This is a genomic window from Kitasatospora sp. NPDC002551, from assembly GCF_040296005.1.
GTDB lineage: Bacteria > Actinomycetota > Actinomycetes > Streptomycetales > Streptomycetaceae > Kitasatospora.
The window spans coordinates 114,293-170,644 of record NZ_JBEOWI010000001.1; the positions used below are offsets into that span (position 1 = coordinate 114,293).

Here is a 56,352-nt window from a genome sequence, read left to right on the forward strand (position 1 = left end):
GTCACGAAGGTGGTGCCCTGGACCCAGCTGCGGAACTCCATGTTCTTCTCGATGCCGGTGTGGAGGTAGCCGATGCCGCAGCGGGCCTCCGTCACGGTCTCGCCGTCGATCTCCAGGATCAGCCGCAACACCCCGTGGGTGGAGGGGTGTTGCGGGCCCATGTTGACGATGATGCGCTCGTCGTCGGCCCGGCCGACGGCCTCGACCACCTCGCCCCAGTCGCCGCCGGTGACCGTGAAGACCCGGCCCTCGGTGGTCTCCCGGGCGCCCGCCTCGGCGGCGTCGCCCTGGTGCGTCTCCTCGTAGTGCTGGGTGCTCATCAGCTGTACGACCTCCGCTGGTCGGGCGCCGGGATCTGGGCGCCCTTGTACTCGACGGGGATGCCGCCGAGCGGGTAGTCCTTGCGCTGCGGGTGGCCCAGCCAGTCGTCCGGCATCATGATCCGGGTGAGGGCCGGGTGGCCTTCGAAGACCAGGCCGAAGAAGTCGTAGGCCTCGCGCTCGTGCCAGTCGTTGGTCGGGTAGACGCTGACCACGGACGGGATGCGCGGGTCGGCGTCCGGCGCGGTGACCTCCAGCCGGATCAGCCGGCCGTGGGTGATCGAGCGCAGGTGGTAGACCGCGTGCAGTTCGCGGCCCCGGTCGCCGGGGTGGTGCACGCCGCTCACCCCGAGGCAGAGCTCGAAGCGCAGCGCCGGGTCGTCGCGCAGGGTGCGGACGGTGCGCAGCAGGTGCTCGCGGGCGATGTGGAAGGTGAGCTCGGCGCGGTCGACGACGGTCTTCTCGATCACCTCGGCCGGGTCGAGGCCCTGTTCCTCCAGGGCGCCCTCCAGCTCGTCGGCGACCTCGTCGAACCAGCCGCCGTAGGGGCGCTCGCTGGCCGGCGGCAGGGCGATCGGGGCGACCAGCCCGCCGAAGCCGGAGGTGTCGCCGCTGCCCTGGGCGCCGAACATGCCCTGCCGGCGGCCGACCACCTCGACCGGGATCTCGCGGCGCGGCTGCTCGCGGCGGGTCTCGGGTACCTGCTCGTTCATCGCAGCAGCCCCCGCATCTCGCTCACCGGGGTGGCCTGCAGCGCGAGCGCCTCGCCCAGTTCCTCGGCGCGGCGCTTGTTCACGCCGAGCGGCTCGTGCTGGATCTTGTCGTGCAGCTTCAGGATCGCGTCCATCAGCATCTCCGGGCGCGGCGGACAGCCGGGCAGGTAGATGTCCACCGGGACGATGTGGTCGACGCCCTGCACGATCGCGTAGTTGTTGAACATCCCGCCGGAGGAGGCGCAGACGCCCATCGAGATGACCCACTTCGGATTGGCCATCTGGTCGTAGACCTGGCGCAGCACCGGGGCCATCTTCTGGCTCACCCGGCCCGCCACGATCATCAGGTCGGCCTGCCGGGGCGAGCCCCGGAACACCTCCATGCCGAACCGGGCCAGGTCGTAGCGGCCCGCGCCGGTGGTCATCATCTCGATCGCGCAGCAGGCCAGCCCGAAGGTGGCCGGGAAGAGCGACGCCTTGCGCACCCAGCCGGCGGCCGTCTCCACGGTCGTGAGCAGAAAGCCGCTCGGCAGCTTCTCCTCGATTCCCATCAGATCCCTCTCAATGCCCTCAAGTCCGTTGGCTTGTCCGCATGTTCACAAAGTCAGCGGTCAGTCCCACTCCAGACCGCCGCGGCGCCAGACGTAGGCGTAGGCGACGAAGACGGTGGCGATGAACAGGAGCATCTCGACCAGCCCGAAGATCCCCAGGGCGTCGAAGCTCACGGCCCACGGGTAGAGGAAGACGATCTCGATGTCGAAGACGATGAAGAGCATCGCCGTCAGGTAGTACTTGATCGGGAACCGACCGCCGCCCACAGGCTGCGGGGTCGGCTCGATGCCGCACTCGTACGCCTCCAGCTTGGCCCGGTTGTAGCGCTTGGGGCCGGTCAGTGAGGCCATCACGACGGAGCCGACCGCGAACGCCGCGGCGATGGCACCGAGTACGAGGATCGGCGCGTAGGCATTCATAGCCCCCGCTCCCTCCGTCCAGTCGTCCTTGACTGCAGATCGGAACCGACGGGTCACACTCTGGTGAACCCGGCGTTCCAGTTCCCGAGATCCACCCCATGTGAGGCAGTTCACAAAGCCCGGAACGAGCGCATCCTATGCCCGTCGGCTTGTGATCTGCGACACGCAGTTCAAGACGATCTTTGTGATCTCCGCCACCTCGCGAATCGTGGCGAAGGTGAGCATGACGAGATTTGTCGACGCAAAGAAGTCAAATGGTCACAAGCAGTCGCAATTATCTGCGAAGCGGCTGGTCAGGGCCATGCGCCTATATCAACTATGCCTCGCCGAGAGCAAATTTCCGGGCGTCATGTTGACGTGTTATAGCGGCTCACCCGCAGGGGTGGCGGCCCCGCGAACGCCCGCTTGACCCTTCGTTCACAAGCGCGCGTCCGGACTCAGGCCCCGCTCTCCCAGGCCCACGCGGCGATGCCGACCCGGTTCCGGGTGCCGAGCTTCCGCTGGATCGCGGCCAGGTGGTTCTTCACCGTCCCGGCACTGATGAACAGCTCCGCCGCGATCTCCGCATTGGTTGCGCCGTCCGCGACCAGCCCCGCGACCTCCTTCTCCCGCGCGGTGAGTTCCTCGACCGGGCCGACCCGCGGACGCTGCGCTGCCCGGCCGCCCGCCGGCCGCCGCGGTGTGCCGCCCGACAGCCGGCGGAGCAGCCGGACGGTGATCTGCGGGCTGATCAAGGCGTCCCCCGCGACGGCGGACCGGACCGCCTCCGCCAGCAGTGACGGCCCCGAGCGCTTCAGCAGGAAGCCGGCCGCCCCTGCGCGGATCGCCTCGTGCACGTACTCGTCCAGGTCGAAGGTGGTCACCACGACCACCCGGAACTCCCCGGCCAGCCGCCGGGTCAGCTCCAGCCCGTCCAGCCGGGGCATCCGGATGTCGGCGAGGATCACGTCCGGCCGCAGGCGCTCGGCCAGGGCGATCGCCTCCTCACCGTCCGCGGCCTCGTTCACCACCTCGATGTCCGGCTGGGCGTCGAGGATGATCCGGTACGCGCTGCGGATCACCTCGTCGTCGTCGGCGAGGAGCACCTTGATCGTCATCGGCCCGCGCCTCCTTCCGGTCGCCGGTAGGGTCCCCGTGCCGTGCCTGCCACGTCTTCTCCTCCTGTCGTCCGCGCCGCTGCCGGCCGCCGCACTCGCCCCGCCGGCCCCGCCGGCCCCGCCCGCCCTGCCACTCCGACTGCTCCGAGAGCTGCGGCCGTCGTGACCGCTCCTGCCGCCCCGGCTGTTCCCGCCGAACGTGCCGCGGCCTCCGCCCGGCCGGTCACCACGCCTTGAGCGGCAGGGTGACCGCCACCTGCCAGCCGCCGCCCTCCCGGCCGGCGGCGAGCGTGCCGCCCAGGGCCTCCACCCGGGCGGCCAGCCCCGCCAGCCCGCTGCCGCCCCGGCGCGGCCCGGACGGCTGCGGAGCCGCGCCGCCGTCGTCCCGCACCCGTACGGTCAGCCGCCGTCCATCGCGGCGCACCCGGACCTCGACCGTGCGGGCGGCGGGCGCGTGCCGCCGCACATTGGTCAGCGCCTCGACCACGACCCGGTAGGCGGTGGCCGCCACCTCCCGGGGGATCCCCGGATCCTCGGCCGGGGCGTCCAACCGCACCTCCACGCCGTCCGAGCCGGCGAACCGCTCGGTGAGCTCGGCCAGTTCGGCCAGGCCGGGCTGCGGGCCGCGCACCGGACCGTCGGCGTCCTCCCGGCGCAGCAGGTGGACGGTCCGGTCGAGTGAGGCCAGGGCCTGCAGCCCGGCCCGCTCTATCCGCTCGAACAGGGCCGCCGCGCGTGCCGGGTCCGAGGCCGCCAGCACCATGCCGGCCTGCGCCTGGGCAACCATTCCGCTGACGTCGTGCGCGACGAAGTCATGCAGGTCGTGGGCGAGTTCGAGCCGCTGGGAGCGGCGGGCCGCCGCCACCGAGCGGCGCCGCGCGTCGTCCAGCCCGCGCAGGTAGAGCCCGACCAGGACGGCCGGCAGCGCCAAGGCCGAGCCGAACCCGAAGAGGGCCAGCCCGTCTTCCGGGCCGACGACCTTCTCGAACCTGGACGGCCAGAGCGCGACCGCACCACCGACCGTCCAGACCGCCACCGCTGCGCGCCGGCCTCCCTCGGCGCGCAGCGCGACGACCACCAGGACGAGCAGGGAGGCGAGTTCGAGCAGCCCGACCACACCCGCCCACTGGTCGGCCTCGGTCCACCGGCCGGCAGCCCAGGCGCCGGCCGTGGACCCGACCGACACCGCGCCGGCGACACCCGTCACCACCGCCGGCCCGAACCGGGACCTCAGCAGCCACCCGCCGACGATCGCCACCGGGGCCGCCAGCGCCACGATCTGATGCATGCTCGCCTCCTTCCTGCGGGAAGCCTACGGATCTCCGGAGCGCTCCGCCTGTGCCGATCGGCAGGTTTCCGCCCCCGTTCCGAGCAGCGAAGACAGCCCGATCGGCACTGATGGCGGCCCCGGCCCGAGGGCCACTCTTGATCCCGTCGGACCGGCCACCCTGGCCGGCCGGAGGGGAGTCCGTCACCATGTCCACCACCACCGTCGCCACGATCGCGGCCGGCGCGACCGCGACCGCCACCACGACAGCCGCCGCGGGCGGTCCCTCGGGGGCCGCGTCCGCGGTGACACGGAGGCGCGAGGTCCGGCCGGCCGGCACTCCGCGCTGGGCCGAGCTGGCCGCCCGCGCCACGGTCTGGACCACCGTGCCCTCCGGGCTCTGGCGGCTCGCCCTCGGCCTCGGCGTCCCGGTCGGCTTCAGCGGGGAGCTCGCCGAGGCGTTCGACCACAACACCCCGGGCTGGGGCACCGCGTACCTCGTCGCACTGAGCGGGCTGGCCGAGCTGCTGGCCTTCCTCACCCTGGGGCTGGTCCGCCCCTGGGGCGAGGTGGTCCCGCGCTGGATCCCGTTCCTCGGCGGCCGGGCCGTCCGGCCGCTCGCCGCGATCGTCCCGGCCGCGCTCGGCTCGGCCGTCCTGACCCTGCTCGGTCTGACCTCCCTGTTCGAAGGCTGGACCGAAGAGCTGAGCAATCCGGATGCCCCGCAGGGCAGCGCCGGAGTGATCATGACCCTCTGCTACCTGCCGATGATCGCCTGGGGTCCGCTGGTCGCCGCGGTCACCGTCGCCTACGCCCGCCGCACCCTGGGACGCCGGCGACGAGCACCACCGCGACCACCACCTCCACCACCCCGACCGCCGTCACCATCTCGTCCGGGCGGCTACGCCGGGACCGGCTCCCCCTCCGCCGGGGCCGTCCGCGGCCGCGGTGCCGAGGCGGTCCGCCGGCCCCACTCGGTGCCGGCCAGAACGAGGGCGCCGCCCAGCAGGGCGAGCGGTCCGAGGTGGTTCCCGGCCAGGGTGATGCCGAACACCGCCGCCCAGAGCGGCTCGGTGCCCAGCAGCAGACTGACCCGGGAGGGCGAGGTGGCGCGGACCGCCCACATCTGCACGAAGAACGCGAACAGCGTGCAGAGCAGCGCGAGGTGCAGCAGCCAGCCCCACTGGGCCGGCCCGTAGCCGGCCGCCACCGTCCAGGGCAGCGGGCCGGCGAACGGCGCGGCGGTGGCGAACACCAGCGTCGCGGCCGCGAGCTGGACCCAGGTGACGGCCAGCGTGTCGCTCCGCCGGATCGACCGGGCCCGGGCGGTGGCGAGCACGTTGACCGTCCGCACGACGGCGGCGCCGAGCACCAGCAGGTCGCCGGAGGCCGGGGCCCGCAGTCCGCCGTCCCCGGTGAGCAGCGCGATGCCCACCACCGCCAGGCCAGCCGCCGCGAGGAAGGAGCGCGGCAGCCTGGTCCGGGTCAGCGCGCTCTCCGCGAGCGGGGTGAACACGATCGTCAGGCTGATGATCAGGCCCGCGTTGGTCGCCGAGGTGTGCACCGCGCCGAAAGTCTCCAGGAGGAAGATCGCACCGAGCACCAGCCCCAGCCCGGCCCCGCCCAGCCACTCGGCCGGCCGCAGCCGCCGCAGCGACCGCCAGGCGGCCAGCCCCAGGACGGGCAGCACCAGGCCGAAGCGCAGCACCAGCATCGCCACCACCGTGCCGGGCTCGGCCACCCGCTGCACCGCCAGGAAGCTCGATCCCCAGACCACCGCCACCAGCAGCACCGGGAGGTCACGCAGCAGGGGGGAGGACGGAGCGCGCACGGGCGGAGCCTCTCGGAGCGTTCGAGACGCGCGGGCGCTCGAAACGGACGTACCGGCACACGAGAGTCGCGCACGTCGTCGGACGGATCCCGGAGCAGAGCGGGCCCGCCATCCTCGCGCACCGCACCGCCCGCGATCAACGGCTTTCCGGCCCCCTACCGGATGCCCGCCCCGCCGTGGATGATGACGCCATGCCAAACCAGCCGTCCCCCACCCACCGGAAGGCCCGTCACGTGAGGCGCATGCACTGGGCGTTGACCGCCGCCGCCACCGTCCTGCCGCTCGTCGTCAGCACCGGCACCGCGGTCGCGGACACCCCGTCGGCCGGCACCGGCGCGGCCGGCACCACCTGCACCTACACGCCGGCCGTCCCGGCGGACAACTTCAAGGGGATCCCGGTCTTCGACGCCCGGAAGGCGGCCAAGCCGTACCGGGCCACCCTGAAGACCTCCCAGGGCGCGATCACCTTCCAGGCGCTCACCGACAAGGCCCCCTGCACGACCTTCTCGTTCCGGTTCCTCGCCGAGCGCGACTACTTCGACCGCAGCCACTGCCACCGGCTCACCACCCAGCGGATCTACGTCCTGCAGTGCGGCGACCCGACCGGGACCGGCAGCGGCGGCCCGGGTTACTCCTTCCCGGACGAGAACCTGGAGGGCGCCACCTACCCGGCCGGCACCGTCGCCATGGCCAACGCGGGGCCGAACACCAACGGCAGCCAGTTCTTCTTCGTCTGGAAGGACACCAAGCTCTCCCCCGCCTACACCCCCTTCGGCCGGGTCACCGAGGGCCTGGACGTGCTGCAGAAGATCGCCGCCGGCGGTGAGGACGACCAGAACAACCCGGGAGACGGCTTCCCCACCCTGCCGGTGAACATCCGCAACGTGAAGATCTCCGCCCGCTGAGCCACCGGCCGGACTCCCGTACGGTGGAGCGGGCCGTCGACCGGCCACCGACCGGCCACCGACGGGCCGTCGACCGGCCGTCGTCAGGCCACCGACACCGCACGGGAGCGGCACCACATGGACAGCAGGATCTGGGAGAGCGTCGACCACATGGTGGCCTGGCTCGACGAGGAGAGTCCGCTCCCCCCGCGGGAGGAGCGGCTCGCCCGGATCCTCAAGCTCTCCGAGGAGGTCGGCGAGGTCAGCGCCGCCGTGATCGGCGTCACCGGCCAGAACCCGCGCAAGGGCGTCACCCACAGCTGGGAGGACGTCCAGCACGAGCTGTGCGACGTCGTCTTCACCGCCCTGGTCGCCCTGCGCACGCTCACCCCGGACGCCGCCCGGGTGTTCGCCGAACGCCTCGCCTACGTCGAGCGGCGCTCCGCGGCTGGCCGCGACCAGGCCGACCGCGACCAGGCCGACTGACCGAGGGCGGCCGGTCAGGCGTTGGGCGCGGCCTTGGCCAGGCCGTTGATGACGCGGTCCATCGCGTCGCCGCCCTGCGGGTCGGTGAGGTTGGCGAGGAGCTTGAGCACGAACTTCATCAGCAGCGGGTGCGTCAGCCCGCGCTGGGTGGCGAGCTGCATCACCTTCGGGTTGCCGATGAGCTTCACGAAGGCCCGGCCGAGCGTGTAGTAGCCGCCGTAGACGTCCTTGAGGATCCGCGGATAGGCCTGGAGCGCGCGCTCCCGGCCACCGTCGGTCACCCGGGCGAGGGCCTGGACGATCACCCCGGCGGCGATCTGGCCGGATTCCATCGCGTAGGCGATGCCCTCGCCGTTGAACGGGTTGACCATGCCGCCAGCGTCGCCGACCAGCAACAGGCCGCGGGTGTAGTGCGGCTGGCGGTTGAAGGCCATCGGCAGCGCGGCGCCCCGGATCGGGTCGGTCATGTTCTCGGGCGTGTAGCCCCACTCCTCGGGCATGCTCGCGCACCAGGCCTTGAGCACCTCGCGCCAGTCCAGCTCGCCGAAGGCCGGCGAGGAGTTCAGGATGCCGAGGCCGACGTTGGAGGTGCCGTCGCCCATGCCGAACACCCAGCCGTAGCCGGGCAGCAGCTTACGCTCCCCGCCGCGGGTGTCCCACAGCTCCAGCCAGGACTCCAGGTAGTCGTCGTCGTGGCGCGGGGAGGTGAAGTAGGTGCGGTAGGCGACGCCCATCGGGCGGTCCTCCCGGCGGTGCAGGCCCATGGCGAGCGAGAGCCGGGTGGAGTTGCCGTCGGCGGCCACCACCAGCGGGGCGCGGAAGGTCACCGGCCGCTTCTCGTCACCGAGCTTCGCGGTGACCCCGGTGATCCGGCCGGTCCGCTCGTCCAGCACCGGGCCGCTGACGTTGCAGCGCTCGTAGAGCCGGGCCCCGGCCTTCTCGGCCTGACGGGCGAGCAGCTCGTCGAAGTCGGCGCGCTTGCGGACCAGTCCGTAGTCCGGGAAGGCCGACAGCTCGGGCCAGTCCAGCTCCAGCCGGACCCCGCCGCCGATGATCCGCAGGCCCTTGTTGTGCAGCCAGCCGTTCTCGGTGGACACGTCGATGCCCATGTCCACCAGCTGCTTGGTGGCCCGCGGGGTGAGGCCGTCGCCGCAGACCTTCTCCCGGGGGAAGCTGGTCTTCTCCAGCAGCAGCACGTCCAGGCCCGCCTGCGCGAGGTAGTAGGCGGTGGTGGACCCGGCCGGGCCCGCGCCGACCACGATGACGTCCGCGGTGCTCTCCACAACGCCTGCGCTCAGGTCAACGGCGGTCTCGGACACGGTGGGCACACTCCTGCTGGGGGTCGGCCGGCCGGCGGGGGCCGGCGCGGCTGGGCTGGGACGAGTCTATGAGCTGCGGACGGCGCCGCGGCCGGGCGCGACCGGGCGGGGGGAACCCGGTCGCGGCGGCCGGTCAGACCTTGTAGGCCCGGTGCAGGGCGACGATCCCGCCGGTCAGGTTGCGCCAGGCCACCTTGGACCAGCCGGCCTCCTGCAGCCGACCGGCCAGCGCGGGCTGGTCGGGCCACTCGCGGATCGACTCCGCGAGGTAGACGTACGCGTCCGGGTTGCTGCTGACCGCGGTGGCCACCGGCGGCAGCGCGCGCATCAGGTACTCGGTGTAGACCGTCCGGAACGGCGTCCAGGTCGGCGTGGAGAACTCGCAGATCACCAGCTTGCCGCCGGGCTTGGTGACCCGCAGCATCTCGCCGAGCGCCGCCCCGGTGTCGTGGACGTTGCGCAGCGCGAAGGAGATCGTCACCGAGTCGAAGGTGTCGTCGGCGAACGGCAGCCGGGTGGCGTCCCCGGCGGTCAGCGCCAGCTCGGGGTGGCGGCGCTTGCCCTCGACGAGCATGCCGACCGAGAAGTCGCACGGCACGACCCGTGCCCCGGCCTCCGCGAAGGGCAGCGAGGAGGTGCCGGTCCCGGCCCCGAGGTCGAGCACGACGTCACCCGGCCCGGCGGCCACCGCCTCGGCCACCGCCCGGCGCCAGGCGCGGGCCTGGCCGAGCGAGAGTACGTCGTTGGTGCGGTCGTACTTGGCCGCGACGTCGTCGAACATGGCGGCGACTTCGTGCGGCTGCTTGTCCAGAGAGGCTCGGGTCACGCCCCCCATTGTTCACCCTGGCTCCGCCGAACCGGGCAAGGGGGCGTCTTCCGGGCACCGCCGGAACACCTCCGGGGCGCCGCCGGGACGTCCGGGGCCGTGCGGGGAGGACGCAGGGGGCGCGACGGGTACGCCGCGCGCCGCCTCAGTGCAGGCCGCGCCGTCCGCCCGCCCGGCGCCGGCGGCGCGAGCGCTTGCCCTGCGTTATGGCCGGCATCCCGTCGGCCAGCACCTCGGTCGCCAGGGCGACGGTGGTGGCGAACCGGTTCTGCCCGCTGCGGAAGGCCAGCGCCCGCCGGTGCCGCCGGATCCGCAGCACGCAGACGGCGAACAGCAGCAGCGCCACCGGCACGCTGAACCGGGCCAGCCCGACGCCCACCGGCTGCGGGTAGGTGTCACCGCAGATCCGCACCGCCCTGGGCTCGTCGGCCGCGTGCTCCAGGCACACGGTTTCGCCGACCCTGGTGCCGTCGGCCAGCGGCAGCGCGGTGGCCGAGTAGTGCTGGCCGCCCGCCTGGTAGCTGACGGTGCTGTAGGAGCCGCCGCCGGCCGGCAGCTGGGTCACCACGCCGCCGACCCGCACCGGGTGGGCTCCGATCCGGTCGGCCTGCTCGGCCTGACGCCACCCCAGCAGGCACATCCCGACGGCCAGCACGGCGCTGAGCACGGCGGTGAGGTACCAGCCACGGCCCAACCGCGGGGATCGCTGCGGGGGGACGGTCGCGGATCGCATGGTTCCTGTCCTGGCTTGCGTTCGGGGCCTGGGGCGGGCCCCGCCGCCCGCGGTCACGGGCGGGGCGTGGTGAGGGTGTGGACTGAGCTGAGCCGGATGCTATCCGCTGGCGGGCCCTCAGGTCACGGCGAAGGGTCAATCAGGCCACGGGGAAGAACTCGCAGTTCAGTGGCACAAGAAGCAAGTCCCGTACGTCGCACGGGCATACGGCCGCCCCAGGCCGGATCGTGGGACTACCGACGAGTAGGGTGTGACCGGAACGGGATCCGGGAAGGCGCTCAGCGGCGCCGGAACACCAGCCGGCCGGCCAGCACCGTGGCGCGGCAGCCGCGCTCGGCGCCCCGCGCCGCGGGAGCGAACACCGCGAAGTCCGCCCGGCCCCCGACGGCCACCCGGCCGTGCACCGCCTCGGCGAGCGGCAGCACCGCCAGCGGGTCCAGCGGCCCGTCCCCCGCGGCCGCGCCGTCCCCCGGCCCGGGCAGCACGACCAGCCCCGACCGGGCCACCGCCGTCCGCACCGAGGCGCGCTCGAACGGCCCGGCCACCGCCGTCACACCGAAGCCGAGCATCCGCTGCAGCCCGCGCCGGGCGCTCGCCCCGCAGCGCGTCTCGTCCCGCTCCCCCGCCAGCCCCTGCGGCACCGGCTCGTCCCCGGCCCCTTCGCGCGGGTCCGGATGGTACGCCCGCTCCAGCAGCCCGTGCCCGTACGGGTTGCGCAGCCCCGGCGCGAGCAGCGCGTCGCCCCAGTCCCGGACCCGGGCCGCCGGGTGCGCCGCCGCCAGGGCGGCGTACGGGCCGACCGCCTCGACCAGCTCGCCGCGCACCAGCACCGCCCCGTCGGCGTGGGACGGGGCGGTGGGATCGGCCGGGTCGGGCAGCACGAGGGCGGCCCGGTGCAGGGTCAGCACGGCGGGAGGGGACCTCAGCCGTTGTCGAGGATCTTCAGCTCGGGGTGCGCGGTGCCGCCCTCGATCGCGGTGGAGGCGATGTGCGAGGCGACCCGCGGGTCGACCGGGTCGTTCGCCGGGTCGTCCAGCACCCGCAGGTGCTCGTACGTGGTCGAGCGCTGCGCGGGGACGCGGTCGGCGGCCCGGATCAGGTGGATCAGCTCGGTGAGGTTGGAGCGGTGCTTGGCGCCGGCCGCCGAGACCACGTTCTCCTCCAGCATGACCGAGCCGAGGTCGTCCGCGCCGTAGTGCAGCGACAGCTGGCCGGCCTCCTTGCCGGTGGTCAGCCAGGAGCCCTGGATGTGGGCGACGTTGTCGAGGAACAGGCGGGCGATGGCGATCATCCGCAGGTACTCGAAGACGGTCGCCTGGGTCGACCCCTTCAGGTGGTTGTTCTGCGGCTGGTAGGTGTAGGGGATGAAGGCGCGGAAGCCGCCGGTGCGGTCCTGCACGTCGCGGATCATCCGCAGGTGCTCGATCCGCTCGGCGTTGGTCTCGCCGGTGCCCATCAGCATGGTGGAGGTGGACTCCACGCCCAGGGTGTGGGCGGTCTCCATGATCTCCAGCCAGCGCTCGCCGGACTCCTTGAGCGGCGCGATCGCCTTGCGCGGGCGCTCCGGCAGCAGCTCGGCGCCGGCGCCGGCGAAGGAGTCCAGGCCCGCCTTGTGGATCCGGGTGATCGCCTCCTCGATGGAGACGCCCGAGATCCGCGCCATGTGCTCGACCTCGGAGGCGCCCAGCGAGTGGATCACCAGCTGCGGGAAGTCCGCCTTGATCGCCGAGAAGGCGCGCTCGTAGTACTCGACGCCGTAGTCCGGGTGGTGGCCGCCCTGGAACATGATCTGGGTGCCGCCCAGCTCGACGGTCTCCGCGCAGCGGCGCAGGATCTCGTCGAGGTCGCGGGACCAGCCCTTGTCGCTCTTCGGCGGCACGTAGAAGGCGCAGAACTTGCACGCCGTCACGCAGACGTTGGTGTAGTTGATGTTGCGCTCGATGATGTACGTCGCGATGTGCTCGGTCCCCGCGTAGCGGCGGCGGCGCACCGCGTCGGCCGCCGAGCCGAGCGCGTGCAGCGGGGCGGAGCGGTAGAGCTCCAGCGCCTCCTCCGGGCTGATCCGGCCGCCGCCGGCCGCCCGGTCGAGCACGGCCTGCAGGTCGGTGCTGGGCGCATCGAGGGTGGTCGCTGCGAGCTCGGACACCTGGCGGCCTTCTCTCTCTCGGGTACTGCACGTGCTTGGGGGTGCTGCGGGTACGACGTGTGCGACAGCGCGGTACCGGGTCGCATCCGGTTCAGCCTACGCCAGCGCCTTCCGCCCCCCGCGCCGTGCCCTCGGCACGACGCGGGGCGCGCGGGACGGGCGCCGCGGCCTCGGTCAGGCCACCGGCTGGGGCACCGGCTCCAGCAGCCGGACGGCCACGTCGGGGGCGAACCCGCTGTCGTGCGCGACCCTCCGCGCGAACTCGGCGACCCCGGCCAGCTGCCGCTCGCCGAGCGAGAAGTCCAGCGCCTCGCTGAAGTACCGCTCCAGCACCCCCGCGTCGAAGGTCTCCCAGCGGGCCGCCTGCTCGGCCACCTCGCGGGCCTCGACCAGCGAGAGGTCCCGGGACTCCAGGAAGGCCCGGTGAACGGCCGCGGTCAGCCCCGGGCGCCGCTCGGCGAAGTCGCGGCGGACGGCCCAGACGGCGAAGACGAACGGCAGCCCCGTCCACTCCTTCCACATCTCGCCCAGGTCGTGCACGGCCAGGCCCTGGTCGGCCGCCTGCCCCAGGTAGGCGCGCAGCGCCGGGTCGCCGATCAGCACGGCCGCGTCGGCCTCGGCGAGCATCGCGTCCAGGTCGGGCGGGCAGCTGAAGTACTCCGGGCGCACGCCCTCGCGCTCCTCCAGCAGCAGCCGGGCGAGCCGCACGGAGGTGCGGCTGGTGGAGCCGAGTGCGACCCGCCGGCCGTCCAGCTCGGCCAGCGGCACCTTGCTGACGATCACGCAGGACATCACGGGGCCGTCGCTGCCCACCGCGATGTCCGGCAGCACCAGCAGTTCGTCCGCGTGCCGCAGGTACTCCACGCAGGTGATCGGACCGATGTCCAGGGAACCGCCGACCAGCTGGTCGCTCAGCTTCTCCGGGGTGTCCTTGGTGAGGTCCAGATCGAGCAGGTTGCCGGTCCTGGCCAGGCCCCAGTAGAGGGGTACGCAGTTGAGGAACTGAATATGCCCGACCCTGGGCCGGACCGGGGTGTTCTCCTGGGGCTCCCGCGTTTCCGCATCCGGTGCTGCCACTGCGCCGCTCCCTTGCTCTTCGTGCGCCTCCCCGCAGCGTATGCCCGTCGCTCCACCCGCCCCGCACCGCCCTTGCGGGACGCGCCGCGCAGGCGTCGCACAGGCGTCGCACAGATACCGCGGAGGGCGTCGGGGAGGCGTCGCGGGGCGGCGCACCGAGTGTCACAACCGCCTTACGACACGCGCTGTCCAGCCCGCAAGTCACCCCTGGTCGTCACAGCAGCCGCATGCTAGCGTTGCCCTCAGTTGCAGTTTGATTCCCCTTGCAGTACTTGAAGCCTGCGGAGCATGTAACCGCAGGCTTTTCGTAGTTTTTCAGCAATATCGAAAAACTCCGGACCCGTCCGGAGGCAGGGCGATCAGCGCAGCGGACCGGGTGCCACACGGTGTGGCCCCGACACGTCCCTCGCAAGGAGAACGGCATGGCTCAGGGAACCGTCAAGTGGTTCAACGCTGAGAAGGGCTTCGGCTTCATCGCCCAGGATGGCGGCGGCCCCGACGTCTTCGTCCACTACTCCGCCATCAACGCGAGCGGTTTCCGCTCGCTGGAGGAGAACCAGGCGGTCGAGTTCGACGTCACCCAGGGCCCGAAGGGCCCGCAGGCGGAGAACGTCACCGTTATCTGACCATCCTCGATGATGATCTGATCGCTCGGGACCCGACGGGTCCACTGGCGGCCGACGGCCGTCACCATGAGCACAAGAGCAGCAGTACCCAAGGGGGCCCGCCGTCCGGCGGGCCCCCTGCCTTGTGCCCGGGCGCGCCCCGCCGGCCGCGCGCACGTGCGAAGGGCCCTCCTCCCGTTCCGGGGAGGAGGGCCCTTCGCGTGCCCGTCCGGGCGTCAGGCCGTCGCGGTGGCCTGGGTCGGGACCTTGGCCCCGGCCGGGGCCGGGCTCTCGTCGTAGAGGTCACCGGTGGGGTTGTTGTAGGCGACCAGGTCCAGGGTCTTCTCCCGGGCCGCGACCACGACCGGCACCAGGGCCTGGCCGGCGACGTTGGTCGCGGTGCGCATCATGTCGAGGATCGGGTCGATGGCCAGCAGCAGACCGACGCCCTCCAGCGGCAGACCCAGGGTGGAGAGGGTCAGCGTCAGCATGACGATCGCACCGGTGAGGCCGGCGGTGGCCGCCGAGCCGATCACCGAGACGAAGGCGATCAGCAGGTAGTCCTTGACGCCGAGGTCGATGCCGTACACCTGGGCGACGAAGATCGCGGCCAGCGAGGGGTAGATCGCGGCGCAGCCGTCCATCTTGGTGGTGGCGCCGAACGGGACGGCGAACGAGGCGTACTCGCCCGGGACGCCGAGGCGCTCGGTGACCCGGCGGGTGACCGGCAGGGTGCCGACCGAGGAGCGCGAGACGAAGGCCAGCTGGATGGCGGGCCAGGCGCCCTTGAAGAAGTTGACCGGGTTGAGGCCGGCGGCGAACTTCAGCAGCAGCGAGTAGACGACGAACATCACCAGGGCGCAACCGACGTAGACGTCGACGGTCAGCGTCGCGAACGGCTCCAGCAGGTCCCAGCCGTACTTGGCCACGGACTTGCCGATCAGGCCCAGGGTGCCGAGCGGCGAGAGCCGGATGACCCACCAGAGGGCGGTCTGGACCAGTTCCAGCACCGACTCGCTGAGCTTGAGGACCGGCTCGGCCTTCGCGCCCAGCTTGATCACGGCGGCGCCGGCCACGATCGCCAGGAAGACGATCTGCAGGACCTCGACCTCGGTGAACGCCGTGACGATGTTGGTCGGGAAGATCCCGGTCAGGAAGTCGATCCAGCTGCCGGTGGACTTCGGCGGCTTGAGGCCCTCGGTCTTGAGGCTGGTGCCCTCGCCCGGGCTGGTCAGCAGGCCGAGGCCGAGGCCGATGGCCACCGCGATCAGCGAGGTGATCGCGAACCAGAGCAGGGTGCGGACGGCCAGGCGGGCCGCGTTGGTGACGTTCCGCAGGTTCGCCACGCTCACCAGGATCGCGGTGAACACCAGCGGCGGGACGGCGAGCTTCAGCAGCTGGACGAAGATCCGGCCGATCGTCTCCAGGGTGGTGGCGAGCCAGGAGATGTCGGCCGCGCGGGCCAGGTAGCCGAGGCCGACGCCGAGCACCAGGCCGGCGACGATCTGGACCCAGAACGGAGTCTTGCGGATCTTGGAGAGCACGGACGGCGACGAAGTCGCCTCGGGCGCTGTGGACATGACGGTGCGGCTCCGGGGGAGGCGTTGCTGATGGTGAGGCGGGGGGTGGGGACGGCGGCACGGCGCGCGGGCCGGAGTGGGAGGGACCGGCCCCGGTCAGGGGCGTGCCGCCGGGATACAGCTCATGGCGCGACAACGGCGCGGGCTGTCCACAGCACCGGACAGACGGCACGCGCGGGCGGCGGCGGGCAGCGGGCCCGGGCCGAGCGGCGAACGTGCGTCTGAGGTGGTCACGGCCGACACATTAGCAGTAAAGCTTTGAGATGTTCAAAGTAGTTGTTTGAGTTCCGGACGCGGACCGATTGACCGGTCAACAGTTATACGTATAACTTGGACGGCAGCCCCCGCCCGTCCCCCTGCCCAGACCGGAGAGTGCCGCCCCATGGGCTACCTCGCCCTGCTCCGCGCCCCGCACGTGGGCCGCCTCCTCTTCGGCACCCTGCTCGGCCGCCTCCCGGCCGGCATGACCGCCCTGGTGATCGCGCTCGCACTGCGCGAGGTCCACGCGCCGTACAGCCGGATCGGGCTGGCCACCGCCGCGTACGCGATCGCGGCGGCCGTCGGCGGGCCGGTGCTCGGCCGGATCGTGGACCGCACCGGGCAGCCGCGCGTGCTGGTGCTCTCCGCGGTGGTCGCCGGCGGCGGGTACGCCCTGCTGGCGCTGGCCCCCGGCTCGGCGCTGGCCGCCCCGATCGGCGCCGCGATCGCCGGCCTGGCCATGCCCCCGCTCGAACCCTGCCTGCGCTCGCTCTGGCCGGACGTCGTCGAGGAGGAGCAGCTCGACACCGCCTACGCCTTCGACTCCGCCTCCCAGCAGATCCTCTACGTCGCCGGCCCGCTCGCGGTGGCCGGCATCGCGGGCGCGGTGAGCGCGGTCGCCGCGCTCTGGGTGGCGGCCGCGCTGGGCCTGCTCGGGGCGCTCGTCGTCGCCACCGCCGCACCGGCCCGGGCCTGGCAGGCCCCGCCGCGGGCGCACTCGGCGGGACTGCTCGGCCCGCTCCGCTCCCCCGGCCTGGTCCTGCTGCTGGTCGGCCTGGCCGGCGCCGGCTGGGCGGTCGGCGCGCAGAACGTGCTGTTCATCGCCTACGCCGAGGCCCACGCGGCGGACGGCCCGCCCGGCGGCGCGGGCACCCTGCTGGCGCTGGCCGCGCTCGGCGGACTGCTCGGCGCGCTCGCCTATGGCGCGGTGCCGTGGCGCAGCTCGACGGCCACCCGCACCTGGCTGATGGCGCTCGGCATGGCCGTCAGCTACCTGCCGCTGGTGCTGCTCCCCGGTCCGGCCGCGATGGCCGGACTCGCCTTCCTCTCCGGGATCGCGCTGGCCCCGCTGCTGGCGGCGGCGTTCGTCCTGGTCGCCGAGCTGGCCCCGGCCGGCACCGTGACCGAGGCCTTCGCCTGGCTGGTCACCCTCTTCGCGACCGGCAACTCGCTCGGCTACGCCGTCTCGGGCCACCTCGCGGAGGACTCGCTGCGCCCGGTGGCGCTCTGCGCGGCGGGCGGGATCGCGCTCGGCGGGCTGCTGCTGTTCGGCGCCCGCCGCTGGTTCCGCCCGGCCGCCGCACCGGCCGGGGCGCGGCCGGCGGCCGAACCGGTGCCGGTGGGCTGAGGCCCACCGCATCCCCTGGACGTGGCTGCGCCCGTCGGACCGGGTGGTCTGGCCGACGGGCGCAGTCACTTCGTCATCCCTTCACTCAGCTGTGGCGGCCTCGGCCTCCCCAGGCGACCAGGGCGAGCAGCAGACCGGCCCCGAGCGTCGCGGCGCCGATGACGCCGAGCAGCGTGCTCGGCCCGCCGCCGGTGCCCGGCAGTTCACCGCCGTGGCCCGGCGAGTGGGTCGGCGGGTACGGGTGGTGCGTCGGCGTGGGGGTCTCCGTCGGGGTCGGGGTCGGGGTTTCGGTCGGAGTCGGCGTCACCGTCGGGGACGGGGTGGGCGTCGGCGTCACGGTCGGCGAGGGCGAGGCCGTCGGCGACGGGGACGGCGAGGGGCTCACCGTCGGGGAGGGCGACGGCGAGGGTGAGGGGGACGGTGAGGGGGACGGCGACGGCGACGGGCTCACCGTCGGCAGCACCAGTCCCATGTCCAGCCCCAGGTCCTCCACCCCGCCGGCCAGCGTGACGGTCTGCGTCACCCCGGTCGCCGGATCGGCGTCCGAGTCCAGCGTCCGGTCCGGCCCGGCCGCCCGCACCGTCACTGTGGCGCCCTCGGGCAGCGTGGTGAGGTCGAAGCGCACCGCGTACACCCCGTCCGGCAGCCGCTCGAACCGGTAGTGCCCGCTCGCGTCGGTCACCGTCGCGACCGGGTTGCCGTCCTTGTCCCGGACCACCCGGCCCTCGCCGTCCAGCAGTTCGACCCGGACGCCCGGCACCCCGGGCTCGCCGGGCTGCTGGATGCCGTCCTTGTTGAGGTCGTTCCAGACGAAGTCGCCGAGCACGTTGGCCGGCGGGGTGCTCTGCTCGATGCCGACGCCGACCTTGGCCGGCTCGGCGGGCAGCAGCGGGTTGCCGGCCGCGTCGGTCGCGGTGTAGCTGAAGCTGTTCCAGGCGAACTCGTCCGGGCCCGCGTCGAACGAGGCGACCATCGGCCAGGTGAGCGTGAACGACTCCCCGGGGGCCAGGGTGCCGGGGCGGTGCACCCGGAACCAGGTCGTGGTGCCCGGCCCGGGGAAGGTGGCGCTCCACTGCGCGGCGGCGTCGCACGGTCCGGGGACGGCGAACTCGCCGGGCAGGCAGGGGTCCGGCGAGGTGGTGTACTCGATCACCACGGTCGGGTCGCTGGAGGTCAGCGGCTCGACCAGCGAGGGCGTCCAGGCCGAGTTGCGCGGCACGTCCGGCCGCAGCACGTAGGAGTCGCCCGGGGTGGGCAGCTTGTCGTACGCGAGGAACTCGGTGACCGGGTCGGCGGAGTCGTTGCGGACGGTCATCCGGTAGGAGACCCCGCCGCCGGGGCGGGTGGTGCCGGTGGTGGTGTAGTCGGGGTCGAGGTCGCCCTTGACCTCCTTGTACGACCGCAGCACGGCCGGCACCTGCACCTCGACCAGCGACGTGGCGTGGCACATGGTCTCGGTGCTGTCGCCGTCCTTGTCGAGGTCCTGGGCATCCGGCACCCCGCTGTCGCTGCCGAAGTAGAAGCAGGAGACCGGGTCACCGGTGCCCTCGGCGGTGACGAACACGTCGTTGGTCAGGGTGCCGGGCCGGGCGCTGCCGGCCACCTGGACGTCGATCAGGGTCCGGTAGGCCCGGTGGTCGTTCAGGTACATCATGTCGGGGGAGCCGGCCGGCCAGGTCATCTTGAGCAGCTGGCGGCCGTCGGGGCCGGGGAGCACGGTGACCGACTGCGGGGCCACCGCCTCGGTGTAGGCCGGGTCCTTGCGGGCGCTGCCGTCGACGTAGACCATGCCGGGCGGCAGCAGGTCGTAGAGGACGAGCGGCCGGTCGAGGGTGCGCCCGGTGCGGTTGTACGGGGTGACCCGGAAGGTGGCGATGCCGCCCGGGGAGAGCACGGCGCCGGAGACGGTCTCCTTCGCCGCGCCCAGGTTGGTGGCGGCGGTGACGGTGCTGTCGGCGCAGGCGTTCGAGGCGGCGGTGTCGCCGGCGGCGGATGTGCCCACCGCGTCGAGGCAGTTGTGCAGCGGCACCGGCGCCGTCCGGCCGTCGTGGCCCGGGGTGATCACCTGGGCGAGCAGCTGGACGGCGTTGCCGGGGCTCCAGCCACCGGGGATCGGTCCGCTCCAGCTGAACCGCAGGCCGTCCAGGTAGCGGCCGGCCGGGATGCCGAGCACGTCGTTGGCCGGGTCCCCGGCGCCCTCGGCGAAGGTGATCCGGCGGGTGGTCGAGCCGTTCAGCGGCTGGCCCGGAGTGAAGGCCCGCCAGGTGGGGTCACCGTCCAGCCGGTACTCCAGCGCGAGGGTGATCGAGGTGGGGTTCCACGCCTCCAGCTGGATGGACTGCGGGATCAGCCAGTTGTACAGGTTGGCGGTGGTGCCGGCGCCCGGGTCGGTCATCACCAGGCTGCTGACCGGGTCGGCGTTGTTGGAGACCCGCATGCTCAGCGTGGTGAGGTCACCGGAGACGGTGTTGTCCTGCCACACCTTGGAGGCGCCGATCTGCACACCGGTGACCGGCGGCTGGAAGGTCGGGGTCTCGGCGGTGTCGGTGGACAGGTCGCGCTGCGGCTCGGGGCCGAGCGGGTCGCCCTGGAGCGTCACGGTGTTGGTCGAGGTGGTGCCGCTGGGGAAGGCCGGGTCCGGGTAGCCGACCACCAGGACGCCGGGGATCCGGCAGCCGGCCTGCCCGTTGCCGGACACGAAGGCGCCGATGTCGTAGACCCAGGTGGTGGAGCCGGCCGGGTCGTTGACCCAGCCGGGCGAGCGGCTGGTGTCGACCACGGCACCGGGCGGCAGGGTGTCGACCAGCCGGCTGCTGTCCAGGTCGACGTTGGGCACACCGGCGGTGGAGCAGGCGCTGAACTGGTAGGTGACCGAGCGGCCGTCCAGGCTGCTGGTCTGCACGCCCTTGGTGGTGGTGTAGCTGGGCTGGACCACGGCGGTGGTGGTGGCGCTACCGGTCTGCGGCGGCTCGCCGTCGGAGGTGAGGGTGGCCGCGTTGGTGCTCTGGGTGCCGTTGGGGGTGGAGAAGTTGGGGTAGCGCATCACCACGTTGATGGTGGCGGTGGTGCCCGGGGAGAGGGTCTGCAGCTTGGCGGTGAGCGTGCCGCCCATGGAACCCGCCGGTGGGACGGTGGAGTTGGGGACGTCGACCGTGGAGGCGTCCGGGGTCCAGCCGATGAACTCCATGTCGGCCGGGAGCACGTCGGTGATCTGCCCGTTGACGCAGTCGCTCACCGAGCAGGTGTACCGCAGGGTGAAGGTGACGTTCTCGCCGGGCCCCACCGTGGGCTTGTCCACCGTCTTGGTGAAGGTGACGGCGGCCTCGGCGGGCGGGGCGGTCAGGGTGCCGGTGAGCAGGGTGCCGCCGATCAGGCCGAGCGCGGCGGCCAGGCGCGGCAGGCGGGACGGCCGGGAGGGGCGTGGGGGCCGTGGGGGTCTGGGTCTTGACGTCCGCATAGGCGGAATCTCATCGTCCGTTAATCCGCACGAGGTCGCGCCGCGAGGCGGTATGACGAACTTTCACCCGTTCGGCGCAGCCCGGACGGCGGAACGGGCTCACCCGGAGGTACTACTGGGGGAGCTGCGCCGTGGAGGAACGCCGCACCAGCGAGGTGGCGAGCGGCGCGACCGGCGCGACCGGCTCGCCCCGGAGCAGCCGGGCGAGCGCCGCCACCCCGGCCCGGCCCAGCTCCTCGCCGGGCAGGTCGACGGTGGTCAGCGGCGGGGCGAGCAGCGCGGCCACCGGGACGTTGTCGATGCCGACCACCGAGAGGTCGGCGGGCACCCGCAGTCCGCGCTCGGCGGCGGCCTGGTAGACGCCGGAGGCGACCACGTCGTCGTCGCAGATCACCGCGTGCGGCCGGTCCGGGCGGGCGAGCAGCCGGTGGGCGACCTCGCGCGCGGCCGGCTGTCCCTCGTTCAGGCTGACGCCGAGCTCGACCACGTCCAGGCCGAGCGCCCGGACGGTCTCCTCGAACGCCGCCTGGCGGACCCGGAAGGTGTACGCGGCGTGGCTGGAGCGCAGCCGGCCGATCCGGCGGTGGCCGAGCCCGGCGAGGTGTTCGACGGCGGCCCGCATCCCGCCGGCCACGTCCAGCTCGATGGTCGGCCGGGCCAGGTCGGTGCCCGGGTCGGCGTCCAGGAAGACGACGGGGGTGTCGGCGGGCAGCTCGCCGAGCTGGCTGTCGTCCGGGGAGCAGATCAGCAGTCCGTCGAAGCGGCTGGTGGTGGCGGCCTCGGCGAGCGTGGCGCTGCCCCAGCCGGAGCTGACCACCACGGCCAGGCCGTGTTTGCCGGCCTCCTCGTGCACGCCCTCCAGGACCCGGCCGAAGAACGGGCCGAGGATGTTCGGCACGGCCAGCAGGATCATGCCGCTGCGGCCCAGCCGCAGCTGCCGGCCGGCCGCCTGCGGGCGGTAGCCGAGGCCGCGGGCGGCCTCCCGGACCCGCTCGCGGGTGGCGTCGGAGACCCGGCGGCCGGCCTCGGAGCCGGAGAACACCAGCGAGACGGTGGCCTGCGAGACCCCGGCGAGCCGGGCGACGTCCCGGCCGGTGGGGCGGCGGACCGGGGCCGGCCAGGTCCCGGCCGCGGGCCGCTCCTGCCGCGCGGCGGCGTCCCCGGGCCCGGCCCCCTCGGGTCCGGTGCCGCCCGGTGCGGCGTCCTTGGGCACGGTGGCGCGGGTCAGTTCTGCGGGGCCGAGGCGGCGGGACCGGAGGCGGCGTTCCGGGCGGCCGCGGCGCGGGCGGCCTCGTCCGCGGCGTCCTCCTCGGCGTTCTGCGCGGCGATCTTCGAGGCGGTCCGGGACCGGATGCCGTCCACCTTGCCGGAGATCGCGGCCGACATCTCGTCGCGCTGCCGGCTCAGCAGTACGTAGCTGAGCGGGGCCGAGGCGATCGCGGCCAGCAGGAAGAGGAAGACCACGCCCGCCTCGCCGGAGACCGGGATGATCCCGAAGTGTCCGAGGAGCAGCGCGACCAGCAGGCAGCCGAGGAAGATGGAGACGCGCATCGAGGTGTAGCGGAGCGTGGCGTGCGACTTCTTGCTCACATTGCTGCTCACCGGGGGGACACATCCTTCACTGCGCTGGAACCGGGCCGGTCTCCCAGTGAAGCATGCCCGACGCGCCCGGCGGGGAACGGGTCCCGCCGGGCGGTGCCCCGGCGGCGCGCGATCAGCGCAGGTCGAGCCACATGGTGACGTCGTCACGGTCGTCGCCGGGCGCGACCCGGATGGTGCCGGGCACCCGGCCGACCTCGGTGTAGCCGCTGCGGGCGTAGAACGACTCCAGGCCGAGCCCGCCCCGGACGTACAGCCGCAGCCCGGCCAGTCCCCAGCCGCGGGCGACCCGCTCGGCCTCCGCCAGCAGCGCCGCGCCGTGGCCCCGGCCCTGGAGGCCGGGGTGGACCATGACCCGGGAGAGCACGCGCCAGTGGTCCATCGGCTCGAACCGCATCGACTCGAAGACCAGCAGCGCGGCCAGCCGCCCGGTCCCCTCCTCCCGGGCGATCAGCAGCCGGTCCGGCCCGGCCGGGGCGATCCCGGCGAACTGCTTCTCCGCGGTGACCCAGACCTCCTCCTCGGTCACCTGGTGGACGAAGCCGATGGCCCCGCCGGCGTTGCTGGCAGCCGTCCACAGGCTGGTGATCTCGGCACGCAGCGTGGGGTCGAGTTCCGGGTCGAGGGTGAAGCTCAGCGTCATGGCCCCGGAGCGTACCCGCCCCTTACGACAGAACCGGAGCGGTTCGCTCCGGGGCGGCCGGGCGCAGGGCCAGGCAGAGCAGCACCGCGACCGCGCAGAGCCCGCCGGCCACGTACCAGGCGAGGTCGTAGTCGCCGAGCGCGTCCCGGGCGAACCCGGCCAGGCCGGCCACCGCGGCGGCGCCGATCTGGTGGCAGGCGAGCACCCAGCCGAAGACGATCGGCGCGTCCTCCCCGAAGTGGCGGCGGCAGAGCGCGACGGTCGGCGGCACGGTGGCCACCCAGTCCAGCCCGTAGAAGATGACGAACGCCAGGATCGGCGGCTCCAGCGAGCCGGCGAACAGCTGCGGCAGCACCAGCAGCGAGAGCCCGCGCAGCCCGTAGTAGACGATCAGCAGCCGGCCGGCGTCGAAGCGGTCGGTGAACCAGCCGCTCGCGACGGTGCCGATCACGTCGAAGACGCCGATCAGCGCGAGCAGGCCCGCCGCCGTGGTGACCGGCATGCCGTGGTCGTGGGCGGCCGGGATGAAGTGGGTGCCGACCAGCCCGGCGGTGGTCGCGCCGCAGATCGCGAAGGAGCCGGCCAGCAGCCAGAACGCCCGGGCGCGGGCGGCCTCCCGCAGCACCCGCAGCGAGCGGGCCAGCGCCCGGCCGCCGCCGGCGGGGGCGGGCGGCGGCTCGGTCGCGCCGTACGGGAGCAGGCCGAGGTCGGCGGGCCGCTCGCGCATCAGCAGCAGCACCGGGACGGCCACCGCGCTGGCCGCGAGCGAGACCACCACGACCGCCGAGCGCCAGCCGTGCTGCTCGACCAGCCAGGCGCCGACCGGCAGGAAGACCAGGTTGCCCGCCGCGCCGGCGGCCGTCAGCACGCCGGTGACCAGGCCCTGCCGGGCCCGGAACCAGCGGCCGGTGATCGTGGTGGCGAAGGCGCCGGCCATCGAGCCGCTGCCCAGGCCGACCAGCACGCCCCAGCAGAGCACCAGGTGCCAGGGCTCGCGCATCAGCATGGTGAGGCCGGCGCCGACCGAGATCGACAGCAGCGCGCAGACCACCACCAGCCGCACGCCGAACCGGTCCATCAGGGCGGCGGCGAACGGCGCGGTGAGGCCGTAGAGGGTGAGGTTGACCGAGGTGGCGCTGGATATCGCGCCCATCGACCAGCCGAACTCGGTGTGCAGCGCGTCCATCATCAGACCGGGCGTGGAGCGGAATCCGGCCGAGCCGAGCAGGACCAGCAGGGAGACGCCGGCCACCACCCAGGCGTAGTGCACCCGTGGCGCGCGGGCGGGCACCGGGGGCGCGTCGGTGGGGGCCGGGGATCCGATGGGGGTGTCGGTCTCGTTCACCCGGCGAGTCTCCCGACGGCGCGGGCGCCCGACGAGGGGCGGGGCTGCCAGCTTTCGTCGGGATCGGGCCAACCACGGGCCGGAACCGGCCGAACGGAATCCGCGGTTCGACAGGCGGGTCCGGTGGCCGAAAACGATCGCCCAGGTCCGGCGGATCGGATGGCGGCGGGCCGCGCGCACCCCGAGCACGGCACGGCCGGCCGCCATCCAACCTCGGCGCACGGGCCCTGAACCCCGTGCCGCGCTCTCCGCACTCGCCAAGGAGCCAGCGCACGACCGGCCCACGGCCCCCCTGCTGACGTGGTCCCCCTGGACAGCAGCACCGCAACGGCGTTCGGGTGTTCCCTCGGCGTCCCCTCGCGACGGAGAGCTGCACCCAAGCGTGATCAGTCGGATACGTCACGTCAATGGGTTGTCCGAAATTCGGAATGGTTGCGTCACCTTTCGGCCCGGCGATCCACGGGCCGGTGAACGGGGTGACGGAGTGACGGGAGGGGCCGTCAGGGCTGCGCCAGCGCCACCCAGTCGACGGCGGCGAGCGGGTCCGCCGGGCGGGCGTCCGGGCTGATCTCGCACCAGACCCGCTTGCCGGTACCGTCCGGGTACCAGCCCCATCGGTCGCAGAGCAGCTCGACCAGCTCCAGGCCGCGCCCGTTGGTGGCGTCGACGTCCGCCCCGGCGTGCCGGGGGGCGGGGGCGACCTGGCTGGCATCGGCCACCTCGACCCGCAGCGGGCCGACCGTCGCCGACTCGCGCACCCCGTCGCGCCCGGCGCCGCCCGGGGAGGCGTCCGGGGAGGCGTCCGGCACGCCGGAGGGCAGGTCGCCCAGCGGGAAGCAGAGCCGCAGCACGGCCGGACAGCCGGTGTGCACCACGGCGTTGGTCACCAGCTCGGAGACCACCAGGACCACCGTCTCGGCGATCGGCGCGTCGGGGTCCACCCCGTGGTTGAGCAGCCGCGAGCGGACCCACCGACGGGCCCGGCCGACTTCGGCGGGGTCCGCCTGCACCGCAAGCTGTACCTGAAGAACCTGCACCGCTCCACCACCCGCACTCGCAGTTCGGCCACCGTCTCGGCCGGGCCCGGTCGCCCGGCCGGCCCGGGCACGCACCGGGCCGCCGTCCGTCGGTCCGCGGCCCCGCGGGTGACCGCACGTCGCACCCGCCGCGGCGCGCCCGCACCGCCTCGTCCGTCGCACACCGGCCGCGACACGAACACGCCTCAGGATGGTTCGGCGGGCGGACCGCAGCAAGCGCTTCGGGCATATTCCAGCGATCGGGGGACAGGGCAGGGCATACTGTCCCGCTCACTCTGACGAGCCCCGGACCGGCGATCGTCCGGCCCGGGCCGGCCGGCCCGTGACGCAGAGGCGAACCTACCGCCGTCCGCCCCTCCCACCGCTCCCGCCACTCGCGAACCACCCGTGCGACATATGTCCAGCCGGCTTCGAACGGCGCAACCGCGCGATGGGCGGCAGATCCCACGATCCGACGATCCGAAGCCCCCGGCTCCGTTCTTCACCGAATCCACCCGCCGCCCGAAGCGGGCGCGTTACCGTGGGACGCGTCAGCGGTCGGTCCGGCAGGAGGGGTGGTGACCGGTGGCCACCACCGACGGCGCCCCGCGCCGGGACGAGCAGCTGCAGCGGCGCCTGGCCCGCGGCGAGGAGACCGCCCTCGGCGAGCTGTACGACCAACTCGCCCCGATGGTCCACGGGTTGGCGGGCCGGATACTGGCCGACCAGACCGCCGCGGCGCAACTCACCCGGGAGATATTCGCCCACGTCTGGGAGCACCCCGAGTCCTTCGACCCGGCCCGCGGCTCGCTGCGCTCCTGGCTCGGCGCGCTGACCCACCGCCGCGCGGTGGACCGGCTGCGGGCCCGCCGCGCCGAGGAGGCGGGCTTCGGCGGCGACGCGGAGGAGGAGATCCGCACGGTCGCCACCGCCGCCCGGGTGCAGTACGTGGTCGCGTCCCTGCCGCAGCCGCTGCGTGAGACCATCGCGGAGTCCTACTACGACGGCCGCACCTACCAGGAGACGGCCCGCCGGCTGGGGATCAGCGAACAGGCCGCCAAGCAGCGGATGCGGCTCGGCCTGGAGCTGCTCGCCACCGAGCTGGAGCAGGAGCGCGCCCGGCACCGGGGCCCCGCCCCGGCGGACGCGCAACGGAGCGGGGGACAACAGCCGGACGGCCGGCGGACGGACGCGCAACGGACGGACGGTCAACGGGTGGGCGACAGCGGGCGGCGGACGGAGGGCGGGGGGACGTGACGATCACCGGCGAGCAGCACGAGGCCCTGCGTTCGCTGCTCGGCGCCTGGGCCCTCGGCGCCGTCCCGCCCCGCGAGGCCGCCGACGTCGAGGCCCACCTGAGCGGCTGCCCGGAGTGCGCCGAGGAGGGCGAGCGGCTGCGCGAGGCGGCCGGCTGGCTCTCCGTCGAGGAGCCGCTGGACCAGCCCGCCGCGCTGCGTCAGCAGGTGCTCGACTGGTGCCTGGCCCGCCGCCCGGCCGACCTGCCGGTCCCCGCCTGGGGCGTGCCGTACGCCGCCGAGACCGCCAAGCTCGACGCGCTGCTGCGCGACCTCGGCCCGGAGGAGTGGCAGGAGGTCGCCGAACTGCCCTGGCACGGCGGCACCGAGTACCTGCGCCCGGCCGAGGTGCTCTGCCACCTCGCCGCCGTGGACGGCTACCTGGCCGTCGCCCTCGGCCTGCCCGACCCCGTCCCGGGCGGCCCCGGCGCGGGCAGCGCACCGGCGGCCGGACGCCGGGTCCCGCCGCAGGAGGCCGCCCTCCCGCCGCTGCCCCGGGTGCCGCAGCAGGGCGGCCCGCGCTGGACCCGGATCACCGACCGCACCGCCCGGCTCACCGCCGAGCAGGCCGGCCAGCCGCCGCAGCGGGTCCGCGCCCGCTGGCGCCGGCACTGCCACGAGCTGGTCCGCTCGGCCGCGCTCGCCCCGCAGGGCAACACCCCGGTGGACTTCGGCTTCGCGACCGTCCCGCTGCGGGACGCCTTCGTCGACCGGGCCTTCGAGTGCTACATGCACGGCGAGGACGTCGCCCGCGCGGTCGCCTACCCGTACGATCCGCCGGCCCCGCAGCACCTGCGGCTGATGATCGACCTGGCCGTCCGGATGCTCCCGCTGGCCCTGGCCGGGCAGCGGGCGGCGCACCCCGAACTCACCGGGGCGGCGGTCGGCGTCCCCGACGGGTGGCCGGACGGCGGCACCGGGGCCGGGGGCCGCACCGGGCGGCAGCTCCGGCTCGTGATCGACGGCCCGGCGGCCGGCGAGTGGCTGATACCCCTGGACGGCCCGGACGCGGGGCCGCCCGGAGGCGAGCCGGTGGCCGCGATGGTGCTGGACGGGCTGGAGTTCTGCCAGCTGGCGGCGGCGCACCGCGACCCGGACCGGCTGCCGGTCGGCGAGCACGGCGACCGGGCCGCGATCCGCGAGGTGCTGCGCGCGACGCCGCTGCTCTCCCGGCCGTAGCACCGGCCGGCGGGGCCGGCCCGGTCGGGCGGTCGGGCGGTCGGGCGGTCAGGCGGTCAGGCGAAGACGACCGTGCGGGTGCCGTTCAGCAGCACCCGGTGCTCGCTGTGCCACTTCACCGCACGGGCCAGCGCCTGGCACTCGACGTCCCGGCCGAGCGCGACCAGCTGGTCCGGGGTGACGTCGTGGGTCACCCGGGCCACCTCCTGCTCGATGATCGGGCCCTCGTCGAGGTCGGCCGTGACGTAGTGCGCGGTGGCGCCGATCAGCTTCACGCCCCGGGCGTGCGCCTGGTGGTACGGCTTGGCGCCCTTGAAGCTCGGCAGGAAGGAGTGGTGGATGTTGATCACCTTGCCGGAGAGCGCCGTGCACAGCTGGTCCGAGAGCACCTGCATGTAGCGGGCCAGCACGACCAGCTCGACGTCCTCCTTGGCCACCAGGTCCAGCAGCTGCTGCTCGGCCTCGGCCTTGGTCTCCCGGGTCACCGGGATGTGGTGGAACGGGATGCCGTAGCCCTCGGTGAGGTCGCGGAAGTCGGTGTGGTTGGAGACCACCGCGGCGATCTCCACCGGCAGCGCGCCGATCCGGGTGCGGAACAGCAGGTCGTTCAGGCAGTGCCCGAACCTGCTCACCATGAGGACGATCCGCAGCTTCTCCTCGCTGGGGTGGATCTGCCAGTCCATCCCGAACGAGGCGCCGATCGCCGCGAAGCTCGCCCGCAGCTTGTCGACGGTCACCGGCTCGACGGCCGAGAAGTGCACCCGCATGAAGAACAGACCGCTGTCCCCGTCACCGAACTGCTGGCTGTCGATGATGTTGCACCCGGTCATGAAGAGGTAGCTGGAGACCGCGTGGACGATGCCCTGCTTGTCGGGGCAGGACAGCGTGAGGACGTACTGGGCGCTGGCCGGCTGCTGTTCCACGGTGGGGGTATCCCGTCCTGAGCTGGTGCTGGTGTGAATGCTCCAGCGTGTCACACTCCGGGAGGACCCCCGCCCCGCTGCCCGCACTGCGGGACGGCCCGCCCGGAGCGGGGCGCCGGGCCGCTCAGACCTGGGTCAGGATCCGCAGCACGTCCAGCGAGCGCGGCGGGACGTCCGGGTCCTCGCCGTCGTTGACCGCCAGCCTGACGTGCGCCTCGCGGGCCGCCCGGACCGCCTCCGGCCAGCCGTGGTGCTCCAGGTACGCGGAGGCCGGGGCGTCCGCGCCCACCTCGTGCAGGATCCGCACCACCCGCAGCACCGCGACGTCCACCAGGGTCGCCTCGGCGGAGTCCCGGAAGATCGTGCCCACGTACTTCTCGGCCGACCAGCGGTCCAGCCAGGTGTCCTCGACCAGGCGGTAGACGGCGTCGGTGACGTCGCCGTACCCCTCCCGGCCGGCCAGCCAGGCGTCCCGCTGGAACCCGGGGTCGGAGAGCATGTGCAGCGCCGAGCGGAGTCGGGCCCGCCAGCGCCACCAGGGCAGGTCGTTGAGCGGCATGCCGCCCATCGTGCTGGAGCGGTGGCCCGGACGAGAAGGGTTTCGGGCAGACCGATACGAAGATTCTGTGCTGGCGGACATGGGCAACGATCGTACGTTCCCCCACCGTTCGTACTCCACTCCAGGATCTACACGCGTCCCCCCTCGGAGTTCCTTCCCCGTTTACCACCTGTTGGCTGGACGGCCCTCTCTCCTTGCCACGCCGGGGATTGGCTGGAACCGGTGCGCAGCACTGCGCCCAGGGAGGGAAAGACCGATGACCAGCCGTACGGGCTCGTCCCAGGCCACGAACCTGATCGCGGGACGGCGCCGCCGGCGCCCGATCGCCGCCGCCGCGACCGCCGCGGCGCTGCTCCCAACCCTCTTCTCGGCCTCCGCGTGCGGCGGACCGGCCGATGCCGCCACCGGCAGCGGCGACCTCACCGTGATGACCTGGGCGCCGTCCGGCACCGGCTCGGCCGACCGCCCCGGGATGACCGACCTGGCCGAGGCCATCGGCCGGGACATCAACGTGAAGGGCGGCCTGCACGGCCGCCAGGTACGGGTGATCACCTGCAACGAGCACAACACCTCCGACGGTGCCAAGGCCTGCGCGCAGCAGGCGGTGGACGCCAAGGCGGTCGCGGTGCTCGGCTCCTACAGCCAGTACGGCGACGACTTCATGCCCATCCTGGAACGGGCCGGCATCCCGCTGATCGGCGGCTACGGCCTGTCCCAGCCGGAGTTCAGCAGCCCGTTGTCCTACCCGGTGGGCGGCGGCCTGCCGGCCCTGATCGCCGGCAGCGGCCGGCAGCTGGTGGAGGCCGGCTGCAAGTCGGTCGCGGTGATCCGCCCGGACACCCCGGCCGGCGACAACCTGCTCGGTTCCCTGGGCACCGCGCTCAAGCCCGCCGGGATCAAGCCGCTGGACGTCAAGGCACCGGAGAAGTCCAACGACTACACCCCGGAGGTCCGCAAGGCGATCGGTGGCGACCAGCCGGGCAACTGCGTCACCAGCGCGCTGGGCTCCGAGCCGACCGGCAACCTGCTCGACGCCTTCCGGCGGACCGGCGCGAAGAACACCCGGATCGCCTCGGTGATCGGCAGCGTGCAGCAGTCGGTGGTCGACTCCACCGGCGGCGACTCCGGCCCGCTCGCCGGCGCCTTCGTCACCGGCTGGTACCCGCCGGAGTCGGCCAAGACCTGGGACGGCCTGCGCGCCGTGATCCGCGCCGACACCGCGGGCCGGCACATCGACGCCGCCGACCCCGGGGTGCAGACCACCTGGGTGGCGTTCGAGGTGTTCCGCCAGGTCTCCGACCGGCTGGCCGCGGCCGGACGGCCGGTGTCCGCCAAGGCGATCACCGCCCTGCTGGACGGCGGCGAGCCGATCGACGTCGGGCTCACCCCGCCGCTGAACTGGGCGACCACCAACATGCTGCCGAGCACCGAGTCGCCGCGGCTGGTGAACACCTGGGTCACCTACCAGGTGGTCAAGGGCGGGCAGCTGACCCTGCAGCGGCCCGGCTTCGTGGACGTGCGCTGGGTGCTCACCGGGGGCAAGCCGCCGGCCTGAGCCGCCGACCGGCCCGCGGTCCCGGGCCCGGCCGTACGACGGCCGGGCCCTCGCCGTGTCCGTGTCCGGGGCTGCCTCGCGGGTGCCGGCGGGTACGCGGCGGGTGCGCGCCGGCGGGCGGTCAGAGGTCGCCGTCGGTGCGGGTGGGCAAGCCGGTCTGGCCGGCCACGGTGTTCCAGAGCCCGGCCGCCTGCTTCTTGGCGGTGGTCGCGGTGCCGCTCGCGGCCACCGCGTTCTTGTAGTGCGGGTTGTCGTTCTTCTTCGGGTCGCAGCCGCCCTGGGCGTCCCCGGCCCAGGCCGCGTACTCGTCGTCGGCGGTCGCCGAGGCCGTCCACGCCGCGTTCAGCTGCTCGACCAGCTGCGGGCCGCTGGGCAGCTTGTCGGTCTTCAGCCCGGCCAGCTTGGTCTGCAGCTCCCGGCGCTGCCCGGCCGCGGCGGTCAGCGCCTGCTGCGACTCCGGCAGCTTGTCGCACTTCTGCACCGAGGCGACCGCGCCGATCACGGCCTGCCGGCTGTCGTTGGCGGTACCGAGCAGGTCGGAGAGCGCCTGGGCCTGCGCCTTGACCACCGGGTCGACCGAGGCGGTCGTCGGGCCCGCGCTCGGGGCGGTGGCGGCGGCGGCCGGGCCGCTGCCGGTGGCCGTGGGGACGGCCTTCTTCTCCGTGCCGGACGTCTCGTCGTCACCGTTCAGCAGGACCGCGACCAGGACGGCCGCCGCCAGGCAGCCCGCCACCACGCCGCCGATGAGCAGCTTGTTGGACGAACGGCCGCCGTGCCCGCCGTCGCGCCCCGCCGGGGCCCCGCCCGGCTGGTCCGGGTGGCCCGGCGCGGGCCGGTCGGCGTAGCCCGGCTGCGCGGGCGGGTAGCCGCCCGCCGCCTGCGGGTCACCGGCCGGGTACGGCGGCAGGTACTGGGTCGCCTGGGCCGGGTCGGCCGGGTAGCCCGGCTGCGGGGCGCCGCCCCAGGCCGGCTGCGCGCCCCCCGGCTGGACCGGCATGGCCTGGGTCGGCAGCGCGCTGTCACCGAGGTACTCCGGCTGCCCGGACGGCCCGCCGGGGTACGGCCCGGCCGGCGCCTGGGCCTGCGGCGCTCCGTACGGCTGACCCTGCGGCGGCCCGTACGGCTGACCCTGCGGCGGCGGGCCGGGGTGCTGCCCGGGCTGCTGGCCCTGCGGCGGACCGGGCTGCTGGCCCTGCTGCTGGCCGGGCTCCGGGCGGAACAGGTCGTCCAGGTTGAAGTCACCCGAGTTGGGATACGAGCGGCGCTGGCTCAACGCGATTCCTCACCTGTGCACGACCGCGCGCTGACGGCGGACCACATCTCGTCGGTTCTTGGGAGCATCACAGTTCCTTGGACGTCGCGCCCACGCTACCGGTTCACCGAACCGGCCGACCACGTGGGCGGTCCATCCCTCACCGACCCTGCACGCTCTCCGCCGTCCTCCTTGACGGCCTCCTTGACGGCCTCCGCGACGCCCTCCTCGGCGCCCGTCGGCTCAGGCCGCCTCCGCCTCCGCCCGGGCCTGGAACTCGCGGACCACCCGCTGCTCCCGGTAGGGCTCCAGCCGGCGCCGGAACTCGTCCAGGTACTCCACGCCCCGGTTGGACCGCAGCCCGCTCAGCAGCCGGACCGCCTGGGCCCCGGTCTCGCAGGCCCGCTCGACGTCCCGCTGCTGGAGCTGTGCCGTCGCCAGCAGCACGAGGTCCACCGCGCGGCGCCGCACCCGCGTCGGCGGGTGCAGGTCGAGCGCCCGGCGGGCGTAGTGCTCGGCCGGGCCGGCCTGCTCCAGGTCCCGGTGGCAGTGGGCCAGTTCGTCGGCGAGGTAGGCGTCGTCGAAGTGGACGATCCAGTCCGGGTCGTCCTCCGGGCGGCGCTTCTCCATCATCTCCAGCGCCTTGGCGGCCACCGCCTCGCAGGCCCTGGCGTCGCCGAGCAGGGCGTGCCCGCGCGCCTCGGCCGCGTAGAACATCGCCATCGCGGTCGGGGTGGCCACCGTCCGGGCGCCCTCCTGGGCGGCCCGGGCGAGCTGGGCGATCTCCCGCGGGTTGCCCAGGGTCGCCGCCAGGTGGCTCATCGAGGCCGCCAGCACGTACCCGCCGTAGCCCCGGTCGTCGGCGGCCTGGGCCAGGCGCAGCGCCTGGATGTAGTAGCGCTGGGCCAGGCCCGGCTGGCCGGTGTCCACCGCCATGTAGCCCGCCAGCTCGGTCAACCGCGCGACGGCGGCGAAGAGTTGGCGCCCGGTCTCGTCCCGGTAGGAGCCGCCGAGCAGCCCGGAGACCACGCTGTTGAGGTAGTGCACCACCACCGGGCGCACGTGCCCGCTGCCGAACCGGTGGTCCAGGTCGACCAGCATCGCGGTGGTCGCCTTGACGGCCGCGACGTCGGTCGGGCCGACCCGGGTGCCGCCGGTGCGGGCCACCACCGGGTCGGGCGGGGTGATCAGCCAGTCCCGGCTGGGCTCGACCAGGGCGGAGGCCGCCACCGTCGCCCCGGTCAGGAAGTCCCGGCGGCCGACGTCGCTGCGCCACAGCTCGCAGACCTGTTCCAGCGCGGCGCCCAGCGTCGGCGCGAACTGCAGGCCGATCCCGGAGCTGAGGTTCTTGCCGTCGGCCATGCCGATCTCCTCGACCGACACGCTGCGCCCCAGCTTGCGCCCGAGCGCCTCGGCGATCACCGCCGGGGCCTGCCCGCGCGGCTGCTGGCCGCGGAGCCAGCGTGCGACGGAGGTCTTGTCGTACCGCAGGTCCAGACCGTGCTCGGCGCCGCAGAGATTGACTCTCCGCGCCAGACCGGCATTGGAGCAGCTGGCCTCCTGGATCAGCTGCTGGAGACGCTCGTTGGGCTGTCGTGCGACAAGTGGTCTCGCGGCCATTGGGCTTCGCCTCCCCACACCCTCCGGTCCCGGCCGGCGGGCGACGCTTTCTGCTGATCTCTGTTGCCGAGTTGCCGACTGTCCGACCGTTCAAGGAAACTGACACCAGGTTAGCGATCAGCAACGCCAGCGGGATACCCACGGTGACGATCCCCACCCCCCACGCGCCCGGGAGAATGCTCCCGTGCGCCCCCACTGCGCCCACCCTGCCTCCCCCCGGCGCGCTCCCGCACGGTCCGCCTCACCGGTTCGGGTGAATTGCCGACCCGGGGCGCGACGGCCCGGAACCGGCCGTAACCCGTCTCACGCACGGTAGTTGAGCACCCCGTGGAAGACTTCCCCGATCCCCTCGACCAGGGCCCCGCCGACCAGGGCTCCTCTGCCGGACCGTCCCCGCTGCTCGTCGAAGCCGTCGGCTGCGCCGAGACCCGGCACTGGGAGGTCACCCCGGGCGCCTGGCTGGTCGACGGGGACGGGCGCGCGCGCTGCTCCTGCGGCGATCCGCGGTGCGCGCTCCCCGGTGCCCACCCGATCGACACGGACTGGACGCGCCGGGCGAGCGCGGGTCCGGGCGCGGTGCGGCACTGGTGGACGGAGTGCCCGGAGGCGTCGATCCTGCTGCCGACCGGCCGGTCCTTCGACGTGCTGGACGTCCCGGAACCGGCCGGCTGCCTGGCGCTGGCGCGGATGGAGCGGATGGGGCTGCAGCTCGGTCCGGTGGCGGTGGTCCCGGCCGCGCCCGGCCGCACCGGCCGGCGGCTGCACTTCCTGGTGCTGCCCGGCGTGGCGGCCAGAGTGCCGGAGATGCTCCGCAGGCTGGGCTGGCCGCCCGGCCGGCTGGACCTGGTGGCCCGCGGCGAGGGCGACTGGACGGTCGCCCCGCCGTCCCGGGTCGGTCCGAGCGGCTTCGCGCAGTGGGCCCGCTCGCCCACCGCGCTCAACCGCTGGCTGCCGGACGCCGCCGAGCTGATCAGCCCACTGGCCTACGCCTGCGGCCGTGACGCGCCGCCGGCCGGAGCCCGGTCGGCCCGGCCCGCGGCGGTGCGCTGACCGCTCCCCCGGACTGCCGCCCTGCGCCGATCGGGTGAGGGCGTGCGCTGCGCGACACCCCGCGCGCGAGTGACGGGCCTTGTCTCCCACCGGAGACGGGGCCCGTCATACGCACGTGCGGATAAGGGTTCGGTGTACCCGCTGGTCAACGGCGAAAGCCCCTCGTACGAGTGACAGCACTCAAGGATTGCCTTGATCGTCCGAGTGGGAGAACTCCCAGCGTGAGGGGCCGCCGGACGGGGCGCTCGGTCGGGGAAGCCGGGCGAGGCGGACGCGGGAGGGACGGAGGGGAGACCGGGAGGGACGGGAGGGACAGGGCGGGGCCGTGTCACCGGCCGGGTTCGGGGAGGCCGGTGACACGGAAGCGGGAGGGACCGGGGAGGGCCGGACGGGGCCGGGTGCGCGGGGAGCGCCCGGCCCCGTCCGGCGTTGCCCGCCCGTCCCGTCTCCGCTGCCGCTCCGCGCTCCCGCGCTCGGGCCTCCGCGGTGGTTCAGGCCTGCGCGACGAAGACGTGCGCGGCGATCTCCTTGCCCAGCTCGGCGGCGTTGTCGCCGGTGCCCACCAGCACCCCGCCGACCCCGGCGCTCACCCGCACCGTCGACCCCGGCCGGACCCCGGCCCGGCGCAGCGTGCGCATGAGGTCGCCGTCGGTCTGGATCGGCTCGCCGATCCGGCGGACCACCACGTCGGCGCCGTCCGCGCCCGGCAGCACCGAGTCCAGCGGGACGAGCCCGGCGTCGAAGCCCTCGCCCTCGGCCTTGGCGTCGCCCAGCTCGTCCAGCCCCGGGATCGGGTTGCCGTACGGGGACTGGGTGGGGTGACCGAGCATCGCGAGCACCTTGCGCTCGACCGTCTCGCTCATCACGTGCTCCCAGCGGCAGGCCTCCTCGTGCACCTGCTCCCACTCCAGGCCGATCACGTCGACCAGCAGGCACTCGGCGATGCGGTGCTTGCGCATCACCCGCACCGCGAGCCGGCGGCCCTCCTCGGTCAGCTCCAGGTGCCGGTCGCCGGCGACGCGCAGCAGTCCGTCGCGCTCCATCCGGCCGACCGTCTGGCTGACCGTGGGCCCGCTCTGCTCCAGGCGCTCGGCGATCCGGGCGCGCATCGGGGTGATGCCCTCCTCCTCCAGCTCCAGGATGGTGCGAAGGTACATCTCAGTGGTGTCGATCAGCCCAGACATCGCCGCTGGCTCCGTTCCTCGGTGTCCTCATCGCCAATTCTGACGTACCGCACCGACTGCCGGGCCCGCCTCAGGGCGCGGGGCCGGCGTTTCGTGCCTGTTGACAGCGGCGCCGATCAGGCAGCACGGTGCTGGCCGGAGCTTTCTCCACAGTGGTCCGGACCACCGCGACCGCTCCCCCACCCGGCCGGGCCCCCCACCGGCAGAGAGCGAAGGCAGCAGATGAGCGAGCTGGTCGGCCGGTACTTCGACGCCGCGATCGCCCACCTCCAGCGGGTCCGCACCGAGGAGGCGGAGAACATCGAGGCGGCCGCCGCCCTGCTGGCCGAGGCCGTCTCCGAGGGGCGCCGGATCTTCACCTTCGGCGCCGGCCACTCCTCGCTGGCCGCCCAGGACGTGGTCTACCGGGCCGGCGGGCTGGTGCCGATGAACCTGCTGGAGGTCCCCGGGATGGCCGGGGTCACGGTGATGCCGGCGCCGCTGTCCAGCGCGCTGGAGCGGGTCTCCGGCCTGGCCACCGCCACCCTGGACCTCACTCCCGCCACCAGCGGTGACCTGCTGTTCCTCATCTCGCTCTCCGGCCGCCAGGTGATGCCGGTCGAGCTGGCCCAGCACGCCCGGGGGCGGGGCCTGAAGGTGATCGGGCTGACCTCGCTCGCCTACCCCGGCGAGATCGCGTCGGGCCATCCCTCCGGCACCTATCTGAAGGACCACTGCGACGTCGTCCTGGACAACAAGATCGCGATCGGCGACGGCGAGCTGACCCACCCCGGCGCCGAGACCTCCTTCGGCCCGGTCTCCACCATCGTCACCAGCGCGCTGATGCAGGCCGTGGTCGCCTCGGCGGTGGAGCGCCTGGCGGACGCCGCCCTCGCCGGCACCGGCGCCACCCCGCCGCTGTTCCGCTCCGGCAACGTGCCCGGCGGCACGGAGTGGAACGCCAAGCAGATGGCCGACAACGCGGAGCGGGTCTTCTACACCTTCTGACCGCGCCCGTCCGTACGCCGTACGCCGGCGCGGCCGCCGGTACCAGGCGCCCTACGCCGACCGGCCGACCGCCGTCGACACCGCGCCCGCCCGGCGGCGGCGGGGGCGTCGGCCGGGGCAGCACCATGCCCCGGCCGACGCCCCGCCGCCGACCTGAAGCACACGCGAGCCGGCACGCCCCGCCCCGGGCCACGCGCCGCCTGCCCTGCGGGGCAGCACCGCCCGCCGGAGCGGCCACACCCGAAACCCGCCCACAGCGCGCGCACGCCCCGGCGGCGGCCCACAGCACACACACGCAGCGCCCCCGGCCCGACCCGCGCCCACGCCCCTGGCCCGGCAGCGGCACCCGTCGGCACCGCACCATCGGCTGCCCCCCAACGTCCGCACAGCGCCCCGCAGCACCGGACCACGGGCTGTCCCGGCCTCCCCGCACACCCCTGCGCCGCACGGCGGCGGCCCGCAGCACCCACCTCCCACTACCCCCGACCGCCCCGCACACCCCACCCCGACCCGGCCACACGCCGAGGGGGCACCGGCCCGAAGGGACCGGCGACCACATCCATCGCCACAGCCCCACCCGAGGCGTACCGGGCCCCCTGGCGGGGCAGGTACCGCCGGGGCGGCGGAGCTGCGAAGTGGGGGACGGAATGACGTCGGGCACGGGTGGGGCGGACCGGGTGGTGCGGGAGCGGGAGCTGCTGCCGGAGCTCTTCTGGGCGGCCGACTCCGCCTCCCAGCAGGGGCAGACCAGAGCGGTACGGCTCGCCGCCGCCGAGCTGGTGCTGCTGGTCGCGGCCGCCACGGCCGGCTCGGCCGACGGCACGGTGTGGTCCTGGCTCGCGGCCGTCGCCTACCTCGGTGCGATCGCCCTCTCCGCCGTGACCAGCCGGCAGAACCCGCAGGGCCTCTGGTACGAGGGCCGGGCCGCCGCCGAGTCGGTGAAGACCCTCGCCTGGAAGTTCGCCGTCCGGGCGGACGCCGTCCAGCCGCCGCCGCGTCCGCTGCCGGACGCCGAGGGGCTGTACGGTCTCCAGCTCGGCCGGGTGCTGCACGCCTTCCGGGGCAGCCGCGCGGTCGGCCCCGGCCTGGCCGGCCGGCCCGCCGAGAGCCAGATAACGGCGGCGATGCGCGGCCTGCGCGACCAGCCGCTGGCCGTACGCCGGGACGTCTACCTGCGCGAGCGGATCCAGGTGCAGCAGGACTGGTACCGCTCCAAGTCCCGCTACTGCGCCCGCGCCGGGTTCTGGACCGGCGTGGCCGGCGTCGGGCTGCCGCTGCTCGGCCTGGTGCTCGCGGTGCTGCGGGCGATGGGCGAGTTCTCCTTCGACGCGCTCGGCACCGTCTCCGCCGTGGCCGCCTCGGTCACCGCGTGGGCGCAACTGCGCCAGTACCGCCCGCTCGCCGCCGCGTACGGCCTGGCCGCCGACGAGTTGGCCCAGATCCGCGCCCAGCTCGCCCACCTCGACGTCGGCTCCCCCGACGCCGAGGAACTCTGGGCCCGCTTCTCCCGCGACGCCGAGGACGCCGTCTCCCGCGAGCACACCACCTGGCAGGCCCGCCGCGAGATCAACGGCCCCACCGATCGCGAGTGACCCATCATCGTCCGATGCGCATAGGTGGTGGTCCCCAACCCGTTCTCCGCGCGGCGCCGGACCCGCGGAATGCCGCCCGGCCGGAGTGCCGCCGGCTGCCGGACCATGGGTGCGGCAGAGTCGACGCGAGGATCCGATGAGGAGCAGAGCGTGGGAAGTCCGTTGAGGAGCGTCTCCGGGGTCCGCTGGGCAGAGCTGCGTGACGCGACGGGGGCTCCGGCCGGCGGGATTCCCCCGCTGCTGGCCCGGATCGCCCACGGGGACGAGGATGCGGCCCGCCTCGCCGTCGACGAACTGGGCGACGCCGTCTGTGCGCTGGGGTTCGTCGTCGGTGAGGCAACAGCTCCCGCGGTCCCGTTCCTCGTCGAACTGGCCGCGACCCCTCACGTGTCCTGCAAGGCCGAGTTGTTGGACCTGCTGGGAAGCATCTGCCAGGCCGACCAGTGGCACTCCGCCTGTGCGGCGGACCGGATCGGCAGGCGCGACACGAGCCACCGGCGGCAATCCGGCTGGGAGGCGGCCGCCAGGAGAGCCGTCCTCGCGGGTCGGTCAGTCATCGCAGCTGTGGCTTCCTCCGTACGGCCGGAGGAAGCCACAGCTGCGAGGCGGTTGTTGCAGACGATGGACCACATTCCGCCGTTTCCGGAGTCCGCTAGCGGCCGACCGGGGTGAGCGGGTCCTTGCCGGAGAGGACGGCGAGGACGTTGTCGACGGCGAGGTCGCCCATGGCCTGGCGGGTGCGGACGGTGGCGCTGCCCAGGTGCGGGGCGAGGACGGCGCGGTCCTGGGCGAGGAGGGCGGAGGGGACGGCCGGCTCGTGCTCGAAGTTGTCGACGGCGGCGGCGAACAGCGCGCCGGACTCCAGGGCGGCGGCGAGCGCCTCCTCGTCGACGACCCCGGCGGTCATCGAGACCACCACCGCGCCGGGCGGCAGCAGGGCCAGCCGGCGGGCGTCCAGCAGGTGCCGGGTGGCGTCGCTCAGCGGGCAGGTGACGACGAGGACGGTGGAGGTGGCGAGCAGGTCGTCCAGCGGCAGCCACTCGGCGCCGTCGGCCTGCTCGGGCGGCAGCGGGCGGCGGTTGTGGTAGCTCACCGGCATGTCGAAGCCGCGCGCCCGGCGGGCCACCGCCTGCCCGATCCGGCCCATGCCGAGGATGCCCAGCGGGGTGCCGGTCAGTTCGAGACCGAGCAGGAAGTTGGGCGCCCAGGCCCAGGTCTCGCCGGAGCGGAGCAGCCGCTCGCCCTCGCCGAGGCGGCGGGTGGCGGCCAGCAGCAGGGCCCAGGCCATGTCGGCGGTGGAGGCGGTCAGCACGCCGGGGGTGTTGGTGACCGGGATGCCGCGCTCGGCGCAGGCGGCCAGGTCGATGTTGTGGTGGCCCACGGCGTGGTTGGCGACGACTTCGAGGCCGGGGCCGGCGGCGTCGAGGAGTTCCGCGTCCACCCGGTCGTCCAGGGTGGTGATGAGGGCCCGGCGGCCGTGGACGGCCGCGAGGAGGTCGGCGCGCGCCATCGGCAGGTCGGAGTCGTGCACGGTGGCCGCGTGGTGAGCGGTGAGCCGTTCGGCCACGCCGGGGGCGAGACGGCGGGTGACCAGGACCGGGGGCTGCTCGTTCATGAGCCGAATCTACGCTCCGCCCCCTCGCCGGGGCCCGGCGAGGGGGCGGAGTGCCATCAATGGCACCTGTGCTCGTCGACCGCGCTGCCCGCCCGGTCGACGTGGTTCCGCAGCGACCTCGTCAGCACGTCGCCGACCGCCCCGACCACCGCCGAGGCGAGGACGAGCAGGCCGATGGCGGTGGTCACGCGGCCGAGTCCAGCTCGAATCAGACGAGCTTGCCTCGCTTGTGCGACTCCGCGCCCCACCGGTGGGTGAGCCCTTCGACGAGTTGGAGCCCCCGCCCGCCCTCGGCGAGGTCGTCGCCGGCGGCGGATCGCCAGTGCCGGGGGAGGGTGTGGCTCTCGTCGCCGACCGAGACCCGGAGAGTGCGACAGAGGCTCAAGGGCATGATCCAGCACGTCCGGTACAAACTCCTGGGGAGGTAGCCATGGAGCAGCTCAACTGGCAGAAGTCGACGTTCAGCGGGGAGGACGCCGACTGCGTCGAGATCGCGTCCAACGGCGAACTCGTCCACATCCGCGAGTCCGACGAACCCACCACCGCCATAACCCCCCGTGCTGCTCCCGCGCCGACGCGGGAGCAGCACGGGACGCCGCAGATCGGCGCCGCCCTCCGTCCCAGCACCGCGACGCGGCCGCGCGAACCACGGTTGTCAGATCACCGGCGGTCGGCCCAGTCGCGTCATCCGCCACACCGTGGACCACCGCATCGGCCGCCGAGGCGGGCACGGCACCCGGACACCCTCGAAGAACCCGGACCACCACGCCTTGAGCCCGGCGAGCGGCGGCCGCCCGACCAGCGTGTACAGCGCCCAGGAGGTCAGGTAGATCGGCACCAGAGGAGCGGGCAGGTGGCGCTTCGCCAGCCACACCCGGTTGCGGGCCGTCATCCGGTAGTAGGTGGTGTGACGGGCCGGGTCGGTGCGGGGGTGCTGCAGCACCAGGTCGGCGCGGTAGTCGATCCGCCAGCCCTCGTCCAGCGCGCGCCAGGCGAAGTCGGTCTCCTCGTGCGCGTAGAAGAACTCGGCGGGGAACAGCCCGACCCGGTCGATCACGCTCATGCGGATCGCGTGCCCGCCGCCCAGGAACGTCGTGACCGGACCGGACTGCAGCGGATCGCTCGCACCGAAGCGGGGCACGTGGCGGCGCTGGGTGAACCCGGTCTTATCCGCGATCCGGAACGATACGATGCCCAGCTCGGAGTCCCGCTCGAAGGCCTCCCGGATCAGCCGGAAGGTGTCGGTGCGGGGCAGCAGCCCGTCGTCGTCCAGGACGACCAGCACGTCCGTGCCACCCAGCTCACACAGCCGCTCGACGCCGGCGTTGCGGCCTCCGGGGATGCCGAGGTTCTCCGGCAACTCCACCGCATCCACCCACTCCGGCAGCTCCGGCAGCTTCACGCCCTGCCCGAGCACGACGGTCCGAACACCGCTGTCGCCGCCGTCCTGGGCCCGTACCGATTCCAGCAGCGCCGTCAGCTCCGCAGGCCGGTTTCCCATCGTCAGCACCACCACGCCCAGCGTGACGCCCATCGCACCCGACCTTTCGAGGAACCTTCGTGCTCTCGCCGACACCCCGGCTCGGCAACGGACCTTCGCTTCGCGAGCTGGCCGGCACTGGACGCCTTCCGGACCACCAGGTCATGGACCAGCCGACGCTGGGACTGGGTCGCCCGCCACCGGCCCGCCGGTGCGGGTGTCCGGGCCAGAGTGCCACAACGGCCGCTTCCGCTGGTGCCGAACGCCTCCTGGTTCGCCCATGCGCAGACGGCCACCTCGATCCACGGCGTACGCCACGGCTCCCGGGTCGCCGTGCTCGAACAGCTGCCAGCCGCCCGCCACGGCATCGCTCAGCAGCGGGGGCTGCGGCTGAACGACCGCAACGACCCCGGCCACGGAGACCGCGCCGCCCACGGGCACCGTCGAGCGGATGGCCCGCCGCCTGGGCCGCATCACCCCCTGGCCCGCCCGGCGGGGACCCGCAGCCAGGGGTCGAGCGACTCCCGCGCCCCGTCGGCGAACCGGCGCCCCAGCGCCGTCAGCGCGCCGCTGCCGGCGAGCAGGTCCACGGCCGCGTCGGTCAGGCCGCGCCAGTGGGTGAACCGGGAGCGGGCCGCTGGCGATCCGGCGTCCGCCTGGGTGCCCCAGAAGGCGGTGACGGCGAGGTGGGCGTAGACGGCCTGGAAGAGGGAGCCGACCGGGCGCGGGGAGAGGCCGAAGGCCTCGAACAGACGGGTGTCGGTGCGGTCGTACAGCTCCCACCGGTCGAGCACCGCGCCCAGCTTCACGTGCTGGAACTCGTGCACCAGCAGCAGCGCGAGGCCCGGCGCGGTACCGGGCCGGGCGATGGCGACCGCGCCGAAGGCCTGGCGTGCCGCCGAGCTGAGGTCCCGTCCGTCCGGGCCGGGCCGCAGTGGGGTGACGGTGGTCAGGCCTGCCCGCAATCCGGCCGCGTAGTCGGGCAGTTCGCGGTCGAGCAGGTCGGCGGCCGCCCGCAGGTCCTGCGCCCAGCCCGCGTACGCGGTGCCGGACAGGCGGTCCGCGACCGGCCAGCAGTGGACGGCGCGCTGCGGGTCCACGTCCTCCAGCGCCAGCACGCGCCAGCCCGCCAACCCGATCCGCCGCACCGGCTGCCAGCGCGGGTCACCCGGGCCGGTGAGCGTGCCGTCCCCGGTGCGCGCCGTCCAGCCCGTCCGCCCCCCGGTGACCAGCGCCTCCCGGGCGCCCCCGCCCAGCACCAGCCGGCCGAGGGTCGGCAGGTGCAGCACGCCCTCCCGGAGCGGCACCGCCACCGCGTCCCCGCGCCCCGCCCGCACGGCCGCCGCGGCGGCCAGCCCGGCCAGCGCGGCGAGCCCCGCGCCCGGGTCGCCGGTCAGCCGCCGCGCCGCCCAGGCCCGGACGTACGGGTGGGCCAACACCGCGTCCACGGCAGCCGGTTCGGCGGCGTCGAGTTCGGTCAGCAGCTCCCAGGCCGCCGAGCGGGCCACCCCCGAGGAGCCGTGCACGGCGGCCACCATCGCCCGGGTGAGCGCGAGTTGGGACCGGGCGAGCGCCCGGACGGTCTCCGGCCCGCCCTGCCCCAGAGCCAGTTCGCCCAGTTGCGCGTCACTGAGCTCCGGCCCGGCGACGTCCACCGGTGGGGCAGGACGCCGCGGGGCCCCGGCCCGGGCGGCCAGGCCGTCGATCAGCTCCCGCAGGTCCGCGCAGTACACCGAGGGGTGGTCGAAGGAGCCGTCCCGGTAGCGGTGCGCGTACAGGCCCCCGCCGCAGGAGCGCACCACCGGGCAGGCCCGGCAGGTGGCGTTCAGCCCGGCGAGGCCCGCCTGCCGGGCGGCCGTCCCCGGGTGCCGGGCGACGTCGTCGAGGCTGTGCCGGAAGACGTCCAGCCCGGTGGCCGGGGCGCCGTCGTACGCCGTCCGCAGGCTGTCCGCCTGCTCGTACGTCCCGTCCGTCTCCAGCACCACCAGGTCCACCGGCTCCAGCCCGAGGGCCTCGCCCAGACCGGGCAGCCCGGCCAGGGTGCGGTGCACCGAGTCGAAGGTGCGGACGGCGAACGGGCGGCCGTCCGCCTCCCACCGCTCGTGGACGGCCAGCAGCCAGTCGGCGTACGGCGTCGCACCCGCCCCGGCGGGCCGCTCCGGCGGGCGCTCCCAGGTGGCGTGCGGGAGCAGGAGGTCGACGGCGGGCGGCTCCAGTGCGGCCAGCGCCCGGTACACCGCCACCGGGTCGTTGGCGGTGTCGACGGTGCAGAGCAGGCCCGCGAACAGGTGCCGGAACCGCGGCTCGCGCAGCAGCCCGACGGCCCGCAGCACCCGCGGGTGGCTGGAGCGGCCGTCGGCGAAGCGGCGGTGCCGGTCGTTGGCGGCCCGGTCGCCGTCCAGCGAGACGCCGACCCGGATGCCGAGTTCGCCGAACAGCTCGCAGTACGCCGCGCTCAGCCGCACCCCGTTGGTGTGCACCCGCAGGTCCAGGTCGCACACCTCGGGCAGCGCGGCCCGCAACGCCTCCGCCGCCCGCCGGAACACCGCCGGCCCGGCCAGCAGCGGCTCGCCCCCGTGCAGGACGACGCGCACGGAGGTGAGCCCGTGCGCGACGGCGTGCTCCCCGATCCGCTCGGCGGCTCTCGCCAGCACCGCCTCCCCGACGACGCGCGGCCGGGCGCGCCAGCCGGTGTCGGCGTGCTCGTAGACGTAGCAGTGGTCGCAGGCGAGGTCGCACCGGCTGTGGACCTTCAGCACGACCTGCGTGAGCGGCGGAGGAGTCATGACGGCACATTTCCAGGACGCGCCGTCCGCTAACCGTACTGTCAGATGCCTGAATTGAAAGACGCGACCGGTCTGGCACCCGCGCCCGGCAGGGCCAGCTCCAGCCGCCGGGCCAGCTCACCCGCGTCGGCCCTCGCCAGGTCGGCCAGCGCGGGCCGCCCGTCGGTGCCGTGCGGCGGCCGGTCCGGCTCCACCACGACGTCCGGTTCCATGTGTCCAGCTCCCTCTCGGCCGATGCCCGTCCCGCTCCTCACACCAGCGGTGGTTCCGTCTCGACGTCCAGCCACTCCCCCATCCGGATCGCCTCGGTGAGCGGGTGCCCGTCCCCCAGGTACCGGACCATCCGCGCCCGGACCAGCGTCCGCACCCGCAGTTCCGCCGACCGCGCGCTCTCGCCGACCGCGGCGAGCGTCAGGGCGACGTTCGCGGTCGCCGCCAGCACGTCCGGGTGGTCGGGGTGGAAGCGCTCGGTGAGCAGCGCCGCGGCCGACTCCGCGAGCGGCAGGGCCTCGGCGGGCCTTCCGGCGCGCGCCAGGTCGTTGGCCCGGTTGAGCCGGGCGGTCCCGACGTACGGATGGTGCTCGCCCAGCAGCCCGGTCAGGTCCTCCAGCACCTTGCCCGAGAGCGCCTGCGGCTCCTCGGTCCGCCCGGCCCGGCGCAGCGCCACGGCCAGGTTGCCCGCCGCGACCCGCTCCATGGGGTGACCGGCACCGAGGTGGTCGCGCTGGTAGAGGTACGCCTCCTCGGCGAGCTCCACGGCCTGTTCGGTGTCCCCGAGCGCGCTGAGCGTGGCGGACAGGCTCCCCGCGGCGGCGGCCGTGCCCGGGTGGTCCGCGCCGTAGCGCCCCGTCAGCTGCCGGTGGACGTCCTCGATCTCCCCCAGGGCCTCCGGCAGCCGGCCGAGCCGGCGCAGCACGGCGCAGCGGAAGCGGCGGGCGCGCAGGGTCTCGTCGTGGTCCTCCCCGAGCGCCTGCCGGCTGCGGCGCACCGCCTTGTCCAGCCGGGACAGCGCCTCCTCCAGCCGCCCCGTCTCGCACAGCGCCAGGCCGAGGACGACGCCGCCGAGGATCGTGTAGGGGCTGCGCTTGCCGAACACCTCCAGCTTCCGGTGGTAGAGCACCTCGTGGACGGCCAGCGCCCCGGCGAAGTCGCCGGCCAGCATGATGGAGACGGCCAGGTTGTTCTCCGCCATCAGGCTGCGCCGGCTGTCCGGGCCCAGCACCCGGCGGGCGACGGCCAGCGTCTCCTCGTCCAGCTCCCGGGCCTCGCGGTAGCGGCCCAGGTGGCGCAGGTCCCCACCGAGGCTCATCGCGGCCGGGATGGTCTCCTGGTGCTCGCGCCCCAGCAGCACGGTCAGCCGCTCGAACGCGTCCCGGTCCGTGCTGTACGCCTCCCGGACCAGCCCCTGGGTGCGCTGGATGTTGCCGAGCTGGACGCGCAGCAGCTGCACCTTCACGTCCGGGCCGGTGCCCCGCGGTCCGATCTCCCGCCAGCGGGCGAGGACGCGTTCGGCCAGCTCGCGGCCCGCGTCGTGGAGGCTGCGCTGCCACAGGTAGCGGACCGAGTTGACGATCCACTGCCGCACCGCCGGGTCGGTGGACTCGTCCGCGCCGGACGGGCGCAGGTGGGGCAGCAGTTCGGCGTACCGGGGCCAGTGGTGCGGGGCGTCGGGGTCGCCGGGGTCGGCGAGGGCGAGGGCCCGGTGGGCCACGCCGCGGACCCGGTCCCGGTCCGCCTCGCCGACCTGTTCGCGCAGCAGCGCCTGGACGATCCGGTGCACCACCAGCGTGCCGGCGCCCTGGTCGTAGCGGGCGAGGTTGAACTGGTTGACGGTCCGCAGGATGTCGCCGACCGCCAGCCGGTGGTCCGAGGTCCCCGGGGGCAGCCCGATCGCCTCGATCACCGGCGGGCTGTACAGCAGGCCGATCGGGATGGCGTCCGGGCCGAGGAAGCCGCAGATCTCCAGCAGCCGGGCGGCCGGGGCGTTGATCCGGCGCAGGTCGGAGCCGGCGATCCGCCAGGTGGCGGCGGTGACCGTGGCGTTGGGTCCCTCCTCGACGGCCCGGCCGGCACCGGTGCCGCCGAACGCGGGGCCGTCGGAACCGGAGCGCACCGACCGGTCGAGGATGTCGGTGAGCGTCTCGTCGAGCAGGTCGGCGTAGGTGGCGGCCGGCATCGGCGTCTCCTGCAGCCAGGCGGCGGCCTGGCCGACGGCCAGCGGCAGGTCCCCGAGGAGCTCGGCGATCCGCTCCGCGTCGGCCCGTTCGACACCGGTGTTGAAGTGCCGGACGAGTTCGACGCTCTCGGCCCGGTCGAACACCTCCACCTCGGTGCGGCCGGGGCGGCGGGACCAGCGCCGGTCGCGCGAGGTCACCAGGACGTGGCCGTCGCGCCCGGCGGCGGGCAGCCACGGGTCCAGCAGCTCCGGGTCCTCGGCGTTGTCGAACAGCAGCAGCCAGCGGCGGTAGGGCCGTCCGCTGCCGAGCGCGTCCAGCACGGCGCGCGCGGTGCGGGTGACGTCACCGTCGCTCTCCAGGCCGAGGCCGGGGGCGAGTTCGGCGAGCTTCTGCGGGATCACCGCGGGCTGCTGGGCGGGTACCCACCACAGCACGTCGTACCCGGCCGCGAAGCGGTGCGCGTACTCGATCGCGGCCTGCGACTTGCCGACGCCGCCGATCCCGTAGAGCACCTGCACGGGCGAGGCGTCCGCGCCGGCCGTGAAGCCGTCGCGGACGGCCTCCAGCAGCCGCATCCGGCCGGTGAAGGTGGGCAGCCTGGGCGGGAGCTCCTGGACGGCGGGGCGGCCGTCCGGGAAGCGCGGCGGGCGCGGCACGGTGAACTCGCCGGAGTCCATCCAGCGGCCGGCGCCGGGCGGCGGACCGATCAGTTCGAACAGCTGCGCCTCGGCCCGCTGCGCCGAGCCGGTCGCCAGCTCCAGTGCCCGGAGCCCGGCGAACTGGGGCGGCTCCGACTGCTCCGGCGCGCCGATCCGCACCGCCAGCAGACCGCCGGAGTCGCCCGTCGCGTCCTGGGCGGTGAACCGGCGCCAGATCTCCCGGGCCCGCGGCAGCCCGGCGTAGTCGGCGGTGAGCAGGGCGAGCAGCCGGCCGTCGCCGTCCAGCGGCCCGGCGGCCTCGGGCAGCGCGCCGGACTGCGGCGGGCCGGCGTCGAGCGGGACGGCGGCGCTGTGCAGGGTGGCGACGTAGCCGAAGCCGCGCAGGGTCTCGGTGATCCACTCGGCCCAGACCCGGTCCCGGGGGGCGTAGCTGACGTACACCTGGCGGGAGCGGGTGCGGCCCTTGCGCAGGTAGGCCGCGTACAGCTGGCGGCGGGCCTGGTCGGGGACCGGGCGCAGCTCGCGGACCCGGCCCCCGGTCAGCCAGTCGGCGAGCCGTTCGAAGGCGGCGAGCAGGCTGCGGCCCTGCTGCGGCCGGTCGACGACGGTGGCCGGCACCTCCTCGTAGGCGTAGAACGGCTTGTACGGCACCTCGACGTCGCGCCAGTACTCCGCGCGGCGCTCGGCGCCGAGCCAGCGGCCCAGGTAGGGGTCGAAGGCGTCGTGGGCGAGGTCGCGGCCGGCCGCGAGCCCGGCGCGTTCGGCGTCCTCGACGCGCATCGGGACGGGCAGCACCCGGATCTCGCGCTCGTCGGCGTCGACGATGGCGCGGGCCGCGTCGACGCCGCCGCGGATGCTCTGGGCGCCGAGGGTGAAGCAGTCCACGACGGTGTCGGGCATCAGCACGGTGCAGATGCCGGAGGTGTCGCTGACGCCGGTGCGGCTGTCGATCAGCACGTAGTCGTAGGCGGCGGTCCACTGCGCGCGCAGCGCGTAGAGGAACTCGGCGCCGCGGACGTCGGCGCGGGTGTAGAAGCTGCGCCAGTTGAAGCTGGTGACGGCGGCCGAGTAGGCGGCGTTCTGCCGGCCGGCCGGCATCAGGTCGAGGCGGCCGCCGTCCGGGAGGTCGAGCGCCAGGCCGCACAGGTACTGCTCCAGCCGTCCCGGGGCGGCCAGCCACTCCCGGGGGTCCGGGCCGGGCCCGGGGCGGTCGGGGCCGGGCAGCGCCTCGTCGACGTAGGCCCGCAGCATGTCGATCAGGCCGTCGGTGGCGTGGAGTTCGGGGTCGACCAGCAGCGGGTGGTAGTACCGGTGCAGGCCGGGGGCCTCCAGGTCCCAGTCCACCACCAGGACCCGCAGGCCCTGGCTGGCCAGGATCCAGCCCAGGTTGGCGAGCGCCATGGTGCGGCCGGTGCCGCCCTTGAACGAGTAGAAGGTGACGACGGTGCCGGTGGCGGGGGTCGCCAGGGCGGCGGACCCGTGGTCCGCGAGGGCGGCGTGCTCGGGGCTCATCGGTCCGCTTCTCCTTCACTGGGCGCCCGGGTGGCCGGGGGCACGGTCTCCTCACGCCGGACCGCCCGTGCCGCCGGGGCGGCCCCGTTGCCCGGGGTGCTCCCCGGGCGCGGTACGCGCGGACCCGCCTGGGCCGGCGGGTCCTCCGGTGGCTCCGGCGGGTCCGGCGGCTCCGGCGGCCGCGACCGGGCGGGCGGCGGCCAGGCGGGGATGGTGAGGCCGGGCATCGGCCGCGGGTCGGGGCCGATGCCGAACTGGGCGCGGGCCGTCACCGGGTCGTCGTCGATCTGGTCCAGCAGCCGGTTCTGGGCCACGGTCACCGTCGACAGCAGCTCACGCTCGAAACGTTCCCGCCGGACGTGGACGCGAAAGAGCGGCTCGGGTCCGGAGCGGTGCAACCAGGTGCGCGCGAACACCTCGCGCACCCCCTCCCAGAGCCGGGCGCGCGCCGGACCGGGCGGAGGGTCCTCGGAACTGTCGGGCAGCAGGACGGCGGTGACCGGGTGGTTCTGCCGGTCGAAGTCGCGCAGCGCCTGCCGGTAGGGGTCCCGCCCGGCCGCCCACGGGTCCACCAGCAGGACGCTGACCTCGTTGTTCTCCCGGGCCCGGTCGAGCGCCTCGCCGAGGTCGGGGCCGACCGTCTCCAGGCTGGTGCTGTGCCCGGCGCGGGTGATCACCTGCTGGGCCTGGACGGCGAGCGAGGGCAGCCGCGGCGGGTGGTAGGGCGCCCAGTCCCGGGGGTGCGCCCCGTACCAGCCGCCGCGGTACCGCGCGTCGGCGCCGTCCGCGTCGTCCGCCCCCACCGCCGCGGTGCCCTCGGAGCGCTGCGCCGGGACGCGGTCGCCGGTCGCCGCGGCGGCTGCGGCGGACCGGTGGTCCCCGGACCAGCGGGCGGCGACGAACAGCCGGACCAGGCTGCTGCGCACGGCGACCGGGGCGATCTCCGGCACCGGGAAGCAGCCCTCCACCCGGCCGAGGTCGAGGTCCCGCAGTTCGGTGACCCGCCAGCCGGCGGCCTCCCGCACCCGCTCGGCGATCACCCGCACCACCAGGCGGTACGCCGTGCCGTGCGGGTCGGTGCGCAGCAGGTGGCGCAGCCCGCCGGTGGCGTACTCCGGGCCGAAGTCGTGCTGGATGTACTGGATCCGCCGCACCTCCGCGGGCAGGTCCTCCGGCGGCGGCTCCCACAGCACGGGGATCAGGGCCGGGACGCTGTCGCCGGTCTGCTCCTCGTGGCGCCGGGTGCGGGCGTCGAAGGCGGTCCACTCCTTGCCGCAGTAGTCGCTGGCGAAGTAGGCCGGCGAGTAGAGGGCGACCATGGTGCGGCTGGAGCCGACCATCCGGGACAGCTGCCGCTCCCAGTCGTCGCCGACCCGCAGCCGCTCGGTGTCGCGGTAGGCCAGCTCGCCCGGTCCGGCCTCGGGCTCGATCCGCGCCAGTTCGTCCCGCAGGTCGGTGAAGAACTGGTCGACGAAGGCGCCACCGACCATCTGGTCCCGCCGCGCGTAGCTGAAGAAGAAGTACGGCCGCACCCAACAACCCCCCACCGATACGGTGAACGTCTTCACCATACTGGCGGGGTGACGGCGGGTCAGCCGGTGGACGCGGGAAGTTGTCGCAGGGTCGTCACAAGTGCGGCCCCGTGCCTCGACGCCGCAGGTCGGGAACGTGCGGGCCGGGAGCGCGGGCGGCCCCGGGCGCCCCGGCGGGCAGCGCCGCGCCCGGCCCGCGGGCAGCCCCCGCCGGGCCCTCGGGGCAGTGCCGCGCCCGCCTCACGGGCAGAGCCGCTCCACCTGCCAGCCCGTCGGGGCAGTCGGGTCGGCGAGGTAGCGCAGCCGGTCGTGCAGCCGGTTCTCCCGCCCCTGCCAGAACTCCACGCTGGCGGGCACCACCCGGTAGCCGCCCCAGAACGGCGGCACCGGCACCCCCTCGCCCTCCGGGTAGCGCCGCTCCAGGTCCGCGTAGCGCTGCTCCAGCACCTCGCGCGAGGCGACCGGGCTGGACTGCTCGCTGGCCCAGGCGCCGAGCTGGGAGCCGTGCGGGCGGGTGCGGAAGTAGGCGGCGGTCTCGTCCCGGCCGACCTTCTCCACCCGGCCCTGGACGATCACCTGGCGGGCCAGCGCGATCCACGGGAAGAGCAGCGCCGCGTGCGGGTTGGCGGCCAGTTCGGTGCCCTTGCGGGAGCCGTAGTTGGTGAAGAAGACGAAGCCGCGGGCGTCGAACGCCTTGAGCAGCACGGTGCGCGCGCTGGGCCGCCCCTGGGCGTCGGCGGTGGAGAGCACCATCGCGTTGGGCTCCACCACCCCCGCCTCGTCGGCCTCGTGGAACCACCGGGTGAACTGGCCGATCGGCTCGGCGGCGAGCTCCTCCTCGACCAGGCCCTCGTGCGCGTAGTGCTTGCGCATCACGGTGAGGTCCGGTCCGGGGCGGGCCTCGTCGGCCAGGATCCGGGTGGCTGGGGTCAGGGGCGTCGACTGGGCGCGGTCCGGGGTCTGCACGTCAACATCATCCCGTACGACAAGCAACCGGCACCGCTACCTCCGGACAAACCCCGGTGGGAGATAAGGTGACTCGCCACCGCCAGGCCGCCCGGCGTACGGTGATTCGTCCGTGATCGTGCCCTTCGCTCCGCGGATCCGCCGGGTGCGACCGGTTCCCGGGCGAAAAGTCAAGCGGGCCCCGGGAAAACATCACCACCGTGGTGTATGGCGCAATGCACCCCGTGCCTGTCACCCTGGCACCGAGTGCCAATCACCATTCGGTCAGAGGCGTGCCTCCCCACCACGGCGGCCGCCGATCGCAGAACTGAAGGAGCCGTGCATGTCCGACTTCGTACCCGGGCTCGAAGGTGTCGTCGCGTTCGAGAGCGAGATCGCCGAACCCGACCGTGAAGGCGGCGCTCTGCGGTACCGGGGCGTCGACATCGACGACCTGGTCGGCAATGTCTCCTTCGGCCACGTCTGGGGCCTGCTGGTCGACGGCAAGTTCAACCCCGGCCTGCCGGCCGCCGAGCCGTTCCCGATCCCGGTGCACTCCGGCGACATCCGGGTCGACGTGCAGTCCGCGCTCGCCATGCTCGCCCCGGTCTGGGGCCTGAAGCCGCTGCTGGACATCGACGCCGAGCAGGCCCGCGACGACCTCGCCCGCGCCGCCGTCATGGCACTCTCGTACGTCGCCCAGTCCGCCCGCGGCCAGGGCCTGCCGATGGTCCCGCAGAGCGAGATCGACAAGGCCGAGACCGTCGTCGAGCGGTTCATGATCCGCTGGCGCGGCGAGCCGGACCCCAAGCACGTCAAGGCCATCGACGCGTACTGGACCTCCGCCGCCGAGCACGGCATGAACGCCTCCACCTTCACCGCCCGGGTGATCGCCTCCACCGGCGCCGATGTCGCGGCCGCGCTCTCCGGCGCGGTCGGCGCGATGTCCGGCCCGCTGCACGGCGGCGCGCCGTCCCGCGTGCTCGGCATGATCGAGGAGATCGAGCGCACCGGCGACGCGACGACCTGGGTCAAGAACGCGCTGGACAAGGGCGAGCGCCTGATGGGCTTCGGCCACCGCGTCTACCGCGCCGAGGACCCGCGCGCCCGGGTGCTGCGCCGCACCGCCAAGGAGCTCGGCGCGCCGCGCTTCGAGGTCGCCGAGGCGCTGGAGAAGGCCGCGCTGGAGGAGCTGCACAACCGCCGCCCCGACCGCGTGCTGGCCACCAACGTCGAGTTCTGGGCCGCCATCATGCTGGACTTCGCCGAGGTCCCGGCGCACATGTTCACCTCGATGTTCACCTGCGCCCGGACGGCCGGCTGGTCGGCGCACATCCTGGAGCAGAAGCGCACGGGCCGGCTCGTGCGCCCCGCCGCGCGCTACATCGGCCCCGGCGCGCGCAGCCCGCGCGACATCGAGGGCTACGACGCCATCGCGCGCTGACCCGGCCGGACCTCCGCAGGTCACCGCAGGTCACCGCACGGTCGCGGGAACGGCGGGTCCGACATGTGAACCGGACCCGCTGTTTCCGCAGCTCGCGGGCCGGTCGGCGGCATCTCAGCGGGCGGACCGCCGTCGATTCCGGACCCCCCGGCGGGTAGGCTGCGCCCGTGGCTCAGATCCAGATCCCCGCTGACATCAAGCCCGCCGACGGCCGTTTCGGCTGCGGCCCGTCCAAGGTGCGCCCCGAGGCCCTGAGTGCCCTCGCCGCGACCGAGACCTCCCTGCTCGGCACCTCGCACCGCCAGGCCCCGGTGAAGAACCTGGTCAAGCGTGTGCGCGAGGGCGTGAGCAGCCTGTTCTCCCTCCCCGAGGGATACCAGGTGGTGCTCGGCAACGGCGGGTCCACCGCCTTCTGGGACATCGCGGCCTTCGGCCTGGTACGGGAGAAGTCCCAGCACCTCGACTTCGGCGAGTTCTCCTCCAAGTTCGCCTCCTCCGTCAAGGCCGCGCCCTGGCTGGCCGAGCCGAGCGTCGTCAAGACCGCCCCGGGCACCCACCCGCTGCCGGTCGCCGAGGCCGGGGTGGACGTCTACGCGCTCACCCACAACGAGACCTCCACCGGCGTCGCGATGCCGATCGCCCGCCCGGCCGGCGCCGACGAGGGCTCGCTGGTCCTGGTGGACGCCACCTCGGGCGCCGGCGGCCTGCCGGTGGACATCACCGAGACCGACGTCTACTACTTCGCCCCGCAGAAGTCCTTCGCCTCCGAGGGCGGCCTGTGGCTGGCGTCCTTCTCGCCCGCCGCCCTGGAGCGCGCCGCCGAGATCGCCGGCTCCGGCCGGTACATCCCGCCGTTCTTCGACCTGCCGACGGCCATCGACAACTCGTCGAAGGACCAGACGTACAACACCCCGTCGATCGCCGCCCTGTTCCTGCTGGCCGACCAGCTGGAGTGGCTGAACGGCAACGGCGGTCTCGACTGGGCCGTCGCCCGGACGGCCGACTCCGCGTCCCGGCTGTACGGCTGGGCCGAGAAGTCCTCGTTCGCCAGCCCGTTCGTGGCGAACCCGGCCGAGCGCTCCCAGGTCGTCGGCACGATCGACTTCGACGACGCGGTGGACGCGGCCGCCGTCGCCAAGGCGCTGCGCGCCAACGGCATCGTCGACACCGAGCCGTACCGCAAGCTGGGCCGCAACCAGCTGCGCGTCGCGATGTTCCCGGCGGTCGAGCCGGCGGACGTCGAGGCGCTCACCGTCTGCATCGACTACGTGGTCGAGCGGCTCTGACCGTCCCCCGCGGGCACGCACGAAGGGCCACCGCCTCCGGGCGGTGGCCCTTCCCCGTGTCGTCTCCGGTGGCTACCGGCCGACCAGCGAGCTGATCAGCACGACGACCAGCAGCAGTACCAGGGCGCCGGTCACGATTCGCATTCGAGTCTTGGGATCCACGGTCAACGAGCGTACCCCCGGCCGGTCGGCGCTCGGACGCCGAGGTTGGACCCGCCGGTGGCGTCCGGGTTCCGGCCGGTGATCCGGCGGGCGCCGTCCGAGGCCGGGAAGGCCACGACGTCCGCGATGCCGCCGGCCCCGGGCCGGGGGTCGATGCCGGTGGCCCTGCTCGGCAGCCGCGCGGGTCAGGCCTCCCAGCGGGCCAGCGGCCAGGAGCGCAGCGAGGTGTGGCGGACCGGGCCGCCGCCCTGCTCGCTGCGCATCAGGTGCAGCTCGGCGGCCTCCCACTCCGGCCCCCGGTAGCCGTCCAGCGCCCGGGCCAGGGTGTCCAGCTCGGCGGCCGCCATCCGCTGCTCCGCCCGGCGGCGGCCGCGCGAGGACCCGGCCCGGGCCAGCGTCAGGTGCGGATGGAAGCTGAACGCGTCCGTCTCGCCGGCCACCTCCGCGGTGGCCCCGTACACCGCCTCGGCCAGCCGGCGCAGCGCCCAGTCCTGCCCCTCCACCCCGGCCCAGAGCACCCGGTCACCGAACCGCCCGCCGCCGGCCAGCCGCAGGGTGTGCGCCGGGTTCACCCCGGCGACGGCGGCCAGCGCGGCCTCCAGCTCCGGCAGCCGCCCGGCCGGCACCTCGCCCAGGAAGGCCAGGGTCAGGTGCCAGGCGTCCGCCGTCGTCCAGCGCAGCCGGTCCGCTCCCGGCAGCCCGCGCAGGGGGGCCACCGCGTCGGCCAAGCCCTGCAATGCCTCCACCGGAGGCAGCACCGCCACGAAGAGCCTCATGGGGCCATCTTCCCGCGCGCGACGGTTTGGGCTAGAACGGTCTTCCATGAAGATCCGCAACGGGGGTCCCGAGGACATCCCCGACATCCTGTCCCTGCTCGACGGCGCGGTGGCCTGGCTGGCCGCCCAGGGCCGCACCCGCCAGTGGGGCGAGCACTCGTTCAGCGGCTCCGCCACCCGCGTCGAGCACATCGGCAGGTACGGCGGCGAGCCGTTCCTGATCCGGCTGGCGGTCGACGAGGAGGGGCGGACGGTCGGCTCCTGCGTCCTGTCCGAGGAGCGCCCCGAGTACGCCACCCCGGTGGACGAGCCCGAGCTGTACATCCGCAACCTGGTGACCGACCGGAGCCGCAAGGGCTCCGGGATCGGCACCGCGCTGATCGCCGACGCCCTCGACGAGGCCCGCCGGCGCGGCATCGGCCTGCTGCGGGTGGACTGCTTCGGCGGGGACGACCGCAAGCTGGTCGGCCAGTACCGGGCGCTCGGCTTCACCGAGACGGAGTCCTTCGAGGTCGAGCAGCCGGCCGGCCGCTGGCCGGGGCAGATCCTGGCGATCCGGCTCTGACACCGGCCGCCGGCCCCGGGGCCACCGCGAGGGCGCCCCTGGGCCGACGGTCCGTCAGCAGGCCGTGGCCAGCTCCGGCTTGGCGCTCGCCGCCGCACGCGGTACCAGCGTCACCACCCGGCCGCCGCGCCCCGGGTGCAGGTCCAGCCGCAGCCGCAGCTCGGCGCTGCGGGCCAGCACCAGGCCGACCACACCGGCCGCCGCCGCCGAGACCAGGCCGCAGGCCAGCAGCCCGACCCGGGGCCCGTACGAGGCGGTGACCCAGCCCACGACCGGCGCGCCGATCGGCGTCCCGCCGGTGAAGACCAGCATCAGCAGGCCCATCACCCGGCCGCGCATCGCGGGATCGGTGGCCAGCTGGAGCGAGGCGTTCACCGAGGTGTTGAAGCTCAGCCCGAACACCCCGATCAGCGTGAGCAGCAGCGCGAAGGTCCAGTAGCCGGGCGCGAACGCCGCGACCACCTCCAGCGCGCCGAACCCGAGCGCGGCGCCGACCAGCCGGCGCAGCCGCGGCGCGCCGCGGCGGGCCGCGATCAGCGCGCCGGTCAGCGAGCCGACGGCCATCGCGGTGTTCAGCAGGCCGTACTGCCCGGCGCCGACGTGGAAGGTGTCGGAGGCGAAACCCGCCAGCAGCGTCGGAAAGTTGAAGCCGAAGGTGCCGATGAAGCCGGCCAGCACCATCGGCCAGAGCAGCTC

The 56,352-nt window shown here is 74.3% G+C and carries 50 protein-coding genes and 1 pseudogene (2 of these 51 only partly in view); 15 read left to right on the forward strand and 36 right to left on the reverse strand.

What is annotated here, in order from left to right; all coding sequences use genetic code 11:
- From ABT093_RS00495 to ABT093_RS00525, 7 genes are all read right to left on the reverse strand, one after another.
- Positions 1–320, reverse strand: the 5' portion of a protein-coding gene (locus ABT093_RS00495) for an NADH-quinone oxidoreductase subunit D (RefSeq protein ID WP_350558123.1). 1,036 nt of this gene lie to the left of the window's left edge; 320 of the gene's 1,356 nt are visible here — the first part of the coding sequence; it begins with the start codon at positions 318–320; the stop codon falls past the left edge of the window.
- Positions 320–1,033, reverse strand: a complete 714-nt coding sequence (locus ABT093_RS00500; protein WP_502884090.1) for an NADH-quinone oxidoreductase subunit C — start codon at positions 1,031–1,033, stop codon at positions 320–322. Before ABT093_RS00500 ends, ABT093_RS00495 begins: the two co-directional genes overlap by 1 nt.
- A complete protein-coding gene (locus ABT093_RS00505) occupies positions 1,030–1,584 on the reverse strand; it encodes a NuoB/complex I 20 kDa subunit family protein (RefSeq protein WP_030300882.1) in 555 nt (184 codons plus the stop codon). Before ABT093_RS00505 ends, ABT093_RS00500 begins: the two co-directional genes overlap by 4 nt.
- A gap of 60 nt (positions 1,585–1,644) precedes the next feature.
- Entirely contained in the window at positions 1,645–2,004 is a 360-nt protein-coding gene (locus ABT093_RS00510; protein WP_014137597.1) for an NADH-quinone oxidoreductase subunit A, read from the reverse strand.
- Positions 2,005–2,441: 437 nt separating this feature from the next.
- Positions 2,442–3,101: a response regulator gene (locus ABT093_RS00515; RefSeq protein ID WP_350558126.1), complete on the reverse strand. Its 660-nt coding sequence runs from the start codon at positions 3,099–3,101 to the stop codon at positions 2,442–2,444.
- Positions 3,102–3,324: 223 nt separating this feature from the next.
- Positions 3,325–4,389 carry a sensor histidine kinase gene (locus ABT093_RS00520; protein WP_350558129.1) on the reverse strand — a complete coding sequence of 355 codons (1,065 nt, stop codon included), beginning with the start codon at positions 4,387–4,389 and terminating at the stop codon, positions 3,325–3,327.
- A gap of 880 nt (positions 4,390–5,269) precedes the next feature.
- The gene (locus ABT093_RS00525; RefSeq protein WP_350558132.1) at positions 5,270–6,199 is read right to left on the reverse strand and encodes a DMT family transporter; all 930 of its coding nucleotides are present in this window, start codon (positions 6,197–6,199) and stop codon (positions 5,270–5,272) included.
- Positions 6,200–6,441: 242 nt separating this feature from the next.
- On the opposite strand from ABT093_RS00525, the gene ABT093_RS00530 reads away from it, so the two are divergent.
- Together ABT093_RS00530 and ABT093_RS00535 are read left to right on the forward strand one after the other, a co-directional pair.
- Positions 6,442–7,104 (forward strand): peptidylprolyl isomerase, encoded by a 663-nt coding sequence (locus ABT093_RS00530; protein ID WP_350558135.1) that lies wholly within the window; start codon positions 6,442–6,444, stop codon positions 7,102–7,104.
- 117 nt (positions 7,105–7,221) lie between these two features.
- Positions 7,222–7,569, forward strand: coding sequence for a MazG-like family protein (locus ABT093_RS00535; RefSeq protein ID WP_350558138.1), 348 nt, complete (start codon positions 7,222–7,224; stop codon positions 7,567–7,569).
- A gap of 14 nt (positions 7,570–7,583) precedes the next feature.
- On the opposite strand, the gene ABT093_RS00540 is transcribed toward ABT093_RS00535, so the two are convergent.
- The 6 genes from ABT093_RS00540 to ABT093_RS00565 all read right to left on the reverse strand — a co-directional run bounded on the left by ABT093_RS00540 (position 7,584) and on the right by ABT093_RS00565 (position 13,670).
- Positions 7,584–8,867 (reverse strand): geranylgeranyl reductase family protein, encoded by a 1,284-nt coding sequence (locus ABT093_RS00540; protein WP_350559180.1) that lies wholly within the window; start codon positions 8,865–8,867, stop codon positions 7,584–7,586.
- 154 nt (positions 8,868–9,021) lie between these two features.
- Complete coding sequence (locus ABT093_RS00545; protein ID WP_350558141.1) at positions 9,022–9,714, reverse strand: demethylmenaquinone methyltransferase; 693 nt, start codon at positions 9,712–9,714, stop codon at positions 9,022–9,024.
- Positions 9,715–9,859: 145 nt separating this feature from the next.
- A complete protein-coding gene (locus ABT093_RS00550) occupies positions 9,860–10,447 on the reverse strand; it encodes a hypothetical protein (RefSeq protein ID WP_350558144.1) in 588 nt (195 codons plus the stop codon).
- 278 nt (positions 10,448–10,725) lie between these two features.
- Complete coding sequence (locus ABT093_RS00555) at positions 10,726–11,355, reverse strand: amidohydrolase family protein (protein WP_350558147.1); 630 nt, start codon at positions 11,353–11,355, stop codon at positions 10,726–10,728.
- Between the two features lie 14 nt (positions 11,356–11,369).
- On the reverse strand, positions 11,370–12,593 hold the full coding sequence (mqnC, locus tag ABT093_RS00560) for a cyclic dehypoxanthinyl futalosine synthase (protein ID WP_350558150.1): 1,224 nt from the start codon (positions 12,591–12,593) through the stop codon (positions 11,370–11,372).
- Positions 12,594–12,767: 174 nt separating this feature from the next.
- Complete coding sequence (locus tag ABT093_RS00565) at positions 12,768–13,670, reverse strand: menaquinone biosynthetic enzyme MqnA/MqnD family protein (protein ID WP_350558153.1); 903 nt, start codon at positions 13,668–13,670, stop codon at positions 12,768–12,770.
- 422 nt (positions 13,671–14,092) lie between these two features.
- Here ABT093_RS00565 and ABT093_RS00570 point away from each other — a divergent pair, with 422 nt between their 5' ends.
- Positions 14,093–14,296, forward strand: a complete 204-nt coding sequence (locus ABT093_RS00570) for a cold-shock protein (protein ID WP_350558156.1) — start codon at positions 14,093–14,095, stop codon at positions 14,294–14,296.
- 215 nt (positions 14,297–14,511) lie between these two features.
- On the opposite strand, the gene ABT093_RS00575 is transcribed toward ABT093_RS00570, so the two are convergent.
- Positions 14,512–15,855: a dicarboxylate/amino acid:cation symporter gene (locus ABT093_RS00575; protein WP_350558159.1), complete on the reverse strand. Its 1,344-nt coding sequence runs from the start codon at positions 15,853–15,855 to the stop codon at positions 14,512–14,514.
- A gap of 382 nt (positions 15,856–16,237) precedes the next feature.
- On the opposite strand from ABT093_RS00575, the gene ABT093_RS00580 reads away from it, so the two are divergent.
- On the forward strand, positions 16,238–17,461 hold the full coding sequence (locus ABT093_RS00580; RefSeq protein ID WP_350558162.1) for an MFS transporter: 1,224 nt from the start codon (positions 16,238–16,240) through the stop codon (positions 17,459–17,461).
- Positions 17,462–17,546: 85 nt separating this feature from the next.
- Here the strand turns inward: ABT093_RS00580 and ABT093_RS00585 are convergent, their stop codons facing one another.
- From ABT093_RS00585 to ABT093_RS00610, 6 genes are all read right to left on the reverse strand, one after another.
- Entirely contained in the window at positions 17,547–20,918 is a 3,372-nt protein-coding gene (locus ABT093_RS00585; RefSeq protein ID WP_350558165.1) for an SdrD B-like domain-containing protein, read from the reverse strand.
- Between the two features lie 112 nt (positions 20,919–21,030).
- Positions 21,031–22,131, reverse strand: coding sequence for a LacI family DNA-binding transcriptional regulator (locus ABT093_RS00590; protein WP_350558168.1), 1,101 nt, complete (start codon positions 22,129–22,131; stop codon positions 21,031–21,033).
- 11 nt (positions 22,132–22,142) lie between these two features.
- Positions 22,143–22,520 (reverse strand): DUF4229 domain-containing protein, encoded by a 378-nt coding sequence (locus ABT093_RS00595; RefSeq protein ID WP_350558171.1) that lies wholly within the window; start codon positions 22,518–22,520, stop codon positions 22,143–22,145.
- A gap of 112 nt (positions 22,521–22,632) precedes the next feature.
- Positions 22,633–23,160 (reverse strand): GNAT family N-acetyltransferase, encoded by a 528-nt coding sequence (locus tag ABT093_RS00600; protein WP_350558174.1) that lies wholly within the window; start codon positions 23,158–23,160, stop codon positions 22,633–22,635.
- Positions 23,161–23,182: 22 nt separating this feature from the next.
- Positions 23,183–24,505: an MFS transporter gene (locus tag ABT093_RS00605; RefSeq protein WP_502884091.1), complete on the reverse strand. Its 1,323-nt coding sequence runs from the start codon at positions 24,503–24,505 to the stop codon at positions 23,183–23,185.
- A gap of 500 nt (positions 24,506–25,005) precedes the next feature.
- Entirely contained in the window at positions 25,006–25,542 is a 537-nt protein-coding gene (locus ABT093_RS00610; RefSeq protein WP_350558177.1) for an ATP-binding protein, read from the reverse strand.
- A 564-nt stretch (positions 25,543–26,106) separates the two neighbouring features.
- Here ABT093_RS00610 and ABT093_RS00615 point away from each other — a divergent pair.
- Both ABT093_RS00615 and ABT093_RS00620 read left to right on the forward strand, forming a co-directional pair.
- On the forward strand, positions 26,107–26,778 hold the full coding sequence (locus ABT093_RS00615) for a sigma-70 family RNA polymerase sigma factor (RefSeq protein ID WP_350558180.1): 672 nt from the start codon (positions 26,107–26,109) through the stop codon (positions 26,776–26,778).
- The gene (locus ABT093_RS00620) at positions 26,775–27,995 is read left to right on the forward strand and encodes a zf-HC2 domain-containing protein (protein ID WP_350558183.1); all 1,221 of its coding nucleotides are present in this window, start codon (positions 26,775–26,777) and stop codon (positions 27,993–27,995) included. The genes ABT093_RS00615 and ABT093_RS00620 overlap by 4 nt, the downstream gene beginning before the upstream one ends.
- A gap of 56 nt (positions 27,996–28,051) precedes the next feature.
- Here the strand turns inward: ABT093_RS00620 and purU are convergent, their stop codons facing one another.
- Positions 28,052–28,918, reverse strand: coding sequence for a formyltetrahydrofolate deformylase (gene purU / locus ABT093_RS00625; protein WP_350558186.1), 867 nt, complete (start codon positions 28,916–28,918; stop codon positions 28,052–28,054).
- A 124-nt stretch (positions 28,919–29,042) separates the two neighbouring features.
- Positions 29,043–29,486 (reverse strand): SCO4402 family protein, encoded by a 444-nt coding sequence (locus tag ABT093_RS00630; protein WP_502884092.1) that lies wholly within the window; start codon positions 29,484–29,486, stop codon positions 29,043–29,045.
- Between the two features lie 247 nt (positions 29,487–29,733).
- On the opposite strand from ABT093_RS00630, the gene ABT093_RS00635 reads away from it, so the two are divergent.
- Positions 29,734–31,032, forward strand: a complete 1,299-nt coding sequence (locus ABT093_RS00635; protein ID WP_350558192.1) for an ABC transporter substrate-binding protein — start codon at positions 29,734–29,736, stop codon at positions 31,030–31,032.
- A gap of 121 nt (positions 31,033–31,153) precedes the next feature.
- On the opposite strand, the gene ABT093_RS00640 is transcribed toward ABT093_RS00635, so the two are convergent.
- Together ABT093_RS00640 and ABT093_RS00645 are read right to left on the reverse strand one after the other, a co-directional pair.
- On the reverse strand, positions 31,154–32,305 hold the full coding sequence (locus ABT093_RS00640; protein ID WP_350558195.1) for a hypothetical protein: 1,152 nt from the start codon (positions 32,303–32,305) through the stop codon (positions 31,154–31,156).
- 222 nt (positions 32,306–32,527) lie between these two features.
- On the reverse strand, positions 32,528–33,904 hold the full coding sequence (locus ABT093_RS00645; protein WP_350558198.1) for an NsdA family TPR-like regulatory protein: 1,377 nt from the start codon (positions 33,902–33,904) through the stop codon (positions 32,528–32,530).
- A gap of 396 nt (positions 33,905–34,300) precedes the next feature.
- On the opposite strand from ABT093_RS00645, the gene ABT093_RS00650 reads away from it, so the two are divergent.
- Entirely contained in the window at positions 34,301–34,954 is a 654-nt protein-coding gene (locus ABT093_RS00650) for a bifunctional DNA primase/polymerase (protein WP_350559186.1), read from the forward strand.
- Between the two features lie 491 nt (positions 34,955–35,445).
- On the opposite strand, the gene ABT093_RS00655 is transcribed toward ABT093_RS00650, so the two are convergent.
- Positions 35,446–36,138, reverse strand: coding sequence for an iron-dependent transcriptional repressor DtxR (locus ABT093_RS00655; protein WP_350558201.1), 693 nt, complete (start codon positions 36,136–36,138; stop codon positions 35,446–35,448).
- Positions 36,139–36,360: 222 nt separating this feature from the next.
- Here ABT093_RS00655 and ABT093_RS00660 point away from each other — a divergent pair, with 222 nt between their 5' ends.
- The 3 genes from ABT093_RS00660 to ABT093_RS00670 all read left to right on the forward strand — a co-directional run bounded on the left by ABT093_RS00660 (position 36,361) and on the right by ABT093_RS00670 (position 39,389).
- Positions 36,361–37,125 (forward strand): SIS domain-containing protein, encoded by a 765-nt coding sequence (locus tag ABT093_RS00660; protein WP_350558204.1) that lies wholly within the window; start codon positions 36,361–36,363, stop codon positions 37,123–37,125.
- 647 nt (positions 37,126–37,772) lie between these two features.
- Positions 37,773–38,717 (forward strand): DUF4231 domain-containing protein, encoded by a 945-nt coding sequence (locus ABT093_RS00665; RefSeq protein ID WP_350558207.1) that lies wholly within the window; start codon positions 37,773–37,775, stop codon positions 38,715–38,717.
- Between the two features lie 150 nt (positions 38,718–38,867).
- Positions 38,868–39,389: a hypothetical protein gene (locus ABT093_RS00670; protein WP_350558210.1), complete on the forward strand. Its 522-nt coding sequence runs from the start codon at positions 38,868–38,870 to the stop codon at positions 39,387–39,389.
- Here the strand turns inward: ABT093_RS00670 and ABT093_RS00675 are convergent.
- From ABT093_RS00675 to ABT093_RS00685, 3 genes are read right to left on the reverse strand one after another with little or no spacing between them, the layout of a single operon-like run.
- Positions 39,370–40,332: a 2-hydroxyacid dehydrogenase gene (locus ABT093_RS00675; RefSeq protein ID WP_350558213.1), complete on the reverse strand. Its 963-nt coding sequence runs from the start codon at positions 40,330–40,332 to the stop codon at positions 39,370–39,372. The genes ABT093_RS00670 and ABT093_RS00675 overlap by 20 nt on opposite strands.
- Before the next feature lie 56 nt (positions 40,333–40,388).
- Entirely contained in the window at positions 40,389–40,520 is a 132-nt protein-coding gene (locus ABT093_RS00680) for a hypothetical protein (protein ID WP_350558215.1), read from the reverse strand.
- Between the two features lie 20 nt (positions 40,521–40,540).
- Positions 40,541–40,717 carry an ATP-binding protein gene (locus ABT093_RS00685; protein ID WP_350558218.1) on the reverse strand — a complete coding sequence of 59 codons (177 nt, stop codon included), beginning with the start codon at positions 40,715–40,717 and terminating at the stop codon, positions 40,541–40,543.
- 45 nt (positions 40,718–40,762) lie between these two features.
- Between ABT093_RS00685 and ABT093_RS00690 the strand changes: the two are divergent.
- Positions 40,763–40,867 (forward strand): annotated as a pseudogene (locus tag ABT093_RS00690) (DUF397 domain-containing protein); the annotation flags it as partial.
- Positions 40,868–40,987: 120 nt separating this feature from the next.
- Here ABT093_RS00690 and ABT093_RS00695 read toward each other — a convergent pair.
- From ABT093_RS00695 to pdxH, 6 genes are all read right to left on the reverse strand, one after another.
- Entirely contained in the window at positions 40,988–41,866 is an 879-nt protein-coding gene (locus tag ABT093_RS00695) for a glycosyltransferase family 2 protein (protein ID WP_350558221.1), read from the reverse strand.
- A gap of 419 nt (positions 41,867–42,285) precedes the next feature.
- Positions 42,286–44,598 carry an FxsB family cyclophane-forming radical SAM/SPASM peptide maturase gene (locus tag ABT093_RS00700; protein WP_350558224.1) on the reverse strand — a complete coding sequence of 771 codons (2,313 nt, stop codon included), beginning with the start codon at positions 44,596–44,598 and terminating at the stop codon, positions 42,286–42,288.
- A gap of 41 nt (positions 44,599–44,639) precedes the next feature.
- Positions 44,640–44,810, reverse strand: coding sequence for a hypothetical protein (locus ABT093_RS00705; RefSeq protein WP_350558227.1), 171 nt, complete (start codon positions 44,808–44,810; stop codon positions 44,640–44,642).
- A 38-nt stretch (positions 44,811–44,848) separates the two neighbouring features.
- A complete protein-coding gene (gene fxsT / locus ABT093_RS00710; protein ID WP_350558230.1) occupies positions 44,849–48,946 on the reverse strand; it encodes an FxSxx-COOH system tetratricopeptide repeat protein in 4,098 nt (1,365 codons plus the stop codon).
- A complete protein-coding gene (locus ABT093_RS00715) occupies positions 48,943–50,517 on the reverse strand; it encodes a TIR-like protein FxsC (RefSeq protein WP_350558233.1) in 1,575 nt (524 codons plus the stop codon). The genes fxsT and ABT093_RS00715 overlap by 4 nt, the downstream gene beginning before the upstream one ends.
- A gap of 201 nt (positions 50,518–50,718) precedes the next feature.
- A complete protein-coding gene (gene pdxH, locus ABT093_RS00720) occupies positions 50,719–51,351 on the reverse strand; it encodes a pyridoxamine 5'-phosphate oxidase (protein WP_350559189.1) in 633 nt (210 codons plus the stop codon).
- Between the two features lie 415 nt (positions 51,352–51,766).
- On the opposite strand from pdxH, the gene ABT093_RS00725 reads away from it, so the two are divergent.
- Complete coding sequence (locus ABT093_RS00725) at positions 51,767–52,867, forward strand: citrate synthase 2 (RefSeq protein WP_350558236.1); 1,101 nt, start codon at positions 51,767–51,769, stop codon at positions 52,865–52,867.
- Between the two features lie 167 nt (positions 52,868–53,034).
- The gene (gene serC, locus ABT093_RS00730; RefSeq protein ID WP_350558239.1) at positions 53,035–54,153 is read left to right on the forward strand and encodes a phosphoserine transaminase; all 1,119 of its coding nucleotides are present in this window, start codon (positions 53,035–53,037) and stop codon (positions 54,151–54,153) included.
- Between the two features lie 347 nt (positions 54,154–54,500).
- Here the strand turns inward: serC and thpR are convergent, their stop codons facing one another.
- A complete protein-coding gene (gene thpR, locus ABT093_RS00735) occupies positions 54,501–55,091 on the reverse strand; it encodes an RNA 2',3'-cyclic phosphodiesterase (RefSeq protein WP_350558242.1) in 591 nt (196 codons plus the stop codon).
- Positions 55,092–55,137: 46 nt separating this feature from the next.
- On the opposite strand from thpR, the gene ABT093_RS00740 reads away from it, so the two are divergent.
- A complete protein-coding gene (locus tag ABT093_RS00740; RefSeq protein WP_350558245.1) occupies positions 55,138–55,656 on the forward strand; it encodes a GNAT family N-acetyltransferase in 519 nt (172 codons plus the stop codon).
- A 54-nt stretch (positions 55,657–55,710) separates the two neighbouring features.
- On the opposite strand, the gene ABT093_RS00745 is transcribed toward ABT093_RS00740, so the two are convergent.
- Positions 55,711–56,352 carry the 3' portion of an MFS transporter gene (locus ABT093_RS00745; RefSeq protein WP_502884093.1) on the reverse strand. 966 nt of this gene lie beyond the right edge of the window, so only the last 642 of its 1,608 coding nucleotides appear in the window; its start codon lies beyond the right edge, outside the window — the gene reads right to left on this strand; it ends in the stop codon at positions 55,711–55,713.

What these genes read in the sequence shown, in the direction of transcription:
- ABT093_RS00500 (WP_502884090.1), bottom strand. Translation starts at nt 1,033, where the DNA reads ATGAACGAGCAGGTACCCGAGACCCGCCGCGAGCAGCCGCGCCGCGAG.
- ABT093_RS00505 (WP_030300882.1), bottom strand. Translation starts at nt 1,584, where the DNA reads ATGGGAATCGAGGAGAAGCTGCCGAGCGGCTTTCTGCTCACGACCGTG.
- ABT093_RS00510 (WP_014137597.1), bottom strand. Translation starts at nt 2,004, where the DNA reads ATGAATGCCTACGCGCCGATCCTCGTACTCGGTGCCATCGCCGCGGCG.
- ABT093_RS00515 (WP_350558126.1), bottom strand. Translation starts at nt 3,101, where the DNA reads ATGACGATCAAGGTGCTCCTCGCCGACGACGACGAGGTGATCCGCAGC.
- ABT093_RS00520 (WP_350558129.1), bottom strand. Translation starts at nt 4,389, where the DNA reads ATGCATCAGATCGTGGCGCTGGCGGCCCCGGTGGCGATCGTCGGCGGG.
- ABT093_RS00530 (WP_350558135.1), top strand. Translation starts at nt 6,442, where the DNA reads ATGCACTGGGCGTTGACCGCCGCCGCCACCGTCCTGCCGCTCGTCGTC.
- ABT093_RS00535 (WP_350558138.1), top strand. Translation starts at nt 7,222, where the DNA reads ATGGACAGCAGGATCTGGGAGAGCGTCGACCACATGGTGGCCTGGCTC.
- ABT093_RS00550 (WP_350558144.1), bottom strand. Translation starts at nt 10,447, where the DNA reads ATGCGATCCGCGACCGTCCCCCCGCAGCGATCCCCGCGGTTGGGCCGT.
- ABT093_RS00570 (WP_350558156.1), top strand. Translation starts at nt 14,093, where the DNA reads ATGGCTCAGGGAACCGTCAAGTGGTTCAACGCTGAGAAGGGCTTCGGC.
- ABT093_RS00575 (WP_350558159.1), bottom strand. Translation starts at nt 15,855, where the DNA reads ATGTCCACAGCGCCCGAGGCGACTTCGTCGCCGTCCGTGCTCTCCAAG.
- ABT093_RS00580 (WP_350558162.1), top strand. Translation starts at nt 16,238, where the DNA reads ATGGGCTACCTCGCCCTGCTCCGCGCCCCGCACGTGGGCCGCCTCCTC.
- ABT093_RS00585 (WP_350558165.1), bottom strand. Translation starts at nt 20,918, where the DNA reads ATGCGGACGTCAAGACCCAGACCCCCACGGCCCCCACGCCCCTCCCGG.
- ABT093_RS00600 (WP_350558174.1), bottom strand. Translation starts at nt 23,160, where the DNA reads ATGACGCTGAGCTTCACCCTCGACCCGGAACTCGACCCCACGCTGCGT.
- ABT093_RS00630 (WP_502884092.1), bottom strand. Translation starts at nt 29,486, where the DNA reads ATGGGCGGCATGCCGCTCAACGACCTGCCCTGGTGGCGCTGGCGGGCC.
- ABT093_RS00635 (WP_350558192.1), top strand. Translation starts at nt 29,734, where the DNA reads ATGACCAGCCGTACGGGCTCGTCCCAGGCCACGAACCTGATCGCGGGA.
- ABT093_RS00645 (WP_350558198.1), bottom strand. Translation starts at nt 33,904, where the DNA reads ATGGCCGCGAGACCACTTGTCGCACGACAGCCCAACGAGCGTCTCCAG.
- ABT093_RS00655 (WP_350558201.1), bottom strand. Translation starts at nt 36,138, where the DNA reads ATGTCTGGGCTGATCGACACCACTGAGATGTACCTTCGCACCATCCTG.
- ABT093_RS00660 (WP_350558204.1), top strand. Translation starts at nt 36,361, where the DNA reads ATGAGCGAGCTGGTCGGCCGGTACTTCGACGCCGCGATCGCCCACCTC.
- ABT093_RS00665 (WP_350558207.1), top strand. Translation starts at nt 37,773, where the DNA reads ATGACGTCGGGCACGGGTGGGGCGGACCGGGTGGTGCGGGAGCGGGAG.
- ABT093_RS00675 (WP_350558213.1), bottom strand. Translation starts at nt 40,332, where the DNA reads ATGAACGAGCAGCCCCCGGTCCTGGTCACCCGCCGTCTCGCCCCCGGC.
- ABT093_RS00695 (WP_350558221.1), bottom strand. Translation starts at nt 41,866, where the DNA reads ATGGGCGTCACGCTGGGCGTGGTGGTGCTGACGATGGGAAACCGGCCT.
- ABT093_RS00700 (WP_350558224.1), bottom strand. Translation starts at nt 44,598, where the DNA reads ATGACTCCTCCGCCGCTCACGCAGGTCGTGCTGAAGGTCCACAGCCGG.
- ABT093_RS00705 (WP_350558227.1), bottom strand. Translation starts at nt 44,810, where the DNA reads ATGGAACCGGACGTCGTGGTGGAGCCGGACCGGCCGCCGCACGGCACC.
- fxsT (WP_350558230.1), bottom strand. Translation starts at nt 48,946, where the DNA reads ATGAGCCCCGAGCACGCCGCCCTCGCGGACCACGGGTCCGCCGCCCTG.
- ABT093_RS00715 (WP_350558233.1), bottom strand. Translation starts at nt 50,517, where the DNA reads ATGGTGAAGACGTTCACCGTATCGGTGGGGGGTTGTTGGGTGCGGCCG.
- pdxH (WP_350559189.1), bottom strand. Translation starts at nt 51,351, where the DNA reads ATGCGCAAGCACTACGCGCACGAGGGCCTGGTCGAGGAGGAGCTCGCC.
- ABT093_RS00725 (WP_350558236.1), top strand. Translation starts at nt 51,767, where the DNA reads ATGTCCGACTTCGTACCCGGGCTCGAAGGTGTCGTCGCGTTCGAGAGC.
- thpR (WP_350558242.1), bottom strand. Translation starts at nt 55,091, where the DNA reads ATGAGGCTCTTCGTGGCGGTGCTGCCTCCGGTGGAGGCATTGCAGGGC.
- ABT093_RS00740 (WP_350558245.1), top strand. Translation starts at nt 55,138, where the DNA reads ATGAAGATCCGCAACGGGGGTCCCGAGGACATCCCCGACATCCTGTCC.